At 63.8% G+C, this 57151-nt stretch carries 51 protein-coding genes (1 of these 51 cut by a window edge); 14 read left to right on the top strand and 37 right to left on the bottom strand.

Annotation, left to right across the window (positions count from 1 at the left end):
* The 3 genes in view from waaA to AB4120_RS00245 are tightly spaced (each overlapping or abutting the next) and all read right to left on the bottom strand, a layout consistent with a single transcriptional unit that may run on beyond the window.
* On the bottom strand, positions 1-304 hold the 5' end (the start) of the coding sequence (waaA, locus tag AB4120_RS00255) for a lipid IV(A) 3-deoxy-D-manno-octulosonic acid transferase (RefSeq protein WP_441641791.1). It extends 971 nt beyond the left edge of the window; the window shows 304 of its 1275 coding nt (coding positions 1-304); its start codon is at positions 302-304; its stop codon lies off the left edge, out of view.
* Entirely contained in the window at positions 304-1395 is a 1092-nt protein-coding gene (gene waaC / locus AB4120_RS00250) for a lipopolysaccharide heptosyltransferase I (RefSeq protein WP_441641697.1), read from the bottom strand. The genes waaA and waaC overlap by 1 nt, the downstream gene beginning before the upstream one ends.
* Positions 1376-2761 (bottom strand): phosphomannomutase/phosphoglucomutase, encoded by a 1386-nt coding sequence (locus AB4120_RS00245; protein ID WP_441641696.1) that lies wholly within the window; start codon positions 2759-2761, stop codon positions 1376-1378. Before AB4120_RS00245 ends, waaC begins: the two co-directional genes overlap by 20 nt.
* A gap of 282 nt (positions 2762-3043) precedes the next feature.
* Here AB4120_RS00245 and AB4120_RS00240 point away from each other — a divergent pair, with 282 nt between their 5' ends.
* Genes AB4120_RS00240 through AB4120_RS00220 form a run of 5 tightly spaced genes read left to right on the top strand, consistent with a single transcriptional unit; the run spans position 3044 to position 8983 of the window.
* Positions 3044-4186: a glycosyltransferase family 4 protein gene (locus AB4120_RS00240; RefSeq protein ID WP_441641695.1), complete on the top strand. Its 1143-nt coding sequence runs from the start codon at positions 3044-3046 to the stop codon at positions 4184-4186.
* A complete protein-coding gene (locus tag AB4120_RS00235) occupies positions 4183-5502 on the top strand; it encodes an exopolysaccharide biosynthesis polyprenyl glycosylphosphotransferase (RefSeq protein ID WP_441641694.1) in 1320 nt (439 codons plus the stop codon). Before AB4120_RS00240 ends, AB4120_RS00235 begins: the two co-directional genes overlap by 4 nt.
* Positions 5503-5526: 24 nt before the next feature.
* Complete coding sequence (locus AB4120_RS00230) at positions 5527-6648, top strand: glycosyltransferase (protein WP_441641693.1); 1122 nt, start codon at positions 5527-5529, stop codon at positions 6646-6648.
* Positions 6648-7910 (top strand): oligosaccharide flippase family protein, encoded by a 1263-nt coding sequence (locus AB4120_RS00225; RefSeq protein ID WP_441641692.1) that lies wholly within the window; start codon positions 6648-6650, stop codon positions 7908-7910. Before AB4120_RS00230 ends, AB4120_RS00225 begins: the two co-directional genes overlap by 1 nt.
* A complete protein-coding gene (locus AB4120_RS00220; protein WP_441641691.1) occupies positions 7907-8983 on the top strand; it encodes a glycosyltransferase family 4 protein in 1077 nt (358 codons plus the stop codon). The genes AB4120_RS00225 and AB4120_RS00220 overlap by 4 nt, the downstream gene beginning before the upstream one ends.
* A gap of 42 nt (positions 8984-9025) precedes the next feature.
* Here AB4120_RS00220 and kdsA read toward each other — a convergent pair whose 3' ends face one another.
* The 23 genes from kdsA to rfbB form a co-directional block, all read right to left on the bottom strand.
* Complete coding sequence (gene kdsA / locus AB4120_RS00215; RefSeq protein ID WP_441641690.1) at positions 9026-9862, bottom strand: 3-deoxy-8-phosphooctulonate synthase; 837 nt, start codon at positions 9860-9862, stop codon at positions 9026-9028.
* Between the two features lie 81 nt (positions 9863-9943).
* A complete protein-coding gene (locus tag AB4120_RS00210; protein WP_441641689.1) occupies positions 9944-10879 on the bottom strand; it encodes a KpsF/GutQ family sugar-phosphate isomerase in 936 nt (311 codons plus the stop codon).
* Positions 10880-10955: 76 nt separating this feature from the next.
* Positions 10956-12035 (bottom strand): MraY family glycosyltransferase, encoded by a 1080-nt coding sequence (locus AB4120_RS00205; protein WP_441641688.1) that lies wholly within the window; start codon positions 12033-12035, stop codon positions 10956-10958.
* A 15-nt stretch (positions 12036-12050) separates the two neighbouring features.
* Entirely contained in the window at positions 12051-12830 is a 780-nt protein-coding gene (locus AB4120_RS00200) for a glycosyltransferase (protein WP_441641687.1), read from the bottom strand.
* Positions 12818-13771 carry a glycosyltransferase family 2 protein gene (locus AB4120_RS00195; RefSeq protein WP_441641686.1) on the bottom strand — a complete coding sequence of 318 codons (954 nt, stop codon included), beginning with the start codon at positions 13769-13771 and terminating at the stop codon, positions 12818-12820. The genes AB4120_RS00200 and AB4120_RS00195 overlap by 13 nt, the downstream gene beginning before the upstream one ends.
* A 2-nt stretch (positions 13772-13773) precedes the next feature.
* Positions 13774-14655, bottom strand: a complete 882-nt coding sequence (locus AB4120_RS00190) for a glycosyltransferase (RefSeq protein ID WP_441641685.1) — start codon at positions 14653-14655, stop codon at positions 13774-13776.
* A 21-nt stretch (positions 14656-14676) separates the two neighbouring features.
* Positions 14677-15420: a TylF/MycF/NovP-related O-methyltransferase gene (locus AB4120_RS00185; protein ID WP_441641684.1), complete on the bottom strand. Its 744-nt coding sequence runs from the start codon at positions 15418-15420 to the stop codon at positions 14677-14679.
* Positions 15414-16472, bottom strand: coding sequence for a polysaccharide pyruvyl transferase family protein (locus AB4120_RS00180; protein ID WP_441641683.1), 1059 nt, complete (start codon positions 16470-16472; stop codon positions 15414-15416). The genes AB4120_RS00185 and AB4120_RS00180 overlap by 7 nt, the downstream gene beginning before the upstream one ends.
* A gap of 2 nt (positions 16473-16474) precedes the next feature.
* Complete coding sequence (locus AB4120_RS00175) at positions 16475-17647, bottom strand: ABC transporter ATP-binding protein (RefSeq protein ID WP_441641790.1); 1173 nt, start codon at positions 17645-17647, stop codon at positions 16475-16477.
* A gap of 127 nt (positions 17648-17774) precedes the next feature.
* Complete coding sequence (locus AB4120_RS00170; RefSeq protein WP_441641682.1) at positions 17775-18527, bottom strand: ABC transporter permease; 753 nt, start codon at positions 18525-18527, stop codon at positions 17775-17777.
* A gap of 61 nt (positions 18528-18588) precedes the next feature.
* Positions 18589-19470 carry a hypothetical protein gene (locus AB4120_RS00165; RefSeq protein ID WP_441641681.1) on the bottom strand — a complete coding sequence of 294 codons (882 nt, stop codon included), beginning with the start codon at positions 19468-19470 and terminating at the stop codon, positions 18589-18591.
* Positions 19471-19546: 76 nt separating this feature from the next.
* Entirely contained in the window at positions 19547-20077 is a 531-nt protein-coding gene (locus AB4120_RS00160; protein WP_441641680.1) for a methyltransferase domain-containing protein, read from the bottom strand.
* A gap of 87 nt (positions 20078-20164) precedes the next feature.
* On the bottom strand, positions 20165-21406 hold the full coding sequence (locus AB4120_RS00155; RefSeq protein WP_441641679.1) for a hypothetical protein: 1242 nt from the start codon (positions 21404-21406) through the stop codon (positions 20165-20167).
* Positions 21381-22781: an MBOAT family O-acyltransferase gene (locus AB4120_RS00150; RefSeq protein WP_441641678.1), complete on the bottom strand. Its 1401-nt coding sequence runs from the start codon at positions 22779-22781 to the stop codon at positions 21381-21383. The genes AB4120_RS00155 and AB4120_RS00150 overlap by 26 nt, the downstream gene beginning before the upstream one ends.
* A 35-nt stretch (positions 22782-22816) precedes the next feature.
* Positions 22817-23959: an acyltransferase family protein gene (locus AB4120_RS00145; RefSeq protein ID WP_441641677.1), complete on the bottom strand. Its 1143-nt coding sequence runs from the start codon at positions 23957-23959 to the stop codon at positions 22817-22819.
* An 85-nt stretch (positions 23960-24044) separates the two neighbouring features.
* Entirely contained in the window at positions 24045-26483 is a 2439-nt protein-coding gene (locus AB4120_RS00140) for a glycosyltransferase family protein (RefSeq protein ID WP_441641676.1), read from the bottom strand.
* A complete protein-coding gene (locus tag AB4120_RS00135) occupies positions 26480-27406 on the bottom strand; it encodes a glycosyltransferase (RefSeq protein WP_441641675.1) in 927 nt (308 codons plus the stop codon). The genes AB4120_RS00140 and AB4120_RS00135 overlap by 4 nt, the downstream gene beginning before the upstream one ends.
* A gap of 12 nt (positions 27407-27418) precedes the next feature.
* Positions 27419-28522, bottom strand: coding sequence for an NAD-dependent epimerase/dehydratase family protein (locus tag AB4120_RS00130; protein WP_441641674.1), 1104 nt, complete (start codon positions 28520-28522; stop codon positions 27419-27421).
* Entirely contained in the window at positions 28519-30972 is a 2454-nt protein-coding gene (locus tag AB4120_RS00125) for a hypothetical protein (RefSeq protein WP_441641673.1), read from the bottom strand. Before AB4120_RS00125 ends, AB4120_RS00130 begins: the two co-directional genes overlap by 4 nt.
* Positions 30973-30977: 5 nt before the next feature.
* On the bottom strand, positions 30978-31523 hold the full coding sequence (rfbC, locus tag AB4120_RS00120) for a dTDP-4-dehydrorhamnose 3,5-epimerase (RefSeq protein WP_250024752.1): 546 nt from the start codon (positions 31521-31523) through the stop codon (positions 30978-30980).
* The gene (rfbA, locus tag AB4120_RS00115; protein WP_250025365.1) at positions 31520-32398 is read right to left on the bottom strand and encodes a glucose-1-phosphate thymidylyltransferase RfbA; all 879 of its coding nucleotides are present in this window, start codon (positions 32396-32398) and stop codon (positions 31520-31522) included. The genes rfbC and rfbA overlap by 4 nt, the downstream gene beginning before the upstream one ends.
* 10 nt (positions 32399-32408) lie before the next feature.
* Entirely contained in the window at positions 32409-33326 is a 918-nt protein-coding gene (rfbD, locus tag AB4120_RS00110) for a dTDP-4-dehydrorhamnose reductase (RefSeq protein ID WP_441641672.1), read from the bottom strand.
* Positions 33316-34380, bottom strand: a complete 1065-nt coding sequence (rfbB, locus tag AB4120_RS00105; protein ID WP_441641671.1) for a dTDP-glucose 4,6-dehydratase — start codon at positions 34378-34380, stop codon at positions 33316-33318. Before rfbB ends, rfbD begins: the two co-directional genes overlap by 11 nt.
* A gap of 254 nt (positions 34381-34634) precedes the next feature.
* Between rfbB and AB4120_RS00100 the strand changes: the two genes are divergently transcribed.
* Positions 34635-35483 (top strand): symmetrical bis(5'-nucleosyl)-tetraphosphatase, encoded by an 849-nt coding sequence (locus AB4120_RS00100; RefSeq protein ID WP_441641789.1) that lies wholly within the window; start codon positions 34635-34637, stop codon positions 35481-35483.
* A gap of 37 nt (positions 35484-35520) precedes the next feature.
* On the opposite strand, the gene AB4120_RS00095 is transcribed toward AB4120_RS00100, so the two are convergent.
* The 7 genes from AB4120_RS00095 to AB4120_RS00065 form a co-directional block, all read right to left on the bottom strand.
* A complete protein-coding gene (locus tag AB4120_RS00095; protein WP_441641670.1) occupies positions 35521-36336 on the bottom strand; it encodes a lysophospholipid acyltransferase family protein in 816 nt (271 codons plus the stop codon).
* A 45-nt stretch (positions 36337-36381) separates the two neighbouring features.
* A complete protein-coding gene (locus AB4120_RS00090; RefSeq protein ID WP_441641669.1) occupies positions 36382-37656 on the bottom strand; it encodes a dihydroorotase in 1275 nt (424 codons plus the stop codon).
* Between the two features lie 40 nt (positions 37657-37696).
* On the bottom strand, positions 37697-38668 hold the full coding sequence (locus AB4120_RS00085) for an aspartate carbamoyltransferase catalytic subunit (protein ID WP_092290639.1): 972 nt from the start codon (positions 38666-38668) through the stop codon (positions 37697-37699).
* 61 nt (positions 38669-38729) lie between these two features.
* A complete protein-coding gene (pyrR, locus tag AB4120_RS00080) occupies positions 38730-39254 on the bottom strand; it encodes a bifunctional pyr operon transcriptional regulator/uracil phosphoribosyltransferase PyrR (RefSeq protein WP_149135368.1) in 525 nt (174 codons plus the stop codon).
* The gene (gene ruvX / locus AB4120_RS00075) at positions 39251-39688 is read right to left on the bottom strand and encodes a Holliday junction resolvase RuvX (RefSeq protein WP_441641668.1); all 438 of its coding nucleotides are present in this window, start codon (positions 39686-39688) and stop codon (positions 39251-39253) included. Before ruvX ends, pyrR begins: the two co-directional genes overlap by 4 nt.
* The gene (locus AB4120_RS00070) at positions 39681-40253 is read right to left on the bottom strand and encodes a YqgE/AlgH family protein (RefSeq protein ID WP_092290645.1); all 573 of its coding nucleotides are present in this window, start codon (positions 40251-40253) and stop codon (positions 39681-39683) included. The genes ruvX and AB4120_RS00070 overlap by 8 nt, the downstream gene beginning before the upstream one ends.
* A gap of 91 nt (positions 40254-40344) precedes the next feature.
* Entirely contained in the window at positions 40345-41052 is a 708-nt protein-coding gene (locus AB4120_RS00065; RefSeq protein WP_441641788.1) for a pseudouridine synthase, read from the bottom strand.
* Positions 41053-41115: 63 nt separating this feature from the next.
* On the opposite strand from AB4120_RS00065, the gene AB4120_RS00060 reads away from it, so the two are divergent.
* On the top strand, positions 41116-42696 hold the full coding sequence (locus AB4120_RS00060) for a cryptochrome/photolyase family protein (RefSeq protein WP_441641667.1): 1581 nt from the start codon (positions 41116-41118) through the stop codon (positions 42694-42696).
* Between the two features lie 46 nt (positions 42697-42742).
* Here the strand turns inward: AB4120_RS00060 and AB4120_RS00055 are convergent, their stop codons facing one another.
* From AB4120_RS00055 to hemC, 3 genes are read right to left on the bottom strand one after another with little or no spacing between them, the layout of a single operon-like run.
* Positions 42743-43933: a heme biosynthesis protein HemY gene (locus tag AB4120_RS00055; protein WP_144197972.1), complete on the bottom strand. Its 1191-nt coding sequence runs from the start codon at positions 43931-43933 to the stop codon at positions 42743-42745.
* 2 nt (positions 43934-43935) lie between these two features.
* The gene (gene hemDX, locus AB4120_RS00050; protein WP_441641666.1) at positions 43936-46062 is read right to left on the bottom strand and encodes a fused uroporphyrinogen-III synthase HemD/membrane protein HemX; all 2127 of its coding nucleotides are present in this window, start codon (positions 46060-46062) and stop codon (positions 43936-43938) included.
* A gap of 10 nt (positions 46063-46072) precedes the next feature.
* Positions 46073-47068, bottom strand: coding sequence for a hydroxymethylbilane synthase (gene hemC, locus AB4120_RS00045; RefSeq protein ID WP_441641665.1), 996 nt, complete (start codon positions 47066-47068; stop codon positions 46073-46075).
* A gap of 133 nt (positions 47069-47201) precedes the next feature.
* On the opposite strand from hemC, the gene ppc reads away from it, so the two are divergent.
* The 7 genes from ppc to AB4120_RS00010 all read left to right on the top strand — a co-directional run bounded on the left by ppc (position 47202) and on the right by AB4120_RS00010 (position 56951).
* Positions 47202-50231 (top strand): phosphoenolpyruvate carboxylase, encoded by a 3030-nt coding sequence (gene ppc, locus AB4120_RS00040; RefSeq protein ID WP_441641664.1) that lies wholly within the window; start codon positions 47202-47204, stop codon positions 50229-50231.
* Between the two features lie 127 nt (positions 50232-50358).
* The gene (gene argH, locus AB4120_RS00035) at positions 50359-51774 is read left to right on the top strand and encodes an argininosuccinate lyase (RefSeq protein ID WP_441641663.1); all 1416 of its coding nucleotides are present in this window, start codon (positions 50359-50361) and stop codon (positions 51772-51774) included.
* A 266-nt stretch (positions 51775-52040) separates the two neighbouring features.
* Positions 52041-52640 (top strand): TRAP transporter small permease subunit, encoded by a 600-nt coding sequence (locus AB4120_RS00030; RefSeq protein ID WP_144197967.1) that lies wholly within the window; start codon positions 52041-52043, stop codon positions 52638-52640.
* A 12-nt stretch (positions 52641-52652) separates the two neighbouring features.
* Positions 52653-54374 (top strand): TRAP transporter large permease, encoded by a 1722-nt coding sequence (locus tag AB4120_RS00025; protein ID WP_441641662.1) that lies wholly within the window; start codon positions 52653-52655, stop codon positions 54372-54374.
* A gap of 182 nt (positions 54375-54556) precedes the next feature.
* Positions 54557-55810: a PAAR domain-containing protein gene (locus AB4120_RS00020; RefSeq protein WP_441641661.1), complete on the top strand. Its 1254-nt coding sequence runs from the start codon at positions 54557-54559 to the stop codon at positions 55808-55810.
* The gene (locus AB4120_RS00015) at positions 55791-56357 is read left to right on the top strand and encodes a hypothetical protein (RefSeq protein WP_441641660.1); all 567 of its coding nucleotides are present in this window, start codon (positions 55791-55793) and stop codon (positions 56355-56357) included. Before AB4120_RS00020 ends, AB4120_RS00015 begins: the two co-directional genes overlap by 20 nt.
* A 21-nt stretch (positions 56358-56378) precedes the next feature.
* The gene (locus AB4120_RS00010) at positions 56379-56951 is read left to right on the top strand and encodes a hypothetical protein (protein WP_441641659.1); all 573 of its coding nucleotides are present in this window, start codon (positions 56379-56381) and stop codon (positions 56949-56951) included.
* Between the two features lie 85 nt (positions 56952-57036).
* On the opposite strand, the gene AB4120_RS00005 is transcribed toward AB4120_RS00010, so the two are convergent.
* Positions 57037-57151, bottom strand: a 115-nt coding sequence (locus tag AB4120_RS00005; protein WP_441592170.1) for an IS3 family transposase, incomplete at its 5' end; no start/stop codon positions are given.

Here is a 57151-nt window from a genome sequence, read left to right as displayed (position 1 = left end):
GATTGTCGCCGTAGAGCTGCGCGCCCGTCTGGCGGCCCGTGGGCGTCATGTGCGTCAGCAGCAGCCGGTGTTGCGGATAGGCCGCCAGCAAGGCATCGATCAGCGGCTGCGCGGCGCGCGTCTCGCCCACGGACACCGCGTGCACCCACAGCCAGGGCCCGGCGGCCGGCAGATCATCGTACCGGCCCAGACGCTCGCCGATATGCTGAACATAGCCCGGCTCCTTGCGCGAGCGCCAGACCAAGCGCAACAGTGCCGGTGGCAGGATCATCAGCCACAGCAGGGTATAGACAAGACGAAGCATCAAGCGGCAACTCCGCGAACTTGCCGCGCTGCGGCGTAGACCTCGTCGACGGACGGCACGATGCCGTCGTCGCCCACGTTGGCGATCCGGTCAGACCAGTAGCCCTCGGTCTTCCAGCGCCACGTGGCCGTGTAGATCTCGACGGTCGGCCGGCACAGCGCCGCGGCGATGTGCACCAGCCCGGTATCGACGCCGATCACCACCTCCGCGCGGTTGATCAGGCCGAAGCCCTGCATCACCGAGAAGCGCGGCAACACCTGCGCGCCGGGCATGCCGGTCGCCAGCGCCTCAGCATCACGCCGTTCGGCTTCGTTGCCCCAGGGCAGCAGCACGGTCAGGCCTTCCGCATGCAGATTCTGGCCCAGGGCGTGCCAGTTCGACACGGGCCAGCGCTTTTTCGCACCCGCCGTGGCGTGGAAGCAGACCGCATAGCGGGCCGGCAGCCCTGCCCAGAGCGGATCGTCCACGTGCAGCGTGTGTGCCGGCGCGCCAAAGAAGCGCGGCGGCTCGGGCGGGGTCACGCCAGTCAGCGCCGAGCCGAGCAGGCGCGAGCGCCGGACCGAGTGGGTCTGGTGCGGTACCTTGACCGGCACCGTGTAGAACAGCCGCGCCGCCGGCTCGTAGCCGGAGCCTTGCGTGGCATTACCCAGCCCGATCACCGGCGCACCGACCGTCCGGGCGGCGGTACGCGCGACGATGGCGGTCTTGAGCAGGCCCTGCGTTTCGAGCACGGCGTCATACGCCTGGTCGCGGACGGCGGCGCGCAGCGCGCCCACCTCGGCCCAGGTGTCGCCTTGCCAGAAACGCTTGCGCCAGCGCCGCAGCGCGAACGGAATCACACGGCGCACCTCGGGTAGCAGCTTCACCAGGTCGACGTAGCCCTCCTCCACCACCCAGTCGATCTCGGCTTCGGGCCAGCGCGCGCGCAGGTCGTGCACCAGCGGCATATTGTGCACCACGTCGCCCAGCGACGACACCTTGACGATCAGGATGCGTGGCCGCGCCGGCATAGCAAACGGCAACCCCGTCGCCAGCGGCGCCGGGGTTGTCACAGCCGACCGCCGCGCGGTTTCAGAACGGGAGCTTTGCATCCGGTTTCTCAGCCAGGATCACACGCTTGAACTCGGCCTGGATACGGGCCAGCGCGGCGTCGTTGTCAGCCTCGAAACGCATTACCACCACGGGCGTGGTGTTCGACGGGCGTGCCAGGCCGAAGCCATCGGGGTACTCCACGCGCACGCCATCGATCGTGATCACTTCACGCGCCCCTTCGAACTTGGCATTGGCTCGGATCTTGTCGAGCAGCGTGAACGCCTCGCCCTCGGCCACCTTCAACTGCAGCTCGGGCGTGCAGTTCGAATTCGGCAGCGCGTTGAGCACGGCGCTCGGGTCGGCATGGCGCGACAGGATTTCCAGCAGGCGCGCGCCCGTGTAGAGACCGTCGTCGAAGCCGTACCAGCGATCCTTGAAGAACACGTGGCCGCTCATTTCGCCGGCGATCGGCGCGCCCGTTTCCTTGAGCTTGGCCTTGACCAGCGAATGGCCCGTTTTCCACATCAGCGGCTCGCCGCCATGCTGCCGGATCCACGGCGCCAGCTTGCCCGTGCATTTCACGTCGTAGATGACCTGCTGGCCCGGGTTGCGCGACAGGATTTCCTCGGCGAACAGCATCAGCTGGCGGTCCGGGAAGATGACCTGGCCGTCTTTCGTCACCACGCCCAGGCGATCCCCGTCGCCGTCGAAGGCCAGGCCCAGCTCGCAGTCGGTCTCGCGCAGGCACTTCATCAGATCCTGCAGGTTCTCCACGTGGGCGGGGTCCGGATGGTGGTTCGGGAAATGGCCGTCCACGTCGCAGAACAGCTCCACCACTTCGCAGCCCAGACCGCGGAACAGGTCGCCCACGAACGCGCCCGCCACGCCGTTGCCAGCATCGAGCGCGATCTTCATCGGGCGCGCCAGCTTCACGTCGCCGATGATGCGGTCAAGGTACTGCTGGCGAACGTCCACGAGTTCGTAGCTGCCGCCGCCCTTCGTGAAGTTGCCCGCGTCGATGCGCTGGCGCAGGGCCTGGATCTGCTCGCCATAAATGGCCTTGCCGCCCAGCACCATCTTGAAACCGTTGTAGTCAGGCGGATTGTGGCTGCCCGTGACCATGATGCCGGAGGTGGTGCGACGGCCAGCCAGCTCGATGTTGGTACCGAAATAGACCATCGGCGTGGCAACCATGCCGACGTCGATCACGTCCAGGCCAGCGGCACGCAGGCCTTCGACCAGCCCGCCCAGCAGGTCCGGGCCGGACAGGCGACCGTCACGGCCCACCACGATGGATTTCTCGCCGAGTTCTGAGGCGACCGATCCGAAGGACAGGCCGATGTAACGGGCCACCTCCGGCATCAGCGTCTTGCCGACAATGCCGCGAATATCGTAGGCCTTGAAGATCGAAGGATCAATTTGCATGTGGCTTCCTGGAGACAAGGTTCATCGTGCGATTCCATCCTGAGGCGGAACGCCTGAGGAGAGGCGCGGGGCGGGGCGCCAACAAGCCGTATTGTGCCGGAATGCGCGTGGCGCAGGCGCTATAATCGCGGTCAGCCGCCGCTGCAAGGGAATTCTTCGACCTTTTTGGGTTGCCTTCGGTTTGCTCGCGTACGTATCGACGTGGCATCCGGGCCCTTCAGCAGGCGGTTGACGGGATTCCGCAGCATCCGCAGCGCGCCTCCCAGCCTGAGACCTCCGCCCTTGTCCCTGACCTCGTTGCCCGAACGGCCACGCATCGCCTGCCTCATCACCAATTCCGCGATCGGTGGCGCCCAGACCCACGTTGCCGACCTGCTGCGCGCGCTGCACGGGCAGGCCGACGTGACGTTGCTGGCCGGCGGCGACGGCCCGCTGTTCGACCTGGCCGATGAGCTGGGCATTCCGGCAATCCGGCTGGCGACCATGGACAACGCCCTGTCGCCAGTCAAGGCCGTTGCGGCAATGCGGGAACTGATTGCCGCGCTGCGCGACACCGCCCCCGACCTGCTTCACACGCACAGCGCGAAAGCCAGTGCACTTGGCCGTATCGCCGGCAGGCTGCTGCGCATACCGGTGGTCTATACGGTCCATGGATTCGCGTTCAAGCCGGCAGCCCCGTGGAAACAACGCACGGTGGCGCGGATCACGGAATGGGTGCTAGCGCCGTTCACGTGCCAGTTCATCTGCGTGTCGGAGGCGGAAGGCACCATGACACGCAGCCTGCCGGTCCGCGCCGACCGCGTCACCGTAATCCGCAATGGCATTGCCGATGTTCCGCGGCGCGCCGCCCCCGGCGCGGCGTTGCGGCGTATCGTGACCGTCATGCGCCTGGCGCCACCGAAGCGGCCCGACGTGCTGATACGGGCGTTTGCCATGGCATCGTTGCCGGACTGCGAGCTGGTCATTGCCGGCGACGGCCCGCGACGCGAGAGCCTGGAACACCTGGCCGGTCAACTGGCGCCGGGGCGTGTGCGTTTTGCTGGCAGCGTCAGTGAAATCCCGGCCCTCCTCGCCAGCGCGCAGGCGTTCATGCTGGCTTCCGATCATGAAGGGTTCCCCATCTCGGTCCTAGAAGCCATGCGCGCGGGTTTGCCGGTCATTGCGAGCGCTCTGCCTGGTATCTGGGAGCAACTCGCCGGAGGGCGTTGCGGGACGCTGGTGGACGGGAACGATCCGCAGGCATTCGCCAGCGCGCTCGAACGCCTGGCGACTGACGCGCGTCAACGCATTGCGCAGGGCCAGGCCGCCCGGGCGCACTGGGAAGCACAATACGGCCTGGATCCTATGGTGCGCGCCACCTGGGCGATCTACCAGAAAGCCCTTGCCGATCGGCGTACCATCGATAACCGAGTCACCGCATCATGAATTCCATCCAGACACAACCGCTACGACGGCAAGGAACAGGCTACTCCGCGCGATCCGAGACCATCCGGCGCGCCAGCCGCATGATTGGCTGGGCGGCGATCGGCCTGGTTTTGTTCGGCATCAATACCGCGGTGTCCGAAGTGGCCCACCAGGCTGGCTTAGTGACGCACGTGTTTCCGCGCACGCTGATCTGGTGCGCCGTGCCCTACCTCGCGGCCTTCGTGATGCTGCACCGCGCGCTGCACCTGCCGCCCATGGAAGGGGGCAGTATCGTTGGCCTGGCCACCACTCTGCCCTTTGCGCTGCTGATGATCGTCTACGCTGGTTTCCATATCGAATACTCGCGCGGCGCCGTGCTGATCGGCTATCTCACCACGCTGGCCTGGATCTGGTTCGGCTACCGTCGCTTCGTGCAGAACTATGTGCCGGTCTTCGGTTATCTAGATAAGGATAGCCTTCAGCAATTGGACCGCATCATCTCGATGCCTGGCGCGAACCCACCCGGACTGACGCGCTTCCAGCAGCTCCGCTCGGTCGAGGACGCCATGCACTGCGACGGCATCATGGTGGAACGCGGCGTGACCGCCGACCCGGCGCGCACGCGCGTGCTGACACAATACAAGTTGGGCCATCTGCGCATGTACTCGGTGGAGCGGATCGGCGAAATGCTGACCGGCCGGGTTGGCCTGGACCATATCGACGAGAACTTCTTCGACGACTACGCCGACCACTACCTCTACGGCTACGCGAAGCGGCTGATCGATATCGTCGGCGTCGTCGTACTGGCGCCCCTCGCCGTGCCGGTCGGTCTGGTCGTGGCTTTGGCCGTGAGCATGGAGACCCAGGGCGGCGCGCTGTTCCGACAGCGCCGCGTGGGACTGTTCGGCAAGACGTTCACGATGTTGAAATTCCGCAGCATGGGTGTGGACAAGCACGCGCCAGCCCAATTCGCCGCGCACTTGGACCCGCGCGTGACCCGCGTGGGCCGCTTCATCCGCAAGTACCGACTCGATGAAATCCCGCAGCTCTGGAACGTGCTGGTTGGCGACATGAGCTTCATAGGGCCGCGTCCGGAACAGGTACCGATGGTGGAAGGCTTTACTGAGTCGATTCCATACTATCCATATCGCCATTTAGTGCGACCGGGGCTCTCGGGGTGGGCGCAGGTGCGCCAAGGTTATGTGGGCTCGCATGAGGAAACGGTCACCAAGCTCAGCTACGACCTTTACTACGTCAAGCATTGCTCGCTGGCACTGGACCTGCTGATCGCCGTCAAGACGCTGCGCACCTTGGTCACCGGCTACGGTGCCCGCTGACGGCACCTGCCCTCCCACCATCCGATGCGCATTCTTTTCCTGATTACCGGGCTCAGGCTTGGCGGCGCCGAACAACAGGTCGCGGCGCTGGCCAACACGTTTGCGCGTGGCGGGCACGCCGTGTCGATCGTCAGCCTCACCGCTGGCCAGGAAGTGACGCTCGACCCGCGCATCGGCGTGCTCGCCCTAGACATGCGCAAGACGCCGTGGTCGATGCTGGCCGCCCTGGCGGCAGTTCGCCGTCTGGTTCGTCAATGGCAGCCCGACATCATCCACGCGCACATGGTGCACGCCAACCTGTTTGCCCGGGTGCTAGCCCGACTAGGCGGATGCCCGCCCGTCATCTGCAGCGCGCACAGCGCACAGGAAGGTGGCAGGATCCGCATGCTCGCTTATCGCGTAACCGACGGCTGGGACGCCCTGACCACCCATGTCAGCGCCGTAGCGCGCCAGACGATGATCGACGGAGGCGCGGTACGCGCGCAGCGGTTTGAAGTGGTGCCCAACGGGATCGACGTCGAACGCTTTCGTCCGGATCCCGCACTGCGTGCGCAAACCCGCGCAGCATTCGACATCGACGCCCACACGCCCGTGATACTGAACGTGGGCCGCCTCGTTCCCGAGAAAGACCAGGATACGCTGCTGCACGCCTTTGCGCAGATTGTCGACCAGACCGGCGCTCGCCTGCTGATTGCCGGCGAGGGCCCGGAGCGGCGCGCGCTGGAATCCAGCGTTGCCGGCCGCCCCGAACTTGCGGGCCGCGTCACGCTGCTTGGTGCCCGTGGCGATGTGCCGGCGCTGCTCAACGCGGCCGATCTGTTCGTGCTGTCGTCCCGCGTGGAGGGCATGCCGCTCGTAATTGGCGAGGCCATGGCCTGCGGCCTGCCGGTAGTCGCCACCGATGCGCCGGGCGTGGAGGAATTGCTCGGCTCGCGCACGCACATCGTCCCTGTGTGCAACGCTGATGCCCTCGCCCAGGCCATCGGGCAGGCATTGCATGTGCCACCGGGTGGGGCGATTGCCCGGCGTCAGCGCATCGAGCGTGAATTCAGCCTCGCGGCCGTTGCCCAACGCTGGCTCGGCATATATGCCCGACTGGCGCGCGCCCGACCTGCGCCGCTTTCCACCACGGGCAAGGCCCACTGATGCGCGCCAGGATCGCGGTCAACCTGTTGTGGACGCTGACGGAGCGGGGCCTGGGCATTCTGGTCGGCATCGGCGTAGTGGCCATGCTGGCGCGCGCGCTGGGTCCCGAGGCATTTGCGCACTTTCAGTATGCGCAGGCCATCGTGCTGATCGCATCGAGCGCCGCGCTGATCTGTGGCGCGGAAATCGTGGTGCCACGGCTGGTGGCCATGCCGTCGCCAGCGGACCAGCACCGGCTCATCACCCATGCCGCCCTGCTGCGGCTGGCCGGCGCGCTGGCGGGCTATCTGCTGATCGGCGTGTTCCTACTCATCAAGCAGCCCAACCTGGACAGCTGGACCACCGCGTTACTGCTCGGCATCCCTATCCTGTGCCGCGAACCGGCCGGCATCGTCACCGCGTGGATGCAGTCGGCCACGCATAACAGGCCAACATCGATCATCAATCTGACGGCGCTTTCGCTACGCCTAGGCATTGTGGTGACGCTGTTCGTGGCCAGCATCGCCATCGTGCCGGCATTTGCCGCCGCGTTCACGGCGGAGGCCATCGTAGCCGCCGCCCTGCTGCTGCGGTACTACCGCAAGCGGATGCCCCTGCCTTGGCCGCAGATCGAATGGCCACTCTTACGCGAGCTGTTTGCCTCGGGCGCGCTGCTATGGGTCAGCTTTGCGTTCATGATGATCATCCGCCGGTTCGATCAACTGATTCTCGAATCGGCGGTGCCCACCGCCGACTTCGGGGCCTATGCCGCCTGCATGCAGATTGCCGACAATTTCGCGCTGGTGGCATCGGTCATGGCGGCAGGCATCGCACCGGCCATGGTCTACAGCAAGCCCCGGCTGGCCGATGCCCGGCGCAACGTGGCACGCCTGGCCATCGGCATGGGCGTGCTGGGCCTTTGCGGCGCCGCGGCGCTCGCGCTGAGCGCCAGTTGGATCGTGCACCTGCTCTATGGCCGGGCCTTCGCCGCGACCATCGACCTGCTGCGACTGACCGCCTTCGCCACGAGCCTGCTTTTCATCGACATGGCGCTAAGCGTGCTGCTGGCTCACATGCGTCGGCCGCCGTGGTTTGCCGTCAAATGGGGCGTAGTGCTGGCGGTCACCGTCGCCGCTGATCTCGTCCTGATTCCGCGCTTCGGCATGCTGGGCGCCGTGGCCGGCTACGCAATCTCCAACATGACAGCCCTGCTGTGCAGTGCCACCGTCTGGTATCTGGCCGGCCGGCACCCCACGGGCCGGGCCGAGAGAGCCGTCACATGACCAACCGAAAGGCCATCTGCTTCCTGACCGGTACGCTCAACGCGTTCGCGGGCGCCGAGCGCATGACCGCCGTCATCGCCAATGGCCTGGCTGAACAGGGGCACGATATCCATGTGATCAGCCTGTGGGATCCGCAAAGCTGCTTCGCGCTGCATGCCGGCGTCAGGCACCATGCGTTGCATGCCACGCGCCCGTCGTTCAAGCGCGAATTCGTGTCGACGGTCCGCGCGCTTCGCGCCTACTTCAAGCAGCATCGGATCGGCACTTTGGTCGAGGCAGACACGATGCTCGCTTGGTTCACACTCCCGGCCACCCTGGGCCTGCCCGTGCGCCGCATCGCCTGGGAGCATTGCCACTTCGACGAGGATCTGGGCAGGCCGCTGCGGCGCGTGGCGCGGCAGATTGCAGCGCGCACGCACGCCGCTGTGGTGGTGCTGACCGAGCGCGACCGCCAGCGTTGGCTCGAAGCCACGCGTCCGCGCGCCCGAGTAGTGGTCATACCAAATGCGCTGGCGTTTCCGTATCCGGCGCAGCCGGCAACGCGTCACCAGCGCACGGTGCTGGCGGTAGGCAGGCTGACCCATGCCAAAGGCTTCGACGTATTGCTGGATGCATGGGCGACGGTGCAGCAGCGCCATCCGCAGTGGCACCTCTTGATTGCCGGCAGTGGCGAGGAACGCGCGGCACTGGCATCGCGTGTGCACGCGTTGGACATGGCAGATGCCGTCACGCTGCGCGAGGCGCAGACCGATGTGCAGTCGCTCTACGCCAATGCCGGCATTTTCTGCCTGAGCTCACGCTACGAGGGATTCGGGCTGGTGCTGATCGAGGCCATGTCATATGGCTTGCCGGTGGCGTCGACATACTGCGAAACCGGTCCGCGCGAGCTGTTGCATCCCGATATGGATGCCCTGACCTTTCCGTCGGAAGACGCCCCGGCGATGGCCGACGCGTTGTGCCGCCTGATCGAGGACACCTCGCTGGCCGACCGACTTGCCGGCGGCGCCCGCGAGACCGCGCGCGGATATGCGCTCGATGTCACGCTGGCGCGCTGGCAGCCCCTGCTGGGCTGAGCGCGCCGAGGCGAAGATTTGCCGGTTGCGGCGATCGGGGCCTCAGGCCTCGGTCGATACCGCGTGGATGGCCTTTAGTTGCGCCAGCAGCTTGGGCAGTGCCTCGAACGGCAGCATGTTCGGGCCGTCACATGGCGCCGTTTCCGGGGTCGGATGGGTTTCCATGAAGATGCCCGACACAGAACCGGTACCCACCGCCGCCCGTGCGAGATGAGGGACGAATTCACGCTGGCCGCCGCTCGACGTGCCCTGCGCGCCTGGCAACTGCACCGAGTGGGTGGCATCGAAGATCACTCGGCAGCCGGTGGTTTCTTTCATGACCTGCAGGCCACGCATGTCGACCACCAGGTTGCCGTAGCCAAATGACGTGCCGCGCTCGCACACGAAGAAGGCATCGTCGGCCAAGCCGGCTTCGCGCGCCGATTCACGGGCTTTCTCGATGACGTTCTTCATATCCCAAGGTGCCAGGAACTGGCCCTTCTTGATGTTCACCGGCTTTCCACTCCGGGCGACATCGCGGATGAAATCGGTCTGGCGGCAAAGGAAAGCCGGAGTCTGTAGCACATCGACCACCTCGGCCACGGGCTTGGCCTGCCAACTTTCGTGCACATCGGTCAGCACCGGGATGCCGAGCGTATCGCGCACTTCCGCGAGAATCGACAGGCCTTCATCCATGCCCACGCCACGGAAACTCGACACCGAACTGCGATTTGCCTTGTCGAAGGACGACTTGTAAACGAACGGCAGGCCGGCCGCATCGAAGATCTGCTTCAGCGCTTCAGCGGTCTCGAGCGCGAAAGCCCGCGACTCGATAACGCATGGGCCGCTGATAAAGAACAGATCGTTGCCGTCAAGCATTCGTGCGACGATGGAATTCATGGTTTCTCCTTCGGGGGATTGCAGTCGCGCGCTCGTGGCGACGCGACCGTCTTGTGGCTCCGAACGCGCATCAGTGGCCGCTCAGTCAAAGATTTCCAGCAGACCGCACACCTTCTTCCCGGTGCCTTCGGTCACGATCAGGATGCGGACCTTCTTCTCGCGCATGAACACGTCCGCGGCAGCCAGTTGCGCATCGGCATCGATCGTCAGCGGATGCGCGGTCATGATCGTGCGCACGGATAGCGCCTGCATGTCGGTGGCGTTCATCAGCGCGCGCCGCAGGTCGCCATCGGTGACGATGCCCAGCAGTTGGTCGGCCTCCATCACCACGGCTACGCCAGCGCGTCCCTTGGTCATGGCGAACAGGCAATCGTGGAACGATGCCTCGGGCGACACCACCGGCAGTTCGCTGCGCATCACGTCGCGCACGCGCGTCAGCAGCTTGCGGCCCAGGCTACCGCCCGGATGGAAGCGCGCAAAATCCAGTGGCTTGAAGTCGCGCGCCTTGATCAGCGCCACGGCCAGTGCGTCGCCCATGGCCATGGTAGCCAGCGTCGACGTCGTCGGGGCCAGGTTGTTCGGACACACTTCGCGTGGCACCGAGACATCGAGCCACACGTCGGCCGCCTTGGCCATGGTCGACTGTCCGCCGCCGCACATGGCGATGATGGGATTGCCAAAGTCCTTCAGGCTTGGCAACAGCTTCACCACCTCCTCGGTCTCACCGCTATAAGAGATCAGGATGACCATGTCCACTGGCTTGAGCATACCCAGGTCGCCATGGAACGCTTCGCCCGGATGCAGGAAGAAGCTCGGGGTGCCGGTGGAGGCAAACGTGGCTGCCAGCTTCTTGGCGATCAGCCCCGACTTGCCCATGCCGCAGATCACGACACGTCCAGTGCACTTGAGGATCATGTCCACGGCCTGCTCGAATTCCTGACCGATACGGTCGGCCAGCAGGGCCACGGCTTCTGACTGGGCGCGAAGTGCGTCGCGCGCGATGTCCAGGTGTTGCATGGTCATTCCCGAAAAACTTGAAACTTGCCGGCGCTTCTCACGCCACAATTGAGTAACGGCCCCGGCTTCAATAAATTTATGGATTGCGGCGACGCGTGATGGTGCGTCGCCCGAAACGGATCAGCCGCCAGGCATTGTGCATCACCAGCAGGTGGAGCGCCGCTACCAGCACGAAACCCAGGAACAGCAGCTGTTCCGAAACGCCCTTCTGCCAGCCCAGCACGCCCGCAAAACCCAGGAACAGGTTGCTGCCCAGGATGACCCACACGATGGCTTGGCGCGGCACGTCAAGACGCTGCAGAATGTGATGCAGATGGGTGCGGTCGGCCGACAGCGGATTCCGTCCCTTGATGGCGCGGCGCAAGACCACTGCCAGCAGGTCGATCAGCAGGAAGCCAGCTACCCACAGCATGACCACCGGCGGTGCCTTGCGGCCACCGTTGTATGGGGCCTGCGACAGCTCCACGGTGAACCATACGATCGCGAAGCCAAGCATCAGACTCCCGGCATCGCCCAGAAACACGCGCTTGCCGCCCCGTAGTGGATTTGGCATGTTGAAAACCAGGAAGCCCAGCAGCGCGCCGCAGAAGATCACACAGACGCGCTGGGCCGCCAGATTGCCAATTTCGCCAGAAATATACGCAAACCAGCCGAACATGATAAGCGCAAGGCCGCCAGCCAGGCCATCGAGGCCGTCACTCATGTTCACCGCGTTGATCACGGCCACCGCCGCGAACAGCGTCAGTGGAATGCCCCAGTTTTCCAGGTCCACCGGCCGCCGGCCGAAGATGTCGCCCAGCGACCACAGATAGACGCCTCCCCATGACGTCATGAGGATGGCTGCGAACAACTGCAGGCCGAGCTTCGTGACCGGTGACAGGCCGCGCAGGTCGTCGATCACGCCCGTAATGGCCAGCACGGTGATGCCGCCGAGCAGAGCCACGTAGTAGCCCTGCTGGCGCATGAAAAGCAACGTGCCAACCATCACGGCAATCCACACGGCAATGCCGCCCACCAGAGGCACTTCGCCGTCATGGCGCTTGCGGCCGCCGGGGCGGTCCAGCAAGCCACCGCGCATGGCAAGGGGGCGCAACATCAGCACCGCTATCGCACTTACCATCAGCGTGAACAGCGGGACCCAGAAGAAACTGTACATGGTCGCAAATAGGAATTATGAGGACTGAACGCGTCTTCTTTTAAATCTTCTGTACGCATCCGAACTGATGAGCCGCAGCATGCTGCCAACGTGCCACATCAGGTACTTCAGACGCTTTCGACTGTCACGCTGTGCTGCATGCCCGATCCTGGCATCCTGCACCCACAGCACCGCGGCGCCTGCGAGGTGCGCCCGCAGGCAGATATCGACATCCTCGCAGTACAAGTGAAAGCGTTCGTCAAATCCGCCAAGCCGGGCAAAAGTGGCAGCGTCGAACATCATACACATTCCCGCCACCCAATCGACGGACTGACGCGCCACCGCCGGATCGTAGTCGGCTTCAAAACGGCGGCCCAGATACCGACCAGCCAGCGCGGCCAGCGTTGGCACATGTCGCGCGCTGTCTTCCACACCACCATCCGCACCCTGCACACGGGGGCCCGCGACGCCCTGCCCTTCCGGCAACGCGTCGATCAGCGTCGAGAACGGATTGCCGTCGAGGCGCGCGTCGGGATTCAGCACGCAGAAGTAGCGGCAGTCCGCCTCGCGGAAGGCACGATTGTGGTTCTCTCCAAAACCCTGCGGCACCGGGCTGTGCAACACGCGCATGCGCAGGTTCGACAGGTGTGGCAGCGGCAATGCGGCGTCGGGGAGGTTTTCCGTCAGGATCAACTCGAAGTCGAACTCGCGCGCCAGCGCATCGAGCTCCAGCAACAGCGGCGTGACCACGGCAGCTTGCCCGTGACTGACCACCGATACGGTGAGCGGAGCGGTGCTTCGGTTCAGCGCGCCCATAGCGTCAGCATTCGCCAGATCTCGATCGAGGAAACACGCCGGCCCGCCTGGATACGGCGCCGCGCGCGCAACGCCTGCGGCAACATCTGTGCCGCGTCTCGCTTGGCACGCCACATCACCGCACCCCGGCCGAGCAACGTACCACCGATCAGATAGGCCAGATTCATGATGAGATGGACGGGCAACAACGCCACCAGCAGCGCCAGCGGCATATTCTTCACGTAGTTCAGCACCAGATTCCGCTGTCCGTAGTAGACGGAGAAATCGCTGCGCCGCCCGGTCAGTGCCGAGCCCATATGCCGCACCACCGCATCGGGCACATAGCGGCACGGACGGCCGGCCAACTGCAGGCGGAAACCCAGGTCGACGTCTTCCACATAGCAGAAGAAGCTCTCGTCGAATCCGCCGCATGCGTCGAGATCGGCCTTGACGTAGAGCGCTGCCGCCGCACAGGCGGCAAACACCTGTTCCGGCTGCGTGAACTGGCCGAATGCCGCCTTGCCACAGCCACGACGCCAGGGCTTGCCTGACAGCGTCAGCATGTCACCGGTGCCGTCGAGCCTGCGGTCATCGTGATAGTCGAGCATACGGCTGGCAAAGCTGCCGCAGTCCGGATAGGCATGGGCGGCGCGCAGCAATGCTTCGAGCCAGCCCGGTTCCGGAAAGGCATCGGGGTTCAGCAGCGCGACGAAATCGGCGCCCGCGCATTGCGCAATGCCGGTGTTGTTGGCGGCGGCAAAGCCCGTGTTGCCGGCCAGTGCCAGTAGACGGCAACGCGGGTGTCGCGCGACGATCACGCGCAATGCCGCGGCATCGGCGCTGCCGTTATCCACGACCAGCACCTGACGCGGCACGAACGTTTGACGGTCGAGCGCATCCAGCACGCCGTCGATCAGACCGGACGCGTTCCATGTGACGACGATAACGTCGACCACTGCCATGCTCAGGCCCGCCACCCGTTCTGGCTCATGCGACGCAGCTTGCGCAACGCGGCGCCCGCCATCGATCGAACCGAGTTCCACGGCCGGGCACGCCCTGACTTCAGGCTCCGGTACGGCGCCACGAAGGTTGCGTCGATCTGACGGGCGGCTGAGCGAGTAAGTTGGTCGTCCTGCAGCCGCGCCCGCAGCGACGGACGCACGTGCCGGGTATCGATCTCGCGTTGCAGTTCGGCATCGCTGATGAAGCCCGCCGTTAGCGCACGGCGCAGACCATCGATCCACAGCGATTCAAGCGGATTGTCCGGCGAGATCCACGGCTGCATATTCATGTCAGTGTAGTGCAGCAGCGACGTGAGGCCGGGCTCGAAGCGCTCCAGGGAGTTCCAATGCGGCGCAATGCCGTGCCCGATCTTCGAAGCCACCCGCATCTCGTACATCAGCGTCTCATAGGTCAGCGCACCGCCATCGAGTTGCGCGACGATCTTGTCGATGCTCCATGCCAGACGCTCGCAGTCGAGCAGCATGACACTGAACTGGCCGCGCCGGCCATCGCCTGCGGCCTGCACGGTCTGCAGGTCGCAACCTTCCATTGGCGTATACCACAACCCGGCGATGTCGCGGAACACCTGCATGTCCGCATCCATGTAGATCGCCTGCCCCCGCAAGCCGCAGAGTTCCGGAATCAGGAACCGCTGGAACGAGAACGGCGTGCGCGGCCGGTTCTGCAAAGCAGCCGGCATTGGGATCGGTCGCTCGAACGTGTGCAACTGCGCGAACTCCACCGGCTGCGAAGTGGTCTCGCGGATCGAGAACTCAAGCAGCCGCGCGGGCAGCCATTCGGCCGGGGTGGAGGCTGCAAAGACTCGAACTGGGGTGCTCGTCATGGTCGCTCTACGGGGTCAGGTTCAACCGGCCTTACGCAGGCGCACGGCTAGCGATCGGCGGTGGAACAACTTTTCGAAACGAGGGTCGGCGTCCAGCCATGCGTCCACTGCACGGCGACAGCCCGAATACGACGAGTAGTCGTCAAAGATCATGATGCCACCCGGCACCAGTTGCGGCACGATCCGTTCGATACAGACTTGAACAGAATCAAACCAGTCGCAGTCGATATGTGCGAAAGCAAGCGGCTTCGCCGGATGCAGGGCGTCCTCAAACAGACCCGGTACGCAAGCGATGTGATCCCGCTCCAGGTCGAGGCCAGCCTTGACCAGGTTCTGTTCGACAACGGCTTGCAGCCCTTCAACGTATCCGTAGTAGGTGTTGCCGCCGAGGCCCGCCGAGGAGCCCGACTTGATCTCGCCATAGCGCTTGTGAGCGTCCTCCCCGTCCTTCTCGCCGGGCGGCGGAATCATGGCAAATACGTCATGCAACGACAGCGTGGCGGCCTGCGGCTTCAGATGGCCAATCAGGATGGCTGACCCACCCAGCGCCACGCCGGCTTCGAGATAGTCGCCGTCGGTACCCTCCTGGCGCAGCGTCAGGATCGCTTCCGCAATATTCTCGAGCTTGGGCTTGCCACAATAGGACAAGCTGTCGCCCCGGATCGCCGCAATCCTGCGCGTCGCGTCTTCCATCGTCGGCACCGGTTCCACCTTGACAGGCGCCTTGCGCCCGGAAACCAGCTTTTCAATCAAAGTCTTTAGCATGTCAGGGCACTCACGAACTGCTGCATCGTGGCAAAAGTATCGATCGCACGCGCGCGCACGATCTCGAAATCAAAATCCATATGTGCATCAAAGCGCGCTGGATCACACAGCGGAAATCCGAAATGTTCGGCCATGCCTGTAGCACGCTCGTCTACGCCCACAAGGAACGTGCGCTTGTTTTGACTCAGAAAATGCAGATGCGCGTGCAACCGGCTGCCCACATGCACATCGACGTTGCGATAGAAATGCAGGCAATCGTCAGCTGTCCGTGGCGTAATCACGGTAAACCCGCGCTTCGCGGCATACCAGCGCAGGCGCTCATACTGGTTCTGTACAGATCGATAGGGTGTAAGTCGGTGACGCCAATGTTCCAGCGGCCCCGGTGGCGAATAGTTCTGATGCAGGACCATGAAGCGTCGCGCGCGCGGGAAACGCCGGGCCACGAAATCGATCGTTGCGGATTCACGATCCCAGAAATCACCGCGCTCAGTGACGGTCACGGCGACCGCTCGCTCGTCATGCGTGAACCGCGAGGAGTCCAGCAGCGGACTGTCGTAAATTACCGGGCAGCCCGTCATAAGAAGCTTGCTCGCCAGCTCCGGCATTTGTGCCTTGAGGAAGTCCACCGTTCGCGGGCAGCGCCACGACGAATACGCAATTTGTTCATGCACGGCGGTCAGCACATCGCGCGTAGCCTGCGACAGGCCGTCCGTATAGCCAGGCTCGCCATGAATACCGATGCCGAACGGCACAAACCGGTAGCGCCGTTCACGTATCTGATCCGCCGTCAGCCTCGGCCAGATCGTGTACTTGTCATTGAGCTGGTTGGCACCCCCAAGGATGACGAGCGCGCTACCGCGAATCACGCGTTCCGCGGCAGCGTCCGGGGCGATACGCGGCGTAAAGCACCGACTGGCAACGACCTCTCCGATACGTCGCTCGATCGCACGCAAGATGAACCCGTCACCAAGATTGACGACCTTGCGCCCACGCAATGACTCAGGAATCAGGTACGGCGTCAGAACCGAAATGCGTGAAGTATCCAAAGTCATATTCAGAAGCTCTCGTCCTGCAGATCCACCTGGTCGAACTCTTCGGCCGGCCGTGAAATGGTAGCCGTACCGGTATCCCAGCTGCGTGGCTGGTAGTACAGGCAGTTCGCCCCGAGGCCCGCGTCGCGCACCACGAGCTTGATATTGTCGAGTCCGTCGATCAGGTCATGCATCTCCCCTTGGGAAAGACTTAGCTTGATGCGGTAGGTACCGGGGCGCAGGCCGACGGCATCGAAATTGAGACGGACTTCCTGCATGCCCGCCTCTGCGCGCAGCCAACCGATATCCTTGCTCGACGACATGAACTGCACCGTTTCGCCCGGCTGATGGGTCAGATCGAAGATCATGAGGTTGATACTCAACTCATCCATCATTACCGGCGCGTAGAACCGGACCAGGAGTTCGCCCGGCTTGCCGGCCAACCAGAAACCAAGGTCCGGCTGGTCGCGCGGGCCAAACTCCACGCCGCGCAAACCACACTCCGAGAAGTCACTGGTCGCGGCCGCTGCAATGCGACGCTCGTTGTCCGCCGTTGCGGCCTGGATACTGTCGGCATCGTAGATCTTGAGCACTTCCGACGGCGTGCCGCTGGCTGTCACCTGCCCCTTCTTCATGTAGATGCATTCGTCGGACAGCGTTTCCACCAACACTGCGCTGTGAGATACCAGCAACATCGAAGTGCCGTTGCGGCGCAGCGTGTTCAGATGATTGCGGCATTTCATGCGGAACTTGGTGTCGCCCACCGACAGCACCTCATCAACGATCAGGATCGACGGGTTCGTATGCACGGCGCACGCAAAACCCAGGCGCGAAAGCATGCCGGAGCTGTACGTGCCGATTGGCGCATCAATGGCATCCCACAGTTCCGCGAAATCGACAACTTCATCGAATCGCTGTGCAATCTCGCGTTGCGGCACGCCAAGCAACGACATGTTCAGGAAAATATTCTCGCGTCCCGACAGCACCGGCTTGAAGCCGGCACCCAATGCCAGCATCGGCGCGATCACGCCATTGATGCGAACCGTGCCCGAGGTAGGCTTGAGAATACCAGCCACCATGCGCAACAAGGTTGTCTTGCCACTGCCATTGAGCCCAACGATGCCGATGGCCTTGCCGCGCTCCAGCGCGAACGAGACATCGCATACCGCCCAGAACTCGCTCTCCCGCAGGTCCATCCCTGGGCTGCGCCCGACTGCTGCGCGGGCGATGTCGCGCGCGCCATACACGAACGAACGCTTGAGGGAGCGTGCAAATTTTTTCGAGACTCCGCTGACCTCAACGCACAAGTCCTTGCCTGCCATTTCACCTTCCTCCCAGCAACATGCGCTCGATGACAATGGGTGCCGCAAGACGCAACAAGGCCATGCCGACAACGATCAGTACCAGGGCTGCCACGAGAGATACGCCGAGTGCGAGCGGCACGTTCAATACACCGCTTGCCGCGCCATCGCGCACCACCTGCATCAGCGGCGCGATCGGATTGCCGTTCACGACTGTTGTGAATAATCCCGGCTCCTTCGGGATATACACGGCAGGCGTCAGAAACATGCCGTAGCTCAGGATCAGCTTGACGGTGTTGTGCAAATCGGCGAACAGCAGCATAAACGGTGTCAGCAGCAGCCCAAGCCCGATACCGAGCAGCAGGGCGCCGACGAATCCGATCACCATGAGCGCGATGCCGGTCACCGTGATGCCATGGAAAATCGCGACGAGCAAGAGCGACAGCCCCAGCCGGACCGCCATTGTGATCAGACTTTCGTACGTCTGCGCCAGCACCACCGCACCGCGCGGGAAATTAACTCGAGTCAAATACGTACGCGCGCCCTGAAAGGCCTGGAACGGCACTTCGAACGCCTCGGCGAACACTTGCCAGATCAGTGTGCCAAGGAACGCAAAAAGCAAATAGGGCAGACCAACTTCACCGGGATTGATCACCCCCGCACCGCTGGCCATTGAGACACCGCCAGACACCAGGATCGCGGGAAAAATCATCCAGAAGTAGCCCAGGAAGGACTTCCTGTACTTCGCGCCAATCGTACGGATGAAAAGTTGCACGGACAGCCTACTGGTGTATCGCAAACCGTGCGCTGCGACAGAGGAAGTTCCGGGTGTCGATTTAAGCATGATTTTGTTCCTGTTCCGGCCGCGGATCGCATGCAGCCAGCATCGGCAAGTGGCGTGTCGCACGCCAGGAGCGGTATCGCGACATCAACGACCGTGATTTTAACGGCAGCAGATGCATGAGCCAGTAAGGCTCCATGAGACGCTTGCGTTCACCCTTAAAGTGCAGCACCGCAGCCGTTTGGTCCCGTTGCTTGATCGAAGATGCGCGATTCTCTGGCGAGAAGTTAAAGACTTCACAGGGCAGGAAAAGGACCTTGCACCCTTCGATCTCACGGATTTCCCGCTGCCGCATCTGGTTGGACGACAGGCCCACGCAGTCGCGGATTGCGAGCTGGTCGCCATACCATTTCGCTTCATCCCCGGCATACTTCTCAAGGTAGATGTCCACGAAGCGCTGAAAAAAAGCACGCACAACTTCTGGCCGGCGATTATTGAGAATCAGCAGACCGCCATTGATCGGCATATTGTGGCTCTTGCGCCAAGTCACTGCCACATCAAAATCGCGATCAAAAACATCCGTCAGCGGGCGGTTCAGCAGAATGTCCGAATCGATCAGCACCAAGGGGCGCGCGAAGTCATACCCTTTGATAAGACTGTTCTGGGCGAGCGTACGCCCGAGCATGAGCTTTGTCGGATCTATCGCACCGTCCACCCGCATGCACGGCATGCGGAGCGGCGCAAGATCCGTCTCCAACGTCGTCAGAATGGCGCACTCCGCCGCCGCATGAAACAACCTGACCGAATGAAACAGTAGATCGATCATTCGGAGATACTGTTGATGGGCCAGATTTGCGTTCGGATGCACACCCTGCCCCACTGGCGCCGACGTATCTACGTGAAACGTCAGAAAAAAAGGGGACGTCTTCGCGCTCATGCCACGACTCCCTCGAAGTGCAGCTTGTTTAGCGCGCAGCCGTCTTGCCAACGGCACCCGGTCTTGCCGGCCGGTTTCAGGAACAGAGCCACAGTACCGTCTTTCCGTTCGAAGTCACCGCACGGCCGTCAATGCGAAATCCCGCCGTCATCAGCGCCACGTCCATTTCCTGCTCGGACAGATAATTGATCCAGCCTAGCCGATGGAGGTCTTCCGTGGAGTAGCTGCTGCGGTCTTTCACCACATGGCTCACCAGGAAATGCTGGCAATGCCTGCGCACGCTGGAAAAATACGTTGCAGTATCGATATACTCGATCAGCCCCAGCGATACTACGACATCGAAGCTGGTGGGCAATGTATCGTGCGCGGCATCGAATTGCGTTACACGCTCAGATTGCGGCTGCAGATCAAAGCCCGAATAGGAAAAAACAAGACCGCGATTCTTGAGTGCCGTGGCGAGTTTCTCATCTCCACATCCGACATCGGCAAGCAACGCCTCCGGCCCGACTGCGGCAAGCACTGGCGCCAGCAAATCGGCGCATAGTTCCGCCCGATCCAGCCATGCTGCAGAGGTCTGCGCCCCCGTATTGAAGTCAAACTTCGACATAACCCCTACCTTATATTTTCAAATCCCTCTCGCGTCAACGAGAAGACAAGTCATCGGTACCGCGGCCAATGTTGTGACTCGGCCGCCTCAACCTCTGCAAATCTTCAGAGCATCCTGCCTGCCGGCCAACAGCTTTTGCGCATCCACCACCGGCAGCAACTCCCCCCTGTCCTTGAACTGCCGATATCCGTCCTCTAGCGCGAGCGTCAGCAGGCCAGAGCCAGTGCAGGTCTCGAGGTGATCCTCGTCGCTGAACAGCGCCCAATCGTCCTGAAAGTGCAGGTCCGGGCGATTCATGTCGATGAACGGCGTGCCGTACTGCTTGGCCACGCGCTGCATGTCGGCCACGTGAAGGACGAGGCCGTTGCGCTGCTGGAATGCGTAGAGATCCGAACGAACCGGCGGCTGATAGAACACCACCTCGATATCGTGCGCCTTGCCCCAGCGTGCCAGCATGTCGTACAGGCCGTCCCAAGGCGCGGATTCTTCCGTTTCGCGCAGCCGCTGGACTTTGATATTGTCGGCCTTGATTTCGGGCAGTTGATCGCCCTTCGGCGTCAGGCTTCGCGACAGTTCGCGGCGCTCGCCGGTGGGGGTCAGCGCCTTCAGCAACGGATCAGCGTTGATGTCGATGCCCTGCGTGGCCTCGGTCGGTGCTACGTAGTTCGACACGCGCAGGTCCGAGCGGTACTTCAGCAAGTGAGGGTACCAACTGAATTTGCCTGACTTTGGCGCTTCGATGTCAGCCAGCGTCTGGCGCATCGACTCATCGGCGGGCAACCCTTCGTGCAGCGGCATGACCTGCTTGAGCAATGGCAGATACTTGCGATGGTCAGGTTCCGCAAAGAGCCGGCCCGGCTTCCGCAGCAGCAGCGACGATTCGATATACACGCGCTTCATATTCGGAAACGCGTGACGCAGCGCTTCGGCCTGCAGCAACAGCCCGAAGCTTATCTCGCTGTACGAGTTGCCTGACCCGTTGGCGGCATGGGCAATGCCGAAGTGCTCGGGCCGGATCACCTTGCTGCGTGACGTGCCCACATAGCCGCTGGTCACGCTGGCCGCACCCTGGGCACCGCTGAACAGCGCCACGTTGTGTGCGATCGTTTGCGTGCCAATCTCGCGGCCGAAAATGCGCGCGCGCGGAAACTCGGCGTACATCTCCGCCACGGAGTGCGGCATGGCGTCTGCCGTGCGGGCCTCATGCCAGCGCGTCAAACCTTCCAGCGCACCCGCCACGGCCAGCGCCGCGGCAGCGGAGCAGACGGCTACGCGCCACGGGGAGACCCGGGAAGCGATGGCTTCAGAACTGGAAATAGATGAACTCATTGCCGTCGACGAAATAGATCAGCGAAAACGCGGTCAGCATGGCCACTGCAGCCGTGGGCTTCCACACGGGCTGCACGGACATGTCGTACTCGTAGGTGGTCTTGTGCACCAGCCACTGCAGCGGCAGATACAGCAACAACAACTCAAAAAAGACCGGCGCCAGGCGCGTGGCGCTCCAACCCTGCGCAGGCGTGAAGATGCGCGTGAGCATGTCCGCCGCCTCACCGAAGCCCTTGGCGCGGAAGAAGATCCAGGCCACGAACACAACTCCCATCGTCAGGAGCCAGGCCATCGGCTTCCAGCAGAAGAACGCTGCAACAGTACGTGGCACGCGCGACGATTCGAACTGGCGGTTAATGGCCAGCGCACCGCCGTGAATCGCGCCCCAGATGATGAAATTCCAGCTCGCACCATGCCACAGCCCGCCCAGGAGCATCGTCAGCGCGAGGTTGCGCTGCGTCTTCCATTCCTTGTCGGCACGCGAGCCGCCCATCGTGATGTAAAGGTAGTCGCGCAGCCAGTTGCTCAGCGTGATGTGCCAGCGCCGCCAGAAATCGCGGATCGACAGCGACGCATACGGCAGGTTGAAGTTGGCCGGTAGCACAAAGCCGAACATCAGCGCCGCGCCCAGCGCCATCAGGCTGTAGCCCCAGAAGTCGCACAGGATTTGGACGCCGAAGCCCACGGTGGCCATCAGGTTGTCGAAGCCCGAATACTCGGCGGGCTTGCCGAAGATCACGTTGACGAATGGGGCGATGCCATCGGCAATGCCGGTCTTCAGCGCAAAGCCGGCCAGGAACATGTAGCAGCCGTTATAGAACTGCGAGATGTTGAATGTCTGCTTGCGTTGCAACTGCGGCATGAACTGGCCGGCGCGGCAGATTGGGCCAGCGATCAGGTGCGGGAAAAACAGCACGAACAGCGCGAACACGATGGGGTTGCGCTGGTGCTCGATCTTGCCGCGCTGGATATCCGTCAGGTACGAGATCAGCTCGAACGTGTAGAACGAGATTCCCAACGGCAGGATCACCGACAGATGTGGCGTTTCGAACGTTGGCACGAACAGCGAGGCAAGCGCGCCAACGTTGTCGATGAAGAAGTTCGCATACTTGAAGTAGCCAAGCAGCGCCAGATCCAGCACGCAGGCAACGATCAGCCAGTTCTTGTTCCGCGTGACGGCCAGGCGCCTGCCAATTAGCCAGTTGATACCCACCAGCGCCAGCAGCATGACCACGAACACGCGGCTCCACGTCATGTAGAAGTAGACGCTGGCGCCAAACAGCACCCACTGGCGCAGCCGCAGGCTCGGGCTCACCCAATACAGTGCCAGCGACGCCGCCAGCAGCACGATATATTCGATCGAGTTGAACAGCATGTTTCGATCCCGGTTCCTATTTAGACTGCGTTCGTTCAGTGACCCTGCGTGCGGCTCACCGTGATGACGATATTGACCACGCTGACTAGCGCCGTCAGGCCAACGGCGCCAAACAGCGCCGCGCGCAGCCGATCGGAGGCCACGAAATGGCGGCGCATGTTCAGCATCGGCTTTTCGAAGCCATGGAACGACAGCACCGCAAGCACGCCCGACACGCTGAGGTACAGCAGGCCCTGCCACCAGTCACCGCGGCCGATGAACTCCAGCACCATCCACGAAATGAAAAAGTGGATGATGTACAGGCCGTAGCAAAGCTTGCCCGTTTCCGCCAGGAATGCCATGCGAAATAGTGGACCCTTGTTAACGGTGTAGTGCACGACCAGTGCCAGCACGAACGTGACGCCCCACCAGATCCAGCGAAAGTCCACAAGGTGCGACACGCCGTGCTTGAGACACCACCATGCAAAGAACAGAGCCCATGCACTAAGCAGGTAGCGTAGCCCCGTGGTGCCAAAAGCAACCAGCGCGCCCATGGCGATGTACTGCATGTTGCCGTGGGTGGCCTTGAAGATGATCATTCGCCCAGTTGGCAACAGGCCCGCATCAAAGCCCAGCCCAGCCATCACGATCGCCGCCGCCACCAAGGGTAGAAAGCGCGGAGCGCACAGCAGGGCCACCAGTGGCCAGAACATGTAGAACTGTTCTTCGATCGCCAGGGACCACATCACATCGGTACGCATCATCGGCTCGATGCCGACCGCGTACGAATAGTTGTTCACCATCAGCAGGTTGTAGAAGCCAGCCTTTGCAAACGCGGGCCAGCAGATCGCACTGACCCCCAACGCCACCAGCATCAAGGGCCAGATACGGAAGAAACGATTCACATAGAAGTGGCTCAGGTAGTTGTCCTGCCCACGTCCGTTGACCAGGATGCGCGTGATCAGATAGCCGCTGATGATGAAGAACAGCACCACGCCATGGAAACCGTAGCCGGAGAACGTCGACGGCATCCACTGCCAGAGTACCGTACCATGGCAAATCATGACCCAAAGTATCGATAGCCCGCGCAGTTCATCGAGCCCACCAATACGGACTTGCGACTGACTGGCGTCCTGCGTCGTCGGCCCGCCTTGTCCGCGTGCCAACGCCGGCAACGGCTGGGTCAAATTGGATTGCATGTTTCCTCTCTTCAAATCTTCTTGTCGTCGGCCAGGGTCGGCGCCTTCCCGAAGGGCGCTGGTTGCCGGTGCCGCTGTCTAGCCGCTAGCCCTGCGCGACGCCGCGCGCCTGCGCGAATACGTCGAGCACCTGCTGGCGCAAGCTATCCAGCGAATAGTCCTGTCGCGCCCGCGCCTGCGCGGCAGACACGAGTGCGTTGCGCTTCTCGGCAGATTCCACCAGTTCTGCCAGTGCCGCATACCAGTCTTGCGGACGCTGCACCAGCACACCGCAGCCGTCGGCGGCGCAGCCATCATAGATGGTGCCCCCCGTCGCCACGACCGCCGCACCGACCGAGGTGTACTCCACCCACTTCGTGTTTGCCTTCACGGCGTTGAATGGCGTGTCGGCCAGCGGGCAAATGCCGATGTTCCATCCCAGCGAGGCAAACTTGGCCATGAACTTCTGGTAGCCCAGCACCGGCGCATGCGTGATGACGCGGTTGCCGAATACGTCCAGCGCAGCCGGCTTGGGAATCGACCCGAACAGTTCGAAGCGGACGTTGGGGTACGTCTTCAGCAATTGCACCAGCGCCGGCACCACGATCTCGAAATCATGGGCGTGGTCGAAACCCATGTACCCCACGCGCACTTCGGTCCGTGGCTTGGGTGGCGGCACAAGCACATCGGTCGTGCAATACACCTTGCCAGCCCGGGCTTGCCCGCCGATATGCTGCGCCATGCGCTGACGCAACGGTTCGGTGGAGCAGTACACCAGGTCGACGTCGCGCAGCAGCCCGCTCACCGAGGCCAGTCTGCGCGGATCGTTGTGCATGGCGAACTTGGCGGCGCCCAGTTCGCGCGGCACATTGAGCAGGTCGTCGTCGATGTGATAGATCACCGGCACGCCTTGCGCGCGCGCGATGTCGCGCAACGCATCGCCGTGGGGGCCGCTGTAGCGGCAGAACACCACCAAGGTCGGGCGGAACGCCTCGAACCGCTGGCGCATCCACTTGCGCGCCCGCGACTTCCAGCGCCATCCGCCAAAAGCCTCAGTCATCTGTTTTTCCGAAACTACGTCGACGGCCATCTCGCCAGAATTGATCAGCGGCTCCAGCGGCTTGATGAAACTGAGCTGCAGCGTCGGAATAAAATTATTTGCAACAAACAGAACCCGTTGCGATGCGGCGGGGTTGCCCGGCGGCATATGCGGCGTCCAGCGCCCCAGAAGTCGGCTCAAGCCTATTTTGAGAATTCGCCGCGCGGATTTCAGCGAATTTCTGCCTAACCCCAGCCCTCTGTACAAACTGCGCCGTGAAGACACTGCCGGTCGGAAAGTGCGCAGCTTGAAGCGCTCCCAGCGAACGTCGAGCACATCGAGCACCTGCGACTTTTGCGCCTCAATAGAATATGTACTGCGGCAATGCGCCTGTGCTTGCCGAATGTAGCTTTGACGTAGCTCCGTATCGAAGAGCAACCTCCGAAGTGCCTCGTACCATTGACCGTCTCCGACTAATGTGCCCGTCCCGGGGGGCATTGCCGCCCGATATACGGGGTTATCTGACGCCACCAACGGTACGCCCGCAGACGTGTATTCGACGAACTTCGTTGCTGACTTGCAGCGATTGAAGGGGGCATCAATCAAAGGTGCCAATCCAATCGTCCAGCCCAAAGACTTCAATTGCCCAAGGAACTCGTGGTAAGAACTGACAACCTTATGACTTGTCACGCGTTCAGCAAAACGCTCCATTTCCGCCGGCATTTGGATCGTACCGAATGTCTCGAACCGCAATGTCGGATTTTCTTCCATCAGGCGTACGATCGCTGGTACGGCCAGTGCGAGATCAACGCCATGCCCCTTGGAACCCATGTAGCCGATTACCGCCGCGGATTCGGTCACAGACTCGACGTTAGCGAGAAGATCGCCCTGATAAGGCGATGCAATTTTCCCAAAGGCCATTTTCGACTGGCTGGGCACCTTTGCACGAATCGTTTCCAGCAACGGCGCGGTGGAAAGGTAAACACGGTTGGCACGGGCTACCAGGTCTCGCCGTTCGCGCACGACCTCGACGTTCCCCTGCCGGCGTACGATCTCCTCGCCAAGCGATTCGGGTATGTCCAGCAAGTCGTCGTCGAGGTGATAAACAACCGGTACACCCGCCTCTTGAAGCCACTTCATGATGACTACGCCACCGGGTAGCGCATAACGAGTCATCACCACCACGTCAGGACGAAGCGCATCACACCAAGTGCGCAGTGCAGCGTCTAGCTCTTTTTTGGTGGGCTTCGCCCCTAAAACTGCCTCGACGCGCCGTTGAGAGACGACGCCGAAATTGAGCCTGCCCTCTCCATGCAACGCTTTCAGTGGTACATCAAAATAGATGTAGTACGTCGCGTTCACATGTTCAGTAAAAACAAGCACGTTGCGCATGCCCTCATTCCCGTCGAATAAAAGATCGAACAGGTCAGCAAATCGGGGAGCAAGATGCTTCCGATCAATGCCAGAGGGCATGGCAGGCGAATTCACGGGGCGTTGCAAACTCATGCAGCTTCTTTCTTCTCCGCGGCCAAGCGGGCTTCGTATTCCTTGATCGCCTTCTGGCGCACGCGCTTCAACGCGTAGACTTCCTTATGCGGCACGTAGCTGGAAAGCTTGTCGCGTGCCGCGTTCTTCTTGTCGAAGATCGGCAGCAGCCACCTGGGAAGCAGGTGACGGTACTTCAGGTCCGCAACCAGCGACGGTCGCAGGTAGCCCAGTTCGATTTCCTTGCGCACCTGGTCCCAAGACAGCTTGCCGTCACGCAGCATCATGCGGACCTCGTCGAACCACAGATAGCCATTGGCGTTACCGCAGCACGTCCACGGTTGCGTATAGACGTCGGTGTAGTGGATCAGGCGCGTCTCGGAATCATAGTGCTCCAGACTGTTCCATTCGAACGGCACGCCGTACTTGACCTCTTCCTCGGGAAGGATGCACATGTCGTACATCAGTTCCTCGTAGTCGTAGCGCTCTTCATCCATGCCCGCCACGATCTTCTCGACGTCCCAGTCCAGGTTGCCGCAGTCGAGCAGCATCACTGCGCACTGCTTCTTGCGTTTTTTCGGCGCGCCAGTCTTGCGCAGCGTGTCTTCCTCGAACTTCACTTCCTTCTGGATGACGATCTTCGCGCCATCGAACGGGATGTCCCACAGTTCGCGGATATCGCGGAACACCAGCATGTCGGCGTCCATGTAGATCGCCTTGCCCTGATATCCGGCCAGCTTCGGAATGCAGAAGCGGCTGAACGAGAACCCGGTGCGCTGGCTGTTACGCGGATCCTTGGGCATCGGCACCGGCAGGTCCAGCATCGGGATCACCTCGACCTGGGCAGTCGTGTGGCGCTTGATCGAGTGTTCGAGCACCGGTACCGCCAGCATCTGCGAGCGGTCCACCCCGACGTACACGCGAATCACTTCATCTTTTGGCATTGCAATCCCCCTTCAGGAAGGTTGAACCGCCACGAATTCCACACGCGCCCACGCAACCAGTTGCGCCAGGCCCGTCGCCACGTCTACCTTAGGCGTCCAGTCCAGCAACTGATGCGCAGCGCGAATATCCGCAGCAGCGTAGCGAATGTCACCCACGCGGAATGCGCCGGTGATCGAAAGCGACTCGGGGGCGCGGCCAATATTATCGATGAGCACCCTGGCCGCTTGCAGGATGGTCACTGGCTCTCCGGAGCCGATATCCAGGATAGTGCCGTGAGGCAGGTCGCGCGGACCGGCTGCGACCAGCGCGTTCACGACGTCGTCGACGAAGACGAAATCGCGCGCGATCTCGCCGTCCTCATAAATATTCAGATTCTTGCCGGACAGCAGTTGCTGCGCGAAAATCGACAGCACGCCTGTGTACGGGTTGCGCAGCGACTGGCCCGGGCCATAGACGTTCTGGAAACGCAGGATCGTGGCGTTCCATTTTGCACCTTCGCCAGCCTGGCGCAGCAGGTATTCCTGCATCAGCTTGGTCGATGCATAGACCGATGCCGGCGCAGGCGGCAGGCCCGCATGGCTCGGAATCGGCCGTGCCGGGAGCCGCGCGCTGACCGGCAGCGGCACCTCGAAGTTGCCCCGGCCCATCCGCTCGGCATTGCGCGGCAGGCCAACGAATTCGCGCCCGTCGGCATCGGCGTAACCTCCCTCGCCGTATACCGCGCGCGACGCGGCCAGCACCACGCGCTGCACGTAGGCACCCGCCTCAGTACGCATCGCCTCGATCAGATGCGCCGTACCGCCTACGTTGACATCGCAATAGCGCGACACCTCGTCATATGACTGGCCCGTGCCAGTTTCGGCCGCCAGGTGATACACCAGCGTCGGCGTGGATTGCGCCACCGCGTTGCGCACGGTAGCGGCATCCTTCACATCGCCGCGCAGGAACGCCACGCCAGCCGGAAAAATTGGTGCCTTGGCATCGGGGCCATGCACCTGCGGATGCAAGTTGTCCAGCACCCAGATGCGCGCGTCCGGCATCGACTGCAACAGTGCCTTCACGAGGCGGGTACCAATGAAGCCGGCGCCGCCGGTAATCAGAATGCGTTGCGTCATGTCTTTTCAACCATGGGCCGTTCGGCCTTCTCAAACAGCGTCTCAATAATCCGGGCGGCCGCGTCACCAGGCACGATCACGCGCTCCACAAACTGGCGACTACTGGTAACCAATTGCGCCCTGCCGCTCTCGTCCAAGCAGGCCGCTACGAAATTGAGCCAGTCGTCGCTGGCGATGATCGTGGGTAACGGCGCGTAGTTATCCAATGGCAAGTCAAAGCCGACCACCGCTGAAGGCAGGCCCGCGCGGGCCGCATCCAATGCTACCGTGGATGGCGACGTGATCACTCCCTGCATGTGGCCAAGCAGGTCGTTGGCCGTGACACCCTCCCACTGGACGTCGGACGGATCGGCAACGAGCAGATTCGGCGCCACGGGCTTGTCGCCCTTGTGGCGCGAGGTCAGCCAGCGCCCCGCGTTATGCGGCTTGACCAGGAACGTGACATCGGGAAAGGCCCGGGCGATCTTCTCCACGCTTTCGAGGAAGAACGCCCGATAAGCTTCCGAATAGCGGTGCCAATGCAAGTTCTCGAACACCCCGATCAGCGGCTTGTCGTCGGGCACAGACGACGGCAGCGGCCGTGGGTTCCCGGCCACGGGCTTGGGCGTGCCGGCGGCCACGCACTTGGCGCGGTTGTCGTTGCGGATGCCAGGATGAAGTTGGTCGAGCGTGCCCCACGTGAAGATACGCGATGCGGCAAACTCGATACGGTCGATGCAATGCACCTCATCGGTGTAGGTCAGGCCGACGTTTTCGTAACCATGCTGCAGCGTGGCCGTCGTCACCCCCGTCTTGCAGGCGCGACGGGTCAACTGATGCGCAAAACGGTGTGGACCAAGGCTGGTTTCCGCAATCGTCAGCAACGCACGCACGCTGGACGGTATCTCCACGTTAGTCATGGCGTGCGGCTCGTCATTGATCAAGCGCACGGGTACACCGAGACCGTGCAATGCGGTCAGTGCGTAGGGCCAGCGGCGCGCCATTGAGGTACTAGCCCATACGGCGGTCTCGATTTGCCGCGCGCGTGCGGCGCCCACCAGCGGCGCGATCAGTTCCACATCCTGTACCAGATTCGCCACCACAAGCAGTTCCGGCGTGGCAGCTTGGCGTGCCGGCGGCTGTGTGCGCACGCGGGTGAGCACCTCCAGCCAGCGCTCGCCAATGGCCGGCTGGCCGAACAGCGCATTGGCGATCGCCTGGCCCTGCGCGGCCTGTGCGGCACCGAGTGCCGGATCCTTCAGATATGCGACGATGCCTTCGTAAAAACCTTCGGTGCGGATACAGCGACGCAACGGCTCCAGCGCCGGTGTGTACGTGGCCACGACGGGAACGTTTGCCTGCAGCGCCAGCACCGTACGGTTGGCCGACTTGCAGATGCTGAACGGATCGCGGCTGTTCGGCACCAGTACTACGGCGGCGCGCGACAACTCCTGCTGCACGGCCTCGCTCGACCACTCCACGTATCGGGAAGGAATGCGGATCGGGTGGATCAGCTCGGCGTACTTCTTCACGCTATTGCTGACGACAACGAGCTCGACATGGCATTCCGCCGCCACTCGCTCCAGGTCGGCCTGGATATCGACCAGATCCACCATACCGAAACGGCCATGCACGGCGCCATGGTTGCCGAACCAGAGCAGACGCCGAGCATCCGGTGCCGCGGGAGTGTTGCCTGCTACCGGGTACTCGACAGCTGCCGGCTCCGGTTTTCTGGCCACGCGGGACGGACGCCCCTGCACCCGCGCCCGCGCGGTCTCGAATACGAAATAGGCTCGCTTGTACCACCACGAGGGCTTAAGCGGCTGCAGCGTGGTCCGCACGGCCCGACGCACGGGCGCGCTACGGGCAACCTTGCGCACCATCCGGCCGGTCAGCACGTGCACCTTCCCCGAGCGCATCAGCGCCAGACCATTGAGCACTTTCGGCGAATAGCGCAGGCGCCTGAATAGTGGCTGCGCACGCACGCGTCGCTTGGCCTCTTCCATGGCTGAGGCGGCGTCGGCGATCAGCGCGGGCTGCTCGATGCCGTCGGGAACCACGAAGACTGGCACGTCGCTGCCCAGGTGCACGCAGACCGCATCGGCCAACGGCTGGGTCGTCACCACCACCGCAGAGAGCAGTCCGGCCAAGCCCTGCAGCACGGGGGCCGGCGACAGGCTGCCATTGCGGTTGTAGCTGTCGACGAAGATGTTGTCGCACAGGTCGAAGATGACCGGAATCCCGCGCTGGGCGGCCGTATGGGCCAGTGCCACATCCTGCACGGAGAAAGCCTTGACGATCACCAGTACGTCGAGGCCATCGAGCTGATCCGACGTGCCGGCGGCGAAGACATGGCTCTCCACATCGCTGCCGCGCAGTGCCAGCAACGGGAACAACGCGCGATAGCGAATGCTGGCAATGCGATTGCTCAGCGATGTCACTTTCCAGCCAACAGTCAGGCGCTTTGTCATGGGAGTCAGGCGAAGACTTCCGCTTGCTTAAGCGGGACGGCCGCCGCATCCTTGGCCGACAGCACGGGGGTGCCGTCGAACGGCCATTCGATCGCCAGATCCGGATCGTTCCAGATAATGCTGCGTTCGAACTGGGGCGAGTAATAGTCGGTGGTCTTGTAAAGGAATTCGGCGGACTCGCTCAGCACCACGAACCCGTGGGCAAAGCCTTCGGGCACCCACAGTTGCCGCTTGTTCTGCGCGGACAGGCGCACGCCGACCCACTGGCCAAACGTGGGCGAGCTGCGACGAATATCCACGGCGACATCGAAGACCTCGCCGGACACCACGCGCACAAGCTTGCCCTGCGGATTGTTGATCTGGTAGTGCAGGCCACGCAGCACACCGTGTGCGGAGCGCGAATGGTTGTCCTGCACGAACGGGCGCTGCACGCCAGTGGCCTCCCCGAACTCGCGTGCATTGAAGCTCTCGAAGAAAAAACCGCGGTCGTCGCCGAATACCTTCGGCTCCAGGATCACCACGTCGTCGATTTTGGTACGTACGATGTTCATTTGATCGATTCCGAGATGATGTGCTTCAGGTACTTGCCGTAGCCGTTCTTGGCCAGCGGCTCGGCCAGCGCCGCCACATCCTCGGCCGTGATCCACTTACTACGGAACGCGATTTCTTCGGGGCAGGCCACCATCAGGCCCTGGCGGCTTTGTAGCGTGGCAATGAAGCTGGCGGCCTCCAGTAGGGAGTCGTGCGTGCCCGTGTCCAGCCATGCATAGCCGCGGCCCATAATCTCGACTTCAAGCTGCCCGAGTTCTAGGTAGCGCTTGTTGACGTCGGTGATCTCGAGTTCGCCGCGCGCCGAGGGGCGAATGTCCCGGGCAATGTCGCAGACCTGGCTATCATAGAAATACAACCCGGTAACCGCGTAGTTCGAGCGGGGCTTGGCCGGCTTCTCCTCGAGGGACAGTGCCTTGAATTTCTCGTCGAAGTCCACCACGCCGTAGCGCTCGGGATCATGTACGTGATAGGCAAAAACGGTCGCGCCGTCGGCACGCCGTGCCGACTGCTCCAGCTGACGCACCAAATCGTGGCCGTGGAAAATATTGTCGCCAAGAATCAGTGTGGAAGGATCATTGCCGATGAAATCGCGGCCAATGATGAACGCCTGCGCCAACCCATCCGGTGACGGCTGCACCGCGTATTGCAGGTTGATTCCCCACTTGCTTCCGTCGCCGAGCATGTCGGCAAAGCGCGGGGTATCTTCCGGCGTCGAGATAATGAGGATGTCACGAATCCCTGCCAGCATCAGCGTGGACAGCGGATAGTAGATCATCGGCTTGTCGTACACAGGCAGGAGCTGCTTCGACACCGAACGAGTGATCGGATAAAGCCGCGTGCCGGAGCCTCCAGCCAGGATAATGCCTTTGCGCATAGTGCCCGTATCAAGAAAGGACTTGGTCAAGCAGGTGATGCATACCTTGCTGCCAGTCGGGAAGATGAATATCAAAGGTCGAGCGTAACTTGCTCGTGTTCAACCGCGAGTTCGCCGGCCGCGGGGCAGGTAGCGGGTAGGCGGTGGCGGGAATCGCCTCGATGGCTTCCGGATCGACCTTCAGTGCCACGCCCTTGGCCGCAGCATATCGCAGCACCTCGGTTGCATAGCCATGCCACGACGTCTCGCCCGATGCAGCAAGATGATAGGTGCCGACGGGGAATGCCTCGCGATCACCATGAAGCCAATGGCGATCGACGATGTGCGCGGTCACGTCCGCAATCAGCGACGCGGTCGTCGGCGCACCGAACTGGTCGGCGATCACGCGCAGCGACTCGCGCTCGCGTCCGAGTTTCAGCATGGTCTTGGCAAAGTTGCCACCGTGCGCCCCGGCGACCCAGCACGTGCGCAGCACGATAGCTTGCGCACCGGCTTCGGCAATCGCCTGTTCGCCGGCGAACTTACTCTTGCCATAGACCGATAGCGGGCTCACCGCATCGGTCTCTACGTAAGGTGAGTCACCCGTGCCGGCATAGACGTAGTCGGTAGAGTAATGCACGAGCAGGCCACCAACCGCGCGCGCCTCTTCCGCCAGGATGCCCGGCGCCACGCCATTGATGGCGAATGCCACTTCGGCCTCCGTCTCGGCCTTATCTACTGCGGTGTACGCGGCCGGGTTGACAATAATGTCGGGCCGTACGTCGCGCACCGCCTGGCGAAGTGCATCGGGATTCGCCAGGTCGCAGCCGGCACGATCCAGTGCTACTACTCGGCCTAGCGGCGCCAGGCTCCGGCGCAGTTCGAATCCGACCTGACCGTTGCTTCCTGTTACAAGTATCGTTGGGACGGGAGGGTACTTATGCTGCATATTGCTTCGCAACCCAGTTCCGATATTCGCCAGACATCACGTCCTCGACCCAGTCCTGGTTTTTCAGGTACCACTGCACGGTCTTGCGCAAGCCGGTTTCGAACGTTTCCGCCGGCGTCCAGCCCAGTTCGCGCTCGAGTTTACGGGCATCGATAGCGTAGCGGCGGTCGTGGCCGGGGCGATCCTTTACGAACGTGATCTGATCCCGGTATGACCCCTGCGCCTTAGGCTTGAGCTCGTCCAGCAAGTCGCACACCGTATGCACTACGTCAAGATTCGTCTTCTCGTTCCAGCCGCCGACGTTGTAGGTCTCGCCCAAACGGCCCCGCGCCAGCACTTCGCGGATCGCGCTGCAGTGGTCGCCTACGTAGAGCCAGTCGCGCACGTTTTGCCCGTCGCCATACACCGGCAGTGCCTTGCCCGTGAGCGCATTCGTGATGATGAGCGGGATCAGCTTCTCGGGAAAATGGAAGGGACCATAATTGTTAGAACAGTTGGTCGTCACCACCGGCATGCCATAGGTGTGGTGATACGCGCGCACCAAGTGATCGGACGCGGCCTTCGACGCCGAGTACGGGCTGTTAGGGGCGTAAGCCGTGAGCTCGGAAAATTGCGGATCTGTCGGCCCAAGTGAACCAAAGACTTCGTCCGTGGAAACGTGGAGAAATCGGAAAGCGGCCTTTGTGGCCCCGTCCAAACTACCCCAGTAGGCACGCGCGGCTTCCAGCAGCGTGAACGTGCCGACGATATTGGTCTGAATAAATTCACCCGGGCCGTGAATTGACCGGTCAACATGGCTTTCCGCCGCGAAATGCACAATGGCACGCGGCTTGTATTCATTCAACAGACTATCCAGGGAGGCACGGTCGCAAATGTCGCTCTGCGAAAAGACGTGGCGCTCATCGCCTTCCAGCGACGCCAATGTCTTGAGATTCCCGGCATACGTCAGCTTGTCCACATTGACAACACTGTCCGCACCCGCTTGTGCGAGCCAGTTGAGGATGAAATTCGCCCCAATAAACCCGGCCCCGCCTGTAACTAGAATGTGCGACAAAACTCTTGCTCCCTGCTTATCGATATGTTGCGAGTGCCCGACAATAGCCAGCTGCCGCCTGATCCAGTGGGGGGATAGCGGTCTTTTTAAGTCCTGTTGGAAGTGGCGCTATTCTAGCTGACCAAGCCCCCCTTCCCTGATGTGGAGACCAACTTTTTGTAGCCTGTTGTAACGATTATCCAAATCAGCGAGCCGAGGCGCGGAAAATGTGCCTCTGGCACTTTTATCGCTTCATATCGATCCGTCAACCCTCGATGCCCATTCATCATCTTTTGTCCGACAGCCATTTTGCCATCGGCGACCTCCAGGGCTGCGCTCCGTCCCTGACCTCTCTCCTCGCCCAACTTCCGCCCACCGCTTCCCTCTGCTTTGTCGGCGACCTGGTCAACCGGGGACCAGCGTCGCTTCAGACGCTTCGCATGGTCAAGGACATGGCGCCGCGTGCTCGAACCGTGCTGGGCAACCACGACATCCACCTGCTGGCCGTCGCCGCCGGCGTGCGCAAGAAGAGCAAGTCCGACACGCTAGACGACATCCTCGCCGCGCCCGATTGTGATGACTTACTCACCTGGCTGCGCAATCAGCCCTTGGCGATCCTGGAAGATAACTTCCTGATCGTCCACGCCGGCGTCCTGCCGCAATGGACGGCGAGCCAGGTTGTCGATCTGGCGAGCGAAGTGGAAGCAGAATTGCAGGGCCCCAACTGGCAGGACTTCCTCGGCAATGTCTTCGGCAACGCCGCGGACCGCTGGCAAGACGACCTGACCGGCATCCACCGCCACCGCGTGGTCGTGAATGCCCTCACCCGCCTCCGCTTCTGTTCTGCGGACGGAGTCATGGATCTCAAAACCAAGGAAGGTCCGGGCGGCGCGCCAAACGGCGTCATGCCCTGGTTCGATGTGCCCGGCCGCCGCACCGCCGATGTCACCGTGGTCTGCGGACACTGGTCCACGCTCGGACTGGTCACGCGGCCCAACCTCATGGCGCTCGATACCGGTTGTGTCTGGGGTGGCAAGCTGACGGCCGCCCGACTCGCATCCGATCCGGCGTACCGGACCATCGTCCAGGTCGATTGCCCGCAGTATTCTGATCCGCTCGCCTGAGTCCGTCAGCCCCGCGCCAGCGGGGAAGCCGTGAACCTCAGTTCATGGCAGCGGACACCGGCGCCAGTGCCGGCGCGGGCTGGTGAAGCCGGTCAGCCACGGCGATGGCGGCCTCCGGCGTTCCCTGTGCGAGGTGAACCACCACTTCCCGCGCAGACTCCGCCAGCTCCCGCCGACTCGCCGACTGCGCCATCAGCTGCGGCCCAAGCGTCAGCCGCGCCTTGATCGGCGGCGACCGCAATATCATGTCCAGCGAGTCCAGCAACGACAAATCGCCGATATACGCCGGCGCCGCCGTCGGCTCGCCGGTGGCTGCGTCCAGATACCGCAGCCCCACAGGCTGCACCGGCAGCCCGCCCGAAACCGGCGCCTGCATCAGATTGGCATGGAACGGCAGCACTTCCGTCCCATCCGTCGTCGTCCCCTCCGGGAACACGCACACCAAGTCACCGTCGCGCATCACCTCGGTAATGTGATGGAGCACCCGGTGTGCGTCGCGTTTGCGTCCACGCTCGATGAAGATCGTGCCAGTCTTCTCGCATAGCCAGCCAACGACCGGCCAGCTCCGGATCTCCGACTTCGCCACGAAGCGCGCCGGATGCCAACTATGAATCACATAGATATCGAGCCAGGAAATGTGATTCGCCACCATCATCGCGCCACGCGGCGCGGCCTGGCCCGGCGCCAGGCCCTGCACTTCCACCTCCACGCCGCACAGCTTCAGCAGCTTGCGCGACCAGTTGCGGATCAGCCGTTCGCGCATCGCCACGCTGGCCCACGGGAACACCGTGGCGCAGATCAGCATGCCGCGCAGCATCAGCAGGATCAGCCGCGTCTTGCGTAACCAGATCATCGCAGAGGCTCTCAGATGATATTGATCGACGAAGATCCGCGCAGATCAGCGCGCTTCGTGCACGATCTGGCCGCCAACCAGCGTCATGCGCACGCGCCCTTCCATCTCGTAGCCGAGCCACGGCGAGTTCTTGCCCTGGCTCTTCAGCGCGTTACGCTCCACCTTCCACACCTGCTTCGGGTCGAACACGCAGACATCGGCCGCGCTGCCGGTGGCCAGCGTGCCGGCACCCAGGCCAATCACGCGGGCCGGCTCGCTCGTGATGCGCGCCAGCGCCTTCACCAGCGGCACCTTGTGCTCATTGGCCCAGCGCAGCGTCAGCGGCAGCAGCAGTTCCAGGCCCGTGGCGCCGGGCGAGGCCTCGTCGAATGGCAGCAGCTTTTCGTCGTCGTCCACCGGGGTGTGATCCGAGCACAGCGCGTCGATGGTGCCATCGGCCAGCGCGGCGATGATGGCATCCCGGTCCCGCGCACTGCGCAGCGGCGGCGAGAAGCGCATCTGGCTATTGAAGAAGCCGATGTCCATGTCGGTCAGCGCCACATGATGCATGTTGACGTCGCACGACACCCTCAGCCCTTCCTTGCGCGCCTGCCGCACCAGCTCCAGGCCGGCAGCCGACGACAGCCGGCACAGGTGCACGCGCGCGCCCGTGGTGCGCATCAGTTCGAAGATCGTATGCAGCCGCACGGTCTCGGCGATCACCGACACGCCCGAGAGGCCCAGCCGCGACGCCACCGCGCCACTTGCCGCCACCCCGCCGCCGAGGAACGGGTCCTCGGGGCGCAGCCACACCGTGTAGCCGAAGGTCTGCGCGTACTGCATCGCGCGCAGCAGCACCTGGGTGTTGCGGATCGGCATCTCGGCCTGGCTGAAGCCGACGCAGCCGGCCTCGGTCAGCTGGCCCATCTCGGTCAGGATCTCGCCCTTCAGGCCCAGCGTCAGCGCGCCCAGCGGGTAGACGTGGGTCTGGTTCAGCGTGCGGGCGCGGAACTTCAGCATTTCCACCAGGCCGGGCTCGTCCAGCACCGGGTCGGTGTCGGGCGGGCAGACCAGGCTGGTCACGCCGCCGGCGGTGGCGGCGGCCACTTCGGACTCCAGCGTCGCCTTGTATTCATAACCGGGCTCGCGCAGCCGCGCGGAGAGGTCCACCAGCCCCGGGCAGACGATCAGCCCGCGGGCATCGATGGTCTTGTTGGCGTTGAAGTCGGCCGGCGCGCGGCCTACGCCGACGACCTTGCCGGCGGCGATATACAGGTCCTGCTCGGCGTCGAGGTTCGCGGCCGGGTCGATCAGGCGGCCACCCTGGATGTGAATCTTCATGTTCTGTCGCTTGGCGTTCGGTTGTTCGGGGGAGCCTGACTCAATCATTGTTGCCGGCCACGATGCCCATGACGGCCATGCGCACGGCGATGCCGAAGGTCACCTGGTTCAGGATCACCGATTGCGAGCCATCGGCCACGGCGGAGTCAATCTCCACGCCTCGGTTCATCGGCCCCGGGTGCATGACGATGGCATCGGGCTTGGCCAGCGCCAGCCGCTCCGGCGTCAGCCCGTACGCCTTGAAGTATTCCTGCGCGGACGGCAGCAGCGCGCCGCTCATCCGCTCGTTCTGCAGGCGCAGCATGATCACCACGTCCACGCCCTTCAGGCCCTCTTCCATATTGTGGAAGACGCGCACGCCCATCTGCTCCAGCCCGGACGGCAGCAGCGTGCGCGGCCCGATCGCGCGCACTTCCGGCACCCCGAGCGTGGTCAGCGCGTGGATGTCCGAGCGCGCCACCCGCGAGTGCAGGATGTCGCCGATGATCGCCACCGTCAGGTTGGTGAAATCCTTCTTGAAGTGACGAATCGTGTACATGTCCAGCAAACCCTGCGTCGGGTGTGCGTGGCGGCCGTCGCCGGCGTTGATCACGTGGACGTGCGGCGCCACATGCTCGGCGATCAGGTACGGCGCGCCCGAGCTGGCGTGGCGCACGACGAACATGTCGGCGGACATCGCAGAGAGGTTGTTGATCGTGTCCAGCAGCGATTCGCCCTTGCTGGTGGATGACGCGTTGATGTTCAGGTTCAGCACGTCGGCGGAAAGCCGCTTAGCGGCAATCTCGAACGTGGTGCGCGTACGCGTGGAGTTCTCGAAGAACAGGTTGAACACGCTCTTGCCGCGCAGCAGCGGCACCTTCTTCACATCGCGGTCCGAGTCGGAAAGCGAGACGAACTGGCTGGCGGTGTCGAGGATGTGCGTGATCATGTCACGCGACAGCCCCTCGATCGACAACAGGTGCTTCAGCTCGCCATTCTTGGTCAGCTGCGGGTTGCGGAACATCTTGGTCATGGCAGGTCGGGCGCGGGCAGGGTCGGTCTGGGTGGCTTGCGGAGTATCGGGTCGGGGCCGGTCAGGCACGGGCTTCGGTGGCGAAGGCGAAGCGCGTGGCGGCGCCCTCGCCCTGGCGGGACAGCACCAGGGTCTTGTCTTGGGGCAGTTCGATGGTGGCCGCGGCAAAGTCGGCGGCAATCGGCAGGTTGCGGCCGCCACGGTCGGCCAGCACCGCCAGCGCCACACGCCCCGGGCGGCCGTAGTCGAACAATTCGTTCACGGCGGCGCGAATGGTACGGCCGGTGGCCAGCACGTCGTCAATCAGCAGGATGTTGCGGTCCTGCACGTCGAAGGGCAGCGTGGTCGGCTGGGCCTGGCTGTGCAGGCCCTTCTTGGCGTAGTCGTCGCGGTGGAAGGCCACGTTGATCACGCCGTGGCTGCCGAGCTTCAGGTCCGCCGCCAGGCGCTCGGCAATCCACGCGCCGCCGGAGTAGATGCCGGCCACGGACCACTTGGCGCGCTCGGCCGCCGGCATCAGCGCCTGGGCCTGGTCGCGCAGCGCTTGGTAGAGCGCCTCGGCGTCGGGAGTGGAGGTCTGGGTCATAGCGGAAGCTCGTCGAAATACTGTTGCAGGATGATGCGGGCGGCCTCGGCGTCCAGCGCGCCGCGCTTCGCCCCGGCCATGGCGGCCGCGCGGGAGCTGTAGCGCTCGTCCACGAAAGCCACCGGCAGGTCGAAGCGCCCGTTCAACTGGTTGCCAAAGCGGCGTGCAAGCCGCATGGAGGCCTGTTCGGCGTCGTCGGGGCCGGCTTCGGGGTTGACCGGCATGCCCACCACGAACTGCACTGGCGTCCAGTCGCGCACCAGCGCGCTCACGGCCTCGAAGCGGCCTTCCACGGTCACATTGGGAAGAATGGTCAGCGCGCGAGCCTGCCGGGTGATGAAATTGCCAAGCGCCACGCCGATTTTTTTCTCGCCATAGTCGAAGGCGAGGACGGTGCCGTCCGGGGGCGACGCGCGCCCAACCTGGTCAGGCATGCCCCGCCTCGCCCGAGAGCATCGTGAAATCTATGCCCAGCAGGCGCACTGCGGCGGCGAACCGCTCTTCGGGCGGCACACTGAAAATGATCTCGGGATCGGCCTGGACGGTCAGCCAGCCATTGCGGCTCAGTTCTTCCTCGAGTTGCCCGGCGCCCCAGCCGGCATAACCCAGCGTGAGCAGGAAGCGGTGCGGCCCGCTGCCGTTGGCCACGGCTTCGAGCACATCCTTGGAGGTGGTCATCTCAAGCCCGCCCGGCACCGCCAGCGACGACACATAGACACCCACCGGATCGTGCAGCACGAAGCCACGCTCGGTCTGCACCGGGCCGCCGAAGTAGACCGGCTGATGGGCCACGGGCTGGATTTCGAGCTTGAGATCGATCTTGTCGAACAGCGTGGCCATGTCGATGTCGATCGGCCGGTTGATGACCAGGCCGAGCGCGCCGCGTTCGTTGTGCTCGCAAAGGTAGACCACGGAACCCGAAAAAGTCGGGTCGGCCATGCCGGGCATGGCAATCAGGAACTGATTCGTGAGATTGATTGGAGCTTCGGGCGTCGCCATGGCTGCATTTTATCAAATCGCTGCCGGTCGGCCCGAATCTTTCTGCCGGCCTGCGCAGCATCCGTCACCGGAGGTTCGTCGAGATGGCCCGTCAGTCGGCCGGCTTCAGCGCGGCAAGGTCTTCCGCCGTGAGCCAGCGCCACTCGCCCGGCGCCAGCGCCGGGTCGAGCTGCAGGCGGCCGATGGCACTCCGGTGCAGCCCGCTCACGTGGTTGCCGGCGGCGGCCACCATGCGTTTCACCTGATGGTACTTGCCCTGGATCAGGGTCAGCCGCAGGCTGCGTTCGCCGGTGATCTCGCACCCTTCAGCGGCGATCGGGGCCGGTTCGTCGTCGAGTTTCACGCCTGTGCGCAGCGCCTCGGCCTGCGCCTCGGTCACCGGCTCGGCCGTGGTCACCTCGTAGATCTTCGGCACCTTGCGCTTGGGCGAGGTCTGGGCGTGGATGAACTGGCCGTCGTCCGTCAGCAACAGCAGGCCCGTGGTGTCGTGATCGAGCCGGCCTACGGCCTGCACTTCGCGTTGGCGCAGCGGCACCGGCAGCAGGTTGTAGACGCTCTCGTGGTGGCGCGGCCGCTGCGAGCACTCATAGCCGGGGGGCTTGTGGAGCATCAGGTAGGCCTTGGTGCAGGCCAGCCACGACTCGCCGTCCACGGTCAGCTGCAGGCCATCCACCTCGAAGCGTGCGCCGGGGTCTTCGCATAGCTCGCCGTTGACCTCGACCAGCCCGGCGGCCACGAGGTCGCCACAATAACGGCGCGTGCCGAAGCCTTGGGATTGCAGAATTCGATCGAGTGTCATGGCCATGGGAATGCTCTGAAATGCGGATGTGATGCCGGGGTATCCATATGTTAGGGTACGACGATGCCAAGATCGTCCCAGCCCCAATCAGCAGATGCCGCCGGCCGCGCGCCGTATCGTATCGACCAACGCTTCGAACGCGGCCTGGTCTGGTTCCGGCGCGACCTGCGCGCCGACGACCACGCGGCGCTGCATTATGCCCTTAAGCACTGCCGGCAGGTATGGTGCGTGTTTGTCTTCGACCGCGAGATCCTCGATTCCCTGCTGGAACGGGGCCTCCAGGCGGACCGGCGCGTCGACTTCATCCTGCGCTCGCTGGCCCCGCTGCACGCGGCGTTGAGCCAATGGGGCGGCGGTCTGATCGTGCTCGATGCCATGGCGCGCGAGGCGATCCCGCAACTCGCGGCCGCCCTGGAAGCCGAGGCGGTGTTCGCCAACCACGACTACGAACCGTCCGCCAACGCCCGCGATGCCGCCGTGCGCGACGCGCTGGCCGCCGACGCCCGCCTCCTGTTCACCTTCAAGGACCAGGTCATCTTCGAGGCCGACGAGGTCCTGAACGGCCAGGGCGCGCCATTCGCCGTGTTCACGCCCTACAAGAACGCGTGGCTGCGCACGGTGCAGCCGTTCGACCTGCGCCCCTATCCTGTGGATAAGTACCGTCGCGCGCTGGCGCCGGTACCGGGCGAGTATCGTCGGGACCTGCCCACGCTGGCCGACCTGGGCTTCGCGCCCAGCAACCTCGCCGAGATCGCCATGCCGACCGGCTCGGACGGCGCCCATGCGCTGTTCGACGAATTCCTGGACCGGATCGGCGACTACGGCCAACGCCGCGACTTCCCGGCACTGCGCGGGCCGAGCTACCTGTCCGTGCACCTGCGCTTCGGTACGATCTCGATCCGCACCCTCGCCCGCGCCGCCCACGAAACCGTGCTGCGCGGCGGCGCCGCCAGCGCCGGGGCGGCGGTATGGCTCTCGGAACTGATCTGGCGCGACTTCTATTTCATGATCCTGCATCACCACCCGCGCGTGGCCGAAGGCAAGTCGTTCCACCCCGAGTACGACGGCCTGCGCTGGGTCGCCCCACAGACCGGCGAGCGCTGCTTCCAGGCATGGTGCGACGCCGCCACCGGCTATCCGCTGGTGGACGCGGCGATGCGCCAGATCCGCCAGAGCGGCTATATGCACAACCGGCTGCGGATGGTGACGGCAAGCTTCCTGGTCAAGGATCTGGGTGTGGACTGGCGGCGCGGCGAGCAGTATTTCGCCGACCAGCTCAACGATTTCGACTTCGCGGCCAACAACGGCGGCTGGCAGTGGGCGGCCTCCACGGGCTGCGATGCACAGCCCTACTTCCGCATCTTCAACCCGGTCACGCAATCGGAAAAGTTCGATCCGGACGGGAAGTTCATCCGCAAGTACCTGCCGGAACTGGCCAGACTGCCGGACAAGTACCTCCACGCGCCGTGGACCGCGCCAGACGATGTGCTGGCGGCGGCGGGCGTGAAGCTGGGTGAGAATTATCCGAGGCCGATCGTGCACCACGACATCGCCCGGCAAGAGACGCTGGCGCGCTACGCGTTGGTCAAGACGCCGAAGGCGAAAGCGGCCGCCCGGGCAAAGCTGGCCGAAGAAGAGAACTGAGAGAGAACTGAGAGAGACCGGCGAGAGAACTGGGTGGGTTGGCGGCTCAGGCCGCCAACATCGCACTTTCCCGATAATGCCGTTGGGCATCCTCGGGGCGTTCGGTTTCCTCGAACAGCCGGGCCAGCGCCAGGTGGGTGCGCACGCGCAGGCGGCGTTGCGATTCGGGGTCGGCGTACTTCAGCGCGCGCTCGAAGTTCGACTGGGCCTTGCCCCAGAGCTGCTCGCCCAGGCACAGCACGCCCAGCGTGTAGTACAAATCCGCATCGACCGGATGTTCGGTCAGCCATTTCTCGGCCTGCTGGATCTGCGGCAGGGCCTTGCCGCGCTCGGCGCATTCGGCGTAGCGCTGCACGAGGCGGCTGTCCCAGTTGACCCGGAGCGCTTCCTCGACAATGCGTCGCGCCTCGTTCTGGCGGCCCAGCGCCGAAAAGTAACGCGCCGCCGGCTCGGCGATGCGCACCGCGTGCCGCTCATCGGGCGACAGCGAGCGCCAGAAGTGGTACAGCCCTTCCGCGTCATGGCGGCGCTCGTCGAGCATCGCCTCCACGGCAAGCTGCTTGAGCCGCAGTGCCAGCACTGGGTGCAGCGCGTTGCGCTTCTCCAGCGAGCGCGCCAGCCGCAGCACCTCCGTCCAGTTCTTCAGATGCTGGTGCGCACGCAGCGCAATCCGTTGCACGTGGATCTGCCGCCCACCCTGTGACTGCAATTGGGCGATGGTTTCCAGCGCGCCCTCGGCGTCGCGGGCGTCGACCAGCAATTCGGCCATGGAAACCAGCCGCGCCTGGGCGCGCTCGGGGTCCGTGACCTGCGCCATCCACGCGTCGCGGCGTTCCGATTCCTGCATCCGGTGCGCGGCCCGCGCGCCCACCAGGGCGGCGGTCTGCGCCTGTTCCGGCCAGGCCTGGGCGTCGCGCGCGGCGCGCTCGGCCCGGGCGAAACGTCCGGCAAACAGGTTTTCGATCGACTCGCGCAGCGCGGCCTGCGCCTTGCTCATGCGGCTGCGTTCGCGGTAGGCGGCGGCGCGGCGCGGCATTTCGGAGAGGTGGCGGAACGTGGTCAGGATCGTCCACACCACGAAGAACAGCAGCAACAGCAGCGCCAGCGTGAGATTCAACGACATTTCCACCCGGTACGGCGGGTAGAAGAGCACCACGTTGCTGTGGTTGAACTGCGTGAACAGCGCCAGCCCGACGGCGCCGGCGAACAGGACCGCTACCCAGAACAGAAGTCGCATGGCTACTCCTTCTTCAGGGCACGCAGCGCGCCAAGGCTCTCGGCCATGGTCGGCAGCGACACCGACACGGCGCTGGCCTGCGCCTGCTTGAGCAGGGTCAGCACGCCCTGCACGCGGCGCGAGCGGGTATCGAAATATCTTGAAATCAGCGCCTGGGCGGCGGCGAGGTCATTGCGGAACACCGGCTCGTTGCGCGACAGCAGCGCCAGCCGCGCGTTGAGCAGCCGCAGCTTCACGTTCTCGCGCAGGAACCAGCCCTGGTCACCGGAGAGCAGCAGCGCGTTGGCGTCGTCCACCTTGCGGATGCGGATCACCTGCCCCATCTCGGCCAGCACGTAGTGCCAGAGGCGGGTGAAGGCATTGCCGGCCTCGGGCGCCGGCTGGGCATTTTGTGATGCTTGCGCTGCACTGGCCGGCTTGCCACTCTCGCCCGGCGTACGATCGAGCATGCGCTCGCCGGACAGCAGGGGCAGCACGTCGATCTGGTTAATCGATTCATCAAGCTTGATCGCGGCGCCGGTCAGGTCGGTATCCGGCACAGCCTTCATCCGGGCGATGTCGCGCGCGAGGGCCCGGCGCAGCTGGTTGTACTGCGGCTTGTCGGCCCGCGCGAGCCGGGCGTCGGCACTTTGCAGCGCAGCCAGCGCCACCTGCACGTTGCCGCTGAGCTGAAGCTGCTGGCCGGCGTTGGTCAGCAACTGCTGGATCTCGGCGATCTCCCAGTCGTCACGGTTGCGCATCAGGTCCTGGTAGACCTGTTCGAGCGCCACCTGCTTGTCGCGGGTCTCGACCACCTGGCCGTCCAGCGCGCCGACCTTGGCCTGGAGTTCCTTGACCGTTTCCTGCGCGTTGCGCGACAGCACCCGGGTCTCCTGCACCAGCGCGTCGTTGTTCTGCTGGCGCCGCGCCAGTTCCTGGGTCAGGTGTTCCACGCGCAGTTGCAGCCACCAGAAGCCCGCCGCAGTGGCCAACACGATCACGGCGGCGACGATCCACCACGGGTTCATGCGGCGCGGTGCGCTGAAGGGAGCAGGGGCAGCAGGGGCAGCGGAAGCATGGGCGGCAGCGCCCGCGGGCGGCGCGACATGTGGCGGCGGGGCCGATGCCGCGGCGGCTGCGGAGGCTGAAGAGGAGGAGGACGTAGTGTCTGGCGTCACGCGATCAACCTTCGTGGACGGGGAATCTGGAACCGGCGCGCGCGGGGCTGGCGTCGGGGCGACGGCCACCACCGGGGTGTCGGATGTCTCTGGGCGGGCCAGCGCCTCCGCCGGCCCCGCGTGGGCATCGGCCCACTGCGTGCAGGCGGCCAGCAGGCCGGCGTCGCCGGGCGCGGCGGGTAGCACATGGGCGAAGCCCAGCGCGTTCGCCTGCGCGGCAATTCTCGCATGCGGCGCAATGCACTGCATCTGCTTCAGACGCTCGTGTTCCTGCGGCGACAGATGCAACCGGGACAGCGCATCGAGGTTGCGCACAGCTTCGGAACTGGTCAACAGCCACGCGCAGGGTGGCGCGCCCAGTTTCACGTTGTCGCGCACGGCCTGCCATTGCATGGCCGTGGGTTCCGGCAGCGTGCGGCTGTAAGCCTCCACGGCATCGACGGTGGCGCCGGCATCGCGCAGGCGGTCGCCGAGCCAGTCGCGCCCGCCGTTCCCCCGCACGATCAGCACGCGCTGGCCCGAGAACGCGCCGGGTGTGGTGTCGAGTTCGGACCAGAGCGCCTCGGAATCGAAGCGCGCCGGTTCGTTGTGGATTTCGGCGTTGCCATGCGCCCCGGCCGGGGCGACCACGCGATAGGCGGGCGCCGCAATACCGCGTTCGGCCAGCGCGGCCACGCTCGACGGCCCCACCACGGCCACCGGCACCTCGGCCGGCCATTGCGGCAACGCCGGCGCGTTCTGCACATGCGCCAGCGCATCGAGCGCGAACGACACCGCATTGGGGCTGACGAAGACTACCAGCGCATAGTCGGCGAGCCGGGCCAGCGCCGTACGCAGCGCGGCGTCGTCGGCAGGCGGGCCGATGGCGAGCAGGGGGAAGCCGAGCACGTCCAGTCCGGCGGACTGGAGCGCCTCGGTCAGTTGCCGGGACTGCCCGGCAGGTCGCGTAACTACGACGGTCGGGCGGGGCATCGCGCGCGCCTCAGGTCGGACCCGCCGCAGCAAGCGCCGCCAGCACGTTGTCGGCGCCGCGCGCGAGCAGGTCGCCGGCCACCGCCGCGCCGAGTTGCTCGGCTGCGTCCAGGGTGTCCACCGCGAGGGCTGCGTGGGCACGCACGTCGCGGCTGCCGTCCGGCAGGGCCACGAAGGCGTCGAGTTGCAGGGCATCGCCACGCCAGCGGGCATGGGCGCCCAGCGGCACCTGGCAGCTGCCGCCCAGCCGGCGCGAGACGGCGCGCTCGGCCGACACCGCCAGCAGCGTCGGGGTATGGTTCAGCGGCGCCAGCCACGCGGCCAGTTCAGGGCGATCGGAGCGGATCTCGATGCCCAGCGCGCCCTGTCCGGCCGCCGGCAGCGATGTCTCCGGCTCGATCAGCGCGCGGATACGCTCGCCCAGGCCCAGCCGCTTCAGCCCGGCCGCAGCCAGGATGATCGCGCCGAATTCACCGGCGTCCAGCTTGCGCAGGCGGGTGTCGAGGTTGCCGCGCAGCGGCTTGATGACCAGATGGGGATAGCGGGTGCGCAGGGCGGCTTCGCGGCGCAGGCTCGACGTGCCGACCACAGTGCCGGGCGGCATCACGTCCAGCGAGGCGAACTGCGACGAGACCAGCGCGTCGCGCGGATCTTCGCGTTCCATCACGGCGGTGAGCGCGAAGCCGGCGGGCAGCTCCATCGGCACATCCTTGAGAGAATGCACGGCAAGGTCGGCGCGGCCCTCGGCCATCGCCACCTCCAGTTCCTTCACGAAGAGCCCCTTGCCGCCTACCTTGGACAGGGACTTGTCGAGAATTTGATCACCCCTTGTCGTCATGCCGAGAATGGACACATCGCACGAGGGATAGTATTGTTGCAACGCAGCACGTACATGTTCAGCCTGCCACATCGCCAGCCGGCTTTCGCGCGAGGCGATCACGAGCTTGTGCGGCATGCTGCGGGATACGACAGCGGACGAAGAAGACGGAGACGCAGGTGCTTGCATGCGCGCATGTTAGCACGCACCCCGGCGGCCTCAGGCCCCGGAATGCGCCAGAAATCGCTTCGCTGTGCATCGGACATGACCAGGGCGCCTCCAAGGCGACCGGCACCCTATAAAAGACAGAGGAGATGACTGCATGACCCAGCCCGTCGCGCGCCCATCGGGCCGCACCCGTACCACCCCTGCCCGCAAGTCCACCAAGTCAAACCCCGTTCCGCGTGAAGCGAAAGCCACTTCCGCCGCCCCAGCGAAGCCGCGCGCCGCCCGTGCCAAGCTGGCCGTGGTGGCCGCCAATGGCGCGACGGTCGCCGATGCGGCCATCGCCGCCGCGGCCTCGCCCGCGCGCCGTACCGCCGACAAGGACCTGCCGCTGCGCGAGGACATCCGCTTCCTGGGCCGCCTGCTGGGCGACTGCGTGCGCGAGCAGGAGGGCGAGGCCGCGTTCGATCTGGTTGAGACGATTCGCCAGACCGCCGTGCGCTTCCGCCGCGAGAACGACCGCGCCGCCGGCGCCGAACTGGACCGCCTGCTCAAGCGGCTGTCGCGCGACCAGACCAACCAGGTGGTACGCGCGTTCAGCTATTTCTCGCACCTGGCCAATATCGCCGAGGACCAGCACCACAACCGCCGCCGCCGCGTGCACGCGCTGGCCGGCTCGCCGCCGCAGCCGGGCAGCCTGGCCCGCGCGCTGGAGGCCATCGACGCCGCCGGCGTCACCGGCAAGCAACTGCGCAAGTTCCTCGACGAAGCGCTGATCGTGCCCGTGCTGACGGCCCACCCGACCGAGGTGCAGCGCAAGAGTATTCTCGACGCCGAACGCGAAATCGCCCGCCTGCTGGCCGAGCGCGACCTGCCGATGACCGCCCGCGAGCGCGACCACAACACGGCGCAACTGCGCGCCCGCGTGACCACGCTCTGGCAGACCCGCATGCTGCGCAACAACCGCCTGATGGTGGTGGACGAGATCGAGAACGCCCTCTCCTATTACCGCACCACCTTCCTGCACGGCATTCCGCGCCTGATGGCCGAGATGGAGGAAGACATCGCCGCCGTGTTCCCGACCAGCAAGAAGGGCAAGGCCGGCACCGCGCCGGCACCGCTCGCCCCGTTCCTGCAGATGGGCTCGTGGATTGGCGGCGACCGTGACGGCAATCCGAATGTGACGGCAGAGACGCTTCAACACGCCGCGCGCGAGCAATCGCAGCTGATCATGGGGTGGTATCTCGACGAACTGCACGCGCTGGGCGCGGAGTTGTCGATGTCGTCGCTGATGGTGGATGTCAGCCCCGAGCTGATCGCGCTGGCCGATGCCTCGCCGGACCATTCCGACCACCGTTCCGACGAGCCGTACCGCCGCGCACTGATCGGCATGTACGCACGGCTGGCCGCCACCTCGCAGAAGCTCACCGGCCACGAGGCCCAGCGCCACCCGGTGGCGGACGTGGCGCCGTACGACAACGCCGAGGCATTCGCCGCCGATGTGCAGGTCGTGATGGATTCCCTGCGCACCCACCACGGCGTGGCGCTGGCCCAGGCGCGCATCGACGCACTCCAGCGCGCCATCGCCATCTTCGGCTTCCACCTGGCCTCGGTGGACATGCGCCAGGTGTCCGACGTCCACGAGGCCGTGATCGCCGAGCTGTTCGCCGCCGCCGGCGTGGAGCGCGACTATGCCGCGCTGCCCGAGGCCCGCAAGCTCGAACTGCTGCTGGCCGAGCTGCGCCAGCCGCGCCTGCTGACCATGCCGTGGCACGAGTATTCCGAGCAGACGCGCAGCGAGCTGGCGATCTTCGCCATGGCGCGCGACCTGCGCGCCCGCTACGGCAAGCGCGTGGCCCGCAACTACATCATTTCGCATACCGAAACGCTGTCTGACCTGATCGAGGTCATGCTGCTCCAGAAGGAGTCCGGCATGCTGCGCGGCACGCTCGGCAGCAAGACCGATCCGGCGCGCATGGAGTTGATGGTCATCCCGCTGTTCGAAACCATCGAGGACTTGCGCAACGCGGCCGGCATCATGCAGTCGCTGCTGGACCTGCCTGGCTTCGACTCGGTCATCGCCCACCATGGCGTGGAGCAGGAGGTGATGCTTGGCTATTCGGATTCGAACAAGGACGGCGGCTTCCTGACCTCGAACTGGGAGCTGTACAAGGCCGAACTGGCGCTGGTGAAGCTGTTCGAGGCCCGCCGCGTGAAGCTGCGGCTGTTCCATGGCCGCGGCGGCACCGTGGGGCGCGGGGGCGGGCCGACCTACCAGGCCATCCTGTCGCAGCCGCCCGGCACCGTGAACGGCCAGATCCGGCTGACCGAGCAGGGCGAGATCATCAACAGCAAGTTCGCCAATGCCGAAATCGGCCGGCGCAACCTGGAAACCGTGGTGGCGGCCACGCTGGAGGCCTCGCTGCTGCCCACGCAGAACGCGCCGAAGGACCTGGAGTCGTTCGAGGGCGTGATGCAGCAGCTGTCCGACCGCGCCTTCACCGCCTACCGCGACCTGGTCTACGAGACCCCGGGCTTCAAGGACTACTTCTTCGCCACCACGCCGATCACCGAGATCGCCGACCTGAACCTCGGTTCGCGGCCGGCCTCGCGCAAGCTGATGGACAAGAAGAACCGCAAGATCGAGGATCTCCGCGCGATTCCCTGGGGCTTCTCCTGGGGCCAGTGCCGGCTGCTGCTGCCGGGCTGGTTCGGTTTCGGCAGCGCGGTCAAGGCGCTGGTGGACGAGGCGCCGGACGAGAAATCGCGCAAGGCCACGGTGGCCACGCTGCGCCGCATGGTCAAGAGCTGGCCGTTCTTCTCGACGCTGCTCTCGAACATGGACATGGTGCTGGCCAAGACCGACCTCGCCGTGGCCTCCCGCTACGCGCAGCTGTGCGAGGACGCCGCCCTGCGCAAGAGCGTGTTCGCGCGCATCAGCGCCGAGTGGCACCTGACCAGCGACATGCTCGCGCTGATCACCGGCCGCCACGAACGGCTGGCCGACAACCCGCTGCTGGCGCGCTCGATCAAGAACCGCTTTGCCTACCTGGACCCGCTGAACCACTTGCAGGTGGAACTGCTCAAGCGCTACCGGGCCGGCAAGGACGGCGACGACGTGCGCGTGCGGCGCGGCATCCACCTGACCATCAACGGCGTGGCGGCCGGGCTGCGCAACAGCGGCTGACCGAATGTGACGTATCCGCCGGTTGCCTCCCCGTGCCTTCCGGGCAGGGGGAGGTACCGACTGCCGGTTTCGCCCGCATCAAGGCGATATAATCGCGGTTTCCGATTTTCCGCCTGCCCCACCTGCCATGACCTCCCAACTTGCCAAGAAAGGCGAAGCCTGGTCCGCCCGCTTCTCCGAACCGATGTCCGACCTGGTGAAGCGCTACACCGCATCGGTCTTCTTCGACAAGCGCCTGGCGCTGTTCGACATCGCGGGGTCGCTGGCCCATGCGGCCATGCTGGCCAAGCAAGGCATCATCGCCGAGGCTGACCGCGCCGAGATCGAGCGCGGCATGACGCAGATCCGTGGCGAGATCGAGTCCGGCGCGTTCGAGTGGAAGCTCGACCTCGAGGACGTCCACCTGAATATCGAAGCCCGCCTGACCGCGCTGGTCGGCGACGCCGGCAAGCGCCTGCACACGGGCCGCTCGCGCAATGACCAGGTGGCCACCGATATCCGCCTGTGGCTGCGCAGCGAGATCGACAACATCATCGGCCTGCTGGGCGCCCTGCGCGGCGCGCTGCTGGACCTGGCCGAACAGAACGCCGACACCATCCTGCCCGGCTTCACCCACCTCCAGGTGGCCCAGCCGGTCACCTTCGGCCACCATCTGCTGGCCTATGTGGAAATGTTCACGCGCGACACCGAGCGCATGGCCGATTGCCGAAAACGCGTCAACCGCCTGCCGCTGGGCGCCGCCGCGCTGGCCGGCACGAGCTACCCGATCGACCGCGAATTCGTGGCGTCCCAGCTCGGTTTCGACGGCGTTTGCCGCAATTCGCTCGATGCCGTGTCCGATCGCGACTTCGCCATCGAATTCTGCGCCGCCGCCGCGCTGGTGATGACGCACGTCTCGCGTTTTTCCGAAGAACTGGTGCTGTGGATGAGCCCGCGCGTCGGCTTCATCGACATTGCCGACCGCTTCTGCACGGGCAGCTCGATCATGCCGCAGAAGAAGAACCCGGACGTGCCCGAACTCGCCCGTGGCAAGACCGGCCGCGTGAATGGCCACCTGATCGGCCTGCTGACGCTGATGAAAGGCCAGCCGCTGGCGTACAACAAGGACAACCAGGAAGACAAGGAACCGCTGTTCGACACGGTGGACACCGTGGTGGACACCCTGCGCATCTTTGCCGACATGGTGCCGGGCATCACCGTGAAGCCGGAGGCCATGCGCGCCGCCGCGCTGCAGGGCTACGCCACGGCCACCGACCTGGCCGACTACCTGGTCAAGCGCGGCCTGCCGTTCCGCGACGCCCACGAGGCCGTGGCCCACGCCGTGCGCGCCTGCGACGACCGCCGCTGCGACCTGGCCGACCTCACCGTGGCCGAGCTGCGCGAGGTCTCGGGCCTGGGCGACAAGTCCAGCCTGATCGGCGACGACGTACACGCCGTGCTGACGCTGGAAGGCTCCGTGGCCGCCCGCGATCACATCGGCGGCACGGCGCCGGCCCAGGTGCGCGCTGCCATCAAGGCCGCCCGCGCTGCGCTGCAAGGCTGATCGGTCCGCCCCGGACCTGAAGAAGTTCGTAGCACCGGGGCGGCTGTCCTGCCGCCCCAACCCTCGCCCTCCCCCGCTTTCTCCCTCCCGCAGGCCCCGCGCACACCATTTTGGGGATTCGCGCAATGCGCCCTGCCTCAAATCGCGGCAAAAATGTGACGAACTGGGGATTCACCCTAGCGAAGCCGTGCATCGAAGGACGTAGACTAACGCGCCACCCCCGTATCCCCGTTAGTAGCCCCCTTAGTACCCATTAGGACGATCACATGTCTTTCCTCATGAAAATCTCGCGGCTTATCGATGCCGTGAACGATTTCATCGGGCAGTGGGCGAAATGGCTGATCCTGGTCGCAGTGCTGATCTGCGCCGGGAACGCCATCATTCGCTACAGCTTCAGTGTCAGTTCCAACGCCTGGCTCGAAATGCAGTGGTACCTGTTCGCGGGGGTCTTCCTGCTCGGGGCGCCCTACACCCTGCGTCGCGACGAGCACGTGCGCATCGACGTGGTGGCGGGCCACCTGTCCGAGCGCAAGCAGGTCTGGATCGACATCTTCGGCGTGCTGTTCTTCCTGCTGCCCATCTGCTGCATCATCCTCTGGCTGGCGATTCCGTACTTCTGGCTGTCGTATGCCGGGCACGAGATGTCTGGCAACGCCGGCGGCCTGATCCGCTGGCCGGCCAAGTTCCTGATCGTGGCAGGCTTCTTCCTGATGATCCTGCAAGGGATTTCCGAGCTGATCAAGCGCATCGCCTACCTGAAGGGCCTGCTGCCGTTCTCCGCGTTCCGCAAGCATGCGACCGATCCGGCGGAGGAAATCGCCGCCATCGCGCAGGCCGCATCGACCGGCCGGTCGGAAAAACAATAAGAGGTCGCCACGATGACGCATTTCCTTGCCGCGAACATGGCGCCGATCATGTTCGCCAGTCTGGTCGTATTCCTGCTGTCCGGGTTCCCGATTGCCTTCGCGCTGGCTGCCAACGGGCTGCTGTTCGCGTTCGTCGGCATCGAGCTGGGCATGCTGCCGCCCTCGCTGCTCCAGGCGCTGCCGAGCCGGCTGTTCGGGATCATCGAGAACGACACCCTGCTCGCCATCCCGTTCTTCACCTTCATGGGGCTGATTCTGGAGCGGTCAGGCATGGCCGAAGACCTGCTCGATACCATCGGCCAGCTGTTCGGGCCGATCCGGGGCGGGCTGGCCTACGCGGTGATCTTCGTTGGGGCGCTGCTGGCGGCCACCACGGGCGTGGTGGCGGCGTCGGTGATCTCGATGGGGCTGATCTCGCTGCCGCTGATGCTGAAGTACAAGTACGACAAGCGGCTGGCCTCGGGCGTGATCGCGGCGTCCGGCACGCTGGCGCAGATCATCCCGCCGTCGCTGGTGCTGATCGTGCTGGCCGACCAGCTCGGCCGCTCGGTGGGCGACATGTACAAGGGCGCGTTCGTGCCCGGCCTGGTACTGACCGGCCTGTACATGCTCTACGTGCTGCTGGTGACGCTGATCCGCCCGGCCGCCGCGCCGGCGCTGCCGATCGAGGCGCGCACCTTCCGTGAGGAAAGCGGCGCGACCGGCTCCCGCTCGGTCCTGGTGCTGACCGGGCTGTCCATCATCGTGGGTGTGGCCGTCGACAAGCTCTACAAGCCGGAGGCGCCGCTCGACGAGCGCCTCGTGCTCTCGGTGGGCGCGGCCATCCTGTTCGCCTTCGTGGTGGCGGTGATCAACAAGGCGCTGAAGCTGAAGCTGATGTCGCATATGGCGGAAAAGGTCACGTTTGTGCTGATTCCGCCCCTCGCGCTGATCTTCCTGGTGCTCGGCACGATCTTCCTCGGCATTGCCACCCCCACCGAGGGCGGCGGCATGGGCGCGCTCGGCGCGCTGGTGCTGGCGCTGATCAAGGGACGGCTGAACCTGAGCCTGACCAAGCAGGCGATGGAGTCCACGCTGAAGCTGTCGGCCTTCGTGATCTTCATCCTGATTGGTGCCCGGGTGTTCTCGCTGACGTTCTATGGCGTGGACGGCCACCTCTGGGTGGAACACCTGCTGACGGCGCTGCCGGGCGGCCAGACCGGCTTCCTAATCGCGGTGAACGTGCTGTTCTTCCTGCTGGCGTTCTTCCTGGACTTCTTCGAGCTGGCGTTCATCCTGGTGCCGCTGGTGGGCCCGGTGGCGGACAAGCTCGGCATCGACCTGATCTGGTTCGGCGTGCTGCTGGCAGTGAACATGCAGACCTCGTTCATGCACCCGCCGTTCGGCTTCTCGCTGTTCTACCTGCGCTCGGTGGCGCCGCGCGAGGTCAAGACCACGGACATCTACTGGGGCGCGGTGCCATTCGTCGTGATCCAGCTGGTCATGGTGGCGCTGATCATCGTGTTCCCGGGGCTGGTCAGCACCGGCAAGGTGGTCCAGCAGGACCGCAGCATCACGCGTGACCTGAGTATCGACCTGGAATCCCGCCAGCCTGCGGCGCCATCGGCACCGGCCTCCCCGGCCCCGGGGGCACCAGCGCCGGGTGCCTCGGGCAGTGGGCAGTTGGAGTTGCCAGCACCGTCGCAGGACAGCGAACCGGCCGCGCCGCAGTTCGAGTTCGAGAAGAAAAAGTAGCGGTGCGCAGCTGACGCGTGTGCCTCGCCTTCACGAGGTCGCGGCGCACTGACGAACCCCACACTTTCCGGAGTGTGGGGTTTTGTTTTTGGTGCGGAGCAAGTTGAGCAAAAGCAATAGTTGGCATGCGTGGATTCGGTAGTGTCGATGCTCTCCGTCGAACTGCCAACGAGGAAACATGCATGCTCCCTGTCGCCCGACTTGGCGATATGCACAACTGCCCCATGCATGGCACTTCAGCCATAAAGTCCGCATCCGCCGATACCAACGTCAATCATTTCGGCGCCGCGCGCGTTGGCGACACCTGCGCCTGCGGTGCAGTGCTGACCGCGGGCTTTCCGTCTATCACCGTCGGCAATATGCCGTTGGCCTATTCGGGCAGTCCGACCACTCACGGCGGGACCATCACCTCCGGCAGCTTCGATACGGCTGGAGGCTTCCTTTCGGGGGGTGCGGCAAGCTATGTCGTCGTCGACTTTGCCAAGATGGGCGCCGTGCACCCGGGTGGGTTGGTGAATCGATCGCTGATGGCCGCGCTATTGGCCGATCCGCATCTGGAGCAGCGTGCCGCAATGGCGGGGGCATTGTTGATGCGCCCCGGGAATATCGCCGCTTCATCGACGCCCGAATTGATCGCGGTCGCCGGGAGCCAGCACGACAAGGGATCGGGGAACAAGATGATGTTCATCGGTCAGGCCGTGCGGGAACTGGCGGAATTCAAGCGCCACAAGCCGGCATTGATGCGGACGCTAGTGTTATTCACGCCGGCGTATAGCTCCGCCATGCTCGCCGCGGCGGGGAAATCTTCCGAGGCCTATGGGGCGGCTCTAGTTCGAGTAACAAGCGCCGATGCGCTGATTCAATATCTGAACCATGGCAAGGACCGGAAGCAGTCACCAATCGAGCGCCTGTCCTTGTTCAGTCATGGCGTGCCGCAACGCATCGCGTTCGGTTACCAGCTCGGCAGGGACCTTCCAATGTCCCTCGACGTGCTGAGTTACACCCGAATTTCACCGTTGGCATTTTCCCCCTCGGCACGGATCGATAGCTATGCCTGTCGCACCGGCATGGGCAATCGCCCGGATTACCCGATCGAGGAAGGGGTCCAATTCTTTCCGCAAACGAATGAAAGCCTGGCGCAGTTGCTGGCTAACCATTTGCGGATAAAAGTGCGCGCGTATATTCGCAGGTCGGATTACAAGAATACCTGGGGGACGTTCGAAGAACGCCAGTTAGGAAAGCTTTGCGGGATCAGCGGTAACGCAGTGCCCGCGGAAGCGTGGTGCAAGACATGGGTCGGGCTGAATGAGGAGCGGGAAGAGTTCTACGACAGACACAAGTTCACCTATCAGCTCAGTGGCGCAACTTACCCGGTAGGCTCTGGCGAGACACCCTTTGGCGTACCAGGAGGTCAATTTGAGTTTCTTCCGAAGTAAGATCTTCTGGATTGCTGCAGCCGTTTTATTGATCGCAGGTTACAACGGACTGAAAGATATGATGAGCGTCTACAAGACGGATTTTGGGAATGGCGTAATAATCTATGCCGACGATTATGTAAACACTGGCCGCTGGGTTTTTGACTGCGAGTACTCTAGACTGGTCAGCCGCGAGCCCTTGCCAGTCCCATTCGACGAGTTGGAGCGCACCGAAGAATTCAACATCTGGGACGGATACTTAAAGAAAGCGGATGAACAACCCGCCAAGGAGGCCCTGGCGGCGATTACGAGCGTTCCCCGCTGGTACAAGGATCTGCGCTATCTCTATTCTGGACTTAACGATAACAGCGGCTTGAGCGCCCACAGATTCCATCTGATAGCCGAACATGCTGGCCGGTCATGGGGGGTGAGAGTCCGCCAATCTCTCAGCTATTACGGCAAGACTCAGGGCTTTACCTTGTCTATCGAACCCTACGACCCCGAAACCTACGTGGACTACGACAAGGCGTTTCAAGCCGCCATCAAAAGCTGCCCTGCGCCACAATGAATCCACATAAAGCGACGCTTTATGACATTGAATTTCTACCGAAGCAAGCTCTTATGGATTGCAGCAGCCGTTTTATTGATCGCAGGTTACTACGAATTGAAAGATATGATGAGCGTCTACAAGACGGATTTTGGGAATGGCGTAATAATCTATGCCGACGATTATGTGAAGACTGGCCGCTGGGTATTTGATTGCGAACACACCCGACTGATCAGCCGCGAGTCCTTGCCAGTCCCATTCTCCGATTTGGAGCGCACCGAGGAATTCGACATTTGGGACGGATACCTAAAGACGGCGGACCAACAACCCGCCAAGGAGGCGCTGGCGGCCATTACGAGCGTTCCCCACTGGTATGAGAATCTGCGCTATCTCTACTCTGGACTTGATGATTACAGCGACTTGAGTGCTCACATATTCGATCTGGTAGCCGAACATGCTGGCCGGTCATGGGGGGTGGGAGTCCGTCAATCTCTCAGCTATTACGGCAAGACTCAGGGCTTTACCTTGTCTATCGAACCCTACGACCCCGAAACCTACGTGGACTACGACAAGGCGTTTCAAGCCGCCATCAAGAGCTGCCCTGCGCCGCAATGAACCCACAAGAAGTGAAGTGATACGGACGCCAACAAAAAAACGCCTCGCAATCTGAACTGACCCCCAGAAGTTGGACGGTTGATGGCTAGGCCGGAAAGGGCTGAGTCCTGTATTGCACGGGACTCAGCCCTTTTAGTTTGAGCTTGATGCGGTCATGATTGTAGTAGTGAATGTATTGGCGCAGTCCATCCTGCAGTTGC

The sequence above is a fragment of the Cupriavidus sp. 2KB_3 genome (assembly GCF_052115685.1).
In the GTDB taxonomy this organism is placed as follows: Bacteria; Pseudomonadota; Gammaproteobacteria; order Burkholderiales; family Burkholderiaceae; genus Cupriavidus; species Cupriavidus campinensis.
The sequence above is the reverse complement of the archived record's forward strand: the minus strand, read 5'-3'. Positions and strand labels throughout refer to the sequence as shown.

What these genes read in the sequence shown, in the direction of transcription:
- waaC (WP_441641697.1), bottom strand. Translation starts at nt 1,395, where the DNA reads ATGCAAAGCTCCCGTTCTGAAACCGCGCGGCGGTCGGCTGTGACAACC.
- AB4120_RS00245 (WP_441641696.1), bottom strand. Translation starts at nt 2,761, where the DNA reads ATGCAAATTGATCCTTCGATCTTCAAGGCCTACGATATTCGCGGCATT.
- AB4120_RS00235 (WP_441641694.1), top strand. Translation starts at nt 4,183, where the DNA reads ATGAATTCCATCCAGACACAACCGCTACGACGGCAAGGAACAGGCTAC.
- AB4120_RS00230 (WP_441641693.1), top strand. Translation starts at nt 5,527, where the DNA reads ATGCGCATTCTTTTCCTGATTACCGGGCTCAGGCTTGGCGGCGCCGAA.
- AB4120_RS00225 (WP_441641692.1), top strand. Translation starts at nt 6,648, where the DNA reads ATGCGCGCCAGGATCGCGGTCAACCTGTTGTGGACGCTGACGGAGCGG.
- AB4120_RS00220 (WP_441641691.1), top strand. Translation starts at nt 7,907, where the DNA reads ATGACCAACCGAAAGGCCATCTGCTTCCTGACCGGTACGCTCAACGCG.
- kdsA (WP_441641690.1), bottom strand. Translation starts at nt 9,862, where the DNA reads ATGAATTCCATCGTCGCACGAATGCTTGACGGCAACGATCTGTTCTTT.
- AB4120_RS00210 (WP_441641689.1), bottom strand. Translation starts at nt 10,879, where the DNA reads ATGCAACACCTGGACATCGCGCGCGACGCACTTCGCGCCCAGTCAGAA.
- AB4120_RS00205 (WP_441641688.1), bottom strand. Translation starts at nt 12,035, where the DNA reads ATGTACAGTTTCTTCTGGGTCCCGCTGTTCACGCTGATGGTAAGTGCG.
- AB4120_RS00200 (WP_441641687.1), bottom strand. Translation starts at nt 12,830, where the DNA reads ATGGGCGCGCTGAACCGAAGCACCGCTCCGCTCACCGTATCGGTGGTC.
- AB4120_RS00195 (WP_441641686.1), bottom strand. Translation starts at nt 13,771, where the DNA reads ATGGCAGTGGTCGACGTTATCGTCGTCACATGGAACGCGTCCGGTCTG.
- AB4120_RS00190 (WP_441641685.1), bottom strand. Translation starts at nt 14,655, where the DNA reads ATGACGAGCACCCCAGTTCGAGTCTTTGCAGCCTCCACCCCGGCCGAA.
- AB4120_RS00185 (WP_441641684.1), bottom strand. Translation starts at nt 15,420, where the DNA reads ATGCTAAAGACTTTGATTGAAAAGCTGGTTTCCGGGCGCAAGGCGCCT.
- AB4120_RS00180 (WP_441641683.1), bottom strand. Translation starts at nt 16,472, where the DNA reads ATGACTTTGGATACTTCACGCATTTCGGTTCTGACGCCGTACCTGATT.
- AB4120_RS00175 (WP_441641790.1), bottom strand. Translation starts at nt 17,647, where the DNA reads ATGGACCTGCGGGAGAGCGAGTTCTGGGCGGTATGCGATGTCTCGTTC.
- AB4120_RS00165 (WP_441641681.1), bottom strand. Translation starts at nt 19,470, where the DNA reads ATGAGCGCGAAGACGTCCCCTTTTTTTCTGACGTTTCACGTAGATACG.
- AB4120_RS00160 (WP_441641680.1), bottom strand. Translation starts at nt 20,077, where the DNA reads ATGTCGAAGTTTGACTTCAATACGGGGGCGCAGACCTCTGCAGCATGG.
- AB4120_RS00155 (WP_441641679.1), bottom strand. Translation starts at nt 21,406, where the DNA reads ATGAGTTCATCTATTTCCAGTTCTGAAGCCATCGCTTCCCGGGTCTCC.
- AB4120_RS00150 (WP_441641678.1), bottom strand. Translation starts at nt 22,781, where the DNA reads ATGCTGTTCAACTCGATCGAATATATCGTGCTGCTGGCGGCGTCGCTG.
- AB4120_RS00145 (WP_441641677.1), bottom strand. Translation starts at nt 23,959, where the DNA reads ATGCAATCCAATTTGACCCAGCCGTTGCCGGCGTTGGCACGCGGACAA.
- AB4120_RS00140 (WP_441641676.1), bottom strand. Translation starts at nt 26,483, where the DNA reads ATGAGTTTGCAACGCCCCGTGAATTCGCCTGCCATGCCCTCTGGCATT.
- AB4120_RS00135 (WP_441641675.1), bottom strand. Translation starts at nt 27,406, where the DNA reads ATGCCAAAAGATGAAGTGATTCGCGTGTACGTCGGGGTGGACCGCTCG.
- AB4120_RS00130 (WP_441641674.1), bottom strand. Translation starts at nt 28,522, where the DNA reads ATGACGCAACGCATTCTGATTACCGGCGGCGCCGGCTTCATTGGTACC.
- AB4120_RS00125 (WP_441641673.1), bottom strand. Translation starts at nt 30,972, where the DNA reads ATGACAAAGCGCCTGACTGTTGGCTGGAAAGTGACATCGCTGAGCAAT.
- rfbC (WP_250024752.1), bottom strand. Translation starts at nt 31,523, where the DNA reads ATGAACATCGTACGTACCAAAATCGACGACGTGGTGATCCTGGAGCCG.
- rfbA (WP_250025365.1), bottom strand. Translation starts at nt 32,398, where the DNA reads ATGCGCAAAGGCATTATCCTGGCTGGAGGCTCCGGCACGCGGCTTTAT.
- rfbD (WP_441641672.1), bottom strand. Translation starts at nt 33,326, where the DNA reads ATGCAGCATAAGTACCCTCCCGTCCCAACGATACTTGTAACAGGAAGC.
- AB4120_RS00100 (WP_441641789.1), top strand. Translation starts at nt 34,635, where the DNA reads ATGCCCATTCATCATCTTTTGTCCGACAGCCATTTTGCCATCGGCGAC.
- AB4120_RS00095 (WP_441641670.1), bottom strand. Translation starts at nt 36,336, where the DNA reads ATGATCTGGTTACGCAAGACGCGGCTGATCCTGCTGATGCTGCGCGGC.
- AB4120_RS00090 (WP_441641669.1), bottom strand. Translation starts at nt 37,656, where the DNA reads ATGAAGATTCACATCCAGGGTGGCCGCCTGATCGACCCGGCCGCGAAC.
- AB4120_RS00085 (WP_092290639.1), bottom strand. Translation starts at nt 38,668, where the DNA reads ATGACCAAGATGTTCCGCAACCCGCAGCTGACCAAGAATGGCGAGCTG.
- pyrR (WP_149135368.1), bottom strand. Translation starts at nt 39,254, where the DNA reads ATGACCCAGACCTCCACTCCCGACGCCGAGGCGCTCTACCAAGCGCTG.
- ruvX (WP_441641668.1), bottom strand. Translation starts at nt 39,688, where the DNA reads ATGCCTGACCAGGTTGGGCGCGCGTCGCCCCCGGACGGCACCGTCCTC.
- AB4120_RS00070 (WP_092290645.1), bottom strand. Translation starts at nt 40,253, where the DNA reads ATGGCGACGCCCGAAGCTCCAATCAATCTCACGAATCAGTTCCTGATT.
- AB4120_RS00065 (WP_441641788.1), bottom strand. Translation starts at nt 41,052, where the DNA reads ATGACACTCGATCGAATTCTGCAATCCCAAGGCTTCGGCACGCGCCGT.
- AB4120_RS00060 (WP_441641667.1), top strand. Translation starts at nt 41,116, where the DNA reads ATGCCAAGATCGTCCCAGCCCCAATCAGCAGATGCCGCCGGCCGCGCG.
- AB4120_RS00055 (WP_144197972.1), bottom strand. Translation starts at nt 43,933, where the DNA reads ATGCGACTTCTGTTCTGGGTAGCGGTCCTGTTCGCCGGCGCCGTCGGG.
- hemDX (WP_441641666.1), bottom strand. Translation starts at nt 46,062, where the DNA reads ATGCCCCGCCCGACCGTCGTAGTTACGCGACCTGCCGGGCAGTCCCGG.
- hemC (WP_441641665.1), bottom strand. Translation starts at nt 47,068, where the DNA reads ATGCAAGCACCTGCGTCTCCGTCTTCTTCGTCCGCTGTCGTATCCCGC.
- ppc (WP_441641664.1), top strand. Translation starts at nt 47,202, where the DNA reads ATGACCCAGCCCGTCGCGCGCCCATCGGGCCGCACCCGTACCACCCCT.
- argH (WP_441641663.1), top strand. Translation starts at nt 50,359, where the DNA reads ATGACCTCCCAACTTGCCAAGAAAGGCGAAGCCTGGTCCGCCCGCTTC.
- AB4120_RS00030 (WP_144197967.1), top strand. Translation starts at nt 52,041, where the DNA reads ATGTCTTTCCTCATGAAAATCTCGCGGCTTATCGATGCCGTGAACGAT.
- AB4120_RS00025 (WP_441641662.1), top strand. Translation starts at nt 52,653, where the DNA reads ATGACGCATTTCCTTGCCGCGAACATGGCGCCGATCATGTTCGCCAGT.
- AB4120_RS00020 (WP_441641661.1), top strand. Translation starts at nt 54,557, where the DNA reads ATGCTCCCTGTCGCCCGACTTGGCGATATGCACAACTGCCCCATGCAT.
- AB4120_RS00010 (WP_441641659.1), top strand. Translation starts at nt 56,379, where the DNA reads ATGACATTGAATTTCTACCGAAGCAAGCTCTTATGGATTGCAGCAGCC.